Below are 56,410 nucleotides of genomic sequence, written 5' to 3' on the forward strand. Positions count from 1 at the left end.
CACGCAACGCGGTCAGCGCGCGGTAGAGCCCGCGGGTTAGCGGAGCTGGCTTAGGAAGTCATCGAGGTCGGCGAGGCCGCGGCGGATCTCCGGCGGGAGATCCAGCTCCCCCTGGGCCTGCGGCTCCTGCGGGGCGGGCACGGAGTTGCCGCCACTCGGGGCACCACCTCCCGATCCGCCGGTGGACGCGGGTGCGCCCCACTTGCCGGGGTTCGTGCCAGCGTCGTACTTCTTGTCGTAGGAGGGCAGCTTGCCGCCACCGTACTTCTTAATCATTGGCTTCGAGGCCTCGAAGAAGATCTGCGCGGGCTCGTTACCGCCGTAGAGGTTGCCGTTGCCGCATTGGCGCACGGGCGCGGTGCACAGGTTCTTGGCGGTGCCACCGTCGTTAAAGATGTAGGAGGATCCGGCCCAGCCCGAGGTGAAGCCCAGGAACGCGGCGGAGAAGCTGGTTTCCGTCGTACCGGTCTTGGCGGACAGCGGGCCACTCCAGCCGGTCGCGCGGGCGGCGGCGGAGGCGGTGCCCTGTTGCACGTCGCTGCCCAGGCCGTTAGCCAGTGCATCGGCAATCTTCTTGTCGATGGCCTGCTCGCAGTCCACCTTCTCCATCTCCACGTCCTCGCCGTTGCGGTCCTTCACGGACAGCACAGGCGTGGGCTCGCACCAGCGGCCGTGGTCGGCCAGGCTGGCGGCCACGTTGGAAAGCTCTAGCGGGTCGACGGCCGTGGGGCCCAGCACGAAGGAGCCAAGGTTGTTGTCCTTGATGTATTCCTCCACGGAGTGCTCACCGTCGAAGCTGCCCTCGTTCTTGTAGGAACGCAGGCCCAGCTTGATGGCAATGTCTGTGATGCGTTCCATGCCCAGCTTCTTCGCCATCTCGATGAAGGGAGTATTCGGGCTGGTCGCCAGCGCTTCCTTCAACGTCATGTTGGGCTTGTAGGAGCCGGCGTTTTCCACGCAGTACTTGTTTGGCGGGCAGCCGGGTGCGCCGCCTGCACCCATGCCTTCCACCTCGGCGCGGGTGGGCACGGCGAGGTTGGTGTTGAGCCCCATGCCGTCCTCCAGCGCCGCCGCAGCTGCAAAGATCTTGAACACGGAGCCGGCGCCGTGCCCCTGCAGCGAGTGGGGCAGCGGCAGCACGGATTCCCGCTCGTCCTGGCTCAGGCCGTACTTGCGCGAGGAGGCCATGGCCAACACCTGGTGCTTGCCACCCTTGGGCGTGATGTAGTTCGTCGCGGCGGATACGCCCTCCTGGTCCGGGGAGACCTTGCTGCGGGCGGCCGTCTCCGCATGCTTCTGCGCCTGCGCATCCAGCGTGGTGCGGATGGTGTAGCCGCCCTTGGCTACCTTGTCCTTGGAGATCCCCTTGTCGTCCAGGTACTCCAGCACGTAATCGCAGAAGAATCCGGAGCCACCGGCGCCGATACAACCGTTGGTGGGCACCTTCGGCTCCTCCAGCACGCCCAGCGGCTTGCTCGCCAGCTCATCCGCCTTGGCCTGCGAAAGACTATCCGCGTTCACGCGCGCCTGCAGCACGGCATCGCGCCGCTGCTTCGCACCCTCCGGGTTGGTGTACGGGTTCAGCGCACTGGTGGATTGCACGATTCCGGCCAGGAAGGCCGCCTGATTGTCGTTCAGATCCGCCGCGTTCACACCGAAGTAGGTCTGCGCCGCGGCTTGCACGCCGAAGGCGCTGTTGCCGAAGGAGACCAGGTTCAGGTAGCGCGTCAGGATCTCGTCCTTAGTCAGCTTATCGTCCAGGTCGCCGGCCATCTTCATCTCGCGCAGCTTGCGGGGCAGTGAAGTTTCGATGGCCTGGGCGGCCTCGTCCTCGTTCTCCGCTTCGATCAGCCATAGGTAGTTCTTCACGTACTGCTGGTTGATCGTCGACGCGCCCTCCGAGACCCCACCGCTAGAGACGTTCGCCGCCGCCGCGCGCAGGGTGCCGCGGATATCCACGCCTTTGTGCTGGTAGAAGCGCCGGTCCTCGATGGCAACGATGCTGTCCTTCATTGCCTGGGAGATCTTGTCCGAGGGCACTTCAGTGCGGTTCTGGTTGTACACCCAGGCGATTGTCTTGCCGTCCCGGTCGGTGATCCGCGAGCGCAGTGGCACCGAGTTGTTCTCGGAAATGTCCTGCACATTGGAGTTCATCGCGTCCGTGCTGGCGTTTACCACCCAGCCGCCCGCGCCCGCGAAAGGCAGGATGGCGGCGGCCAGCAGCACGCCACCGGCCAGGATGGCGAGGAACAGTTTCAGAAATGGCTTCGGTGCGTCCACGGCTATCACCATAACCCACGCCCCGGACAACCCTTTAGCCTTTTTGCCCTTTCTTTCTGACGCCCACGCGCCAGCCACCGGGGGTGATCACCCCCTTTGCAGATCTGTGCACCTTTAGTGGAAAAAATTTGCCGCGGCGCTGGTTTGGGAAAAGTCTCGAATGTGATGCGCGACACGATTTACTGATGGGCTGACCAGCGCGATCGTGAGGGCGTCAAAAAGAAAAGGTCGTGGGGTGGGTAGCAGATCTACAGTTTTCGCTGGTCAGTTGAATCCATACTTAATAAATGTCGCGTGGCTATCAGTTACCCCCAAAATGTGACCTATTCGACACTTCTAAAAACGTCTGAATAAAATTACTACTACAGCAAGCCTCTACGGCAGTTGGCGGCACCAAACGACAACCGACGCACAAGGCGCGAGGGCCGCCCCTGCTGGAGGCACGTTTCGGAGGAAGACAATGACTGCATCGCTTGCCCGCACGAAGGTGACCGGCGGCTCCAAGCCGACCTGCCAGCCTGCTGAACAGATCACGACCCGCGAGTCCTTTAACAACCGCGGCGAGTGGATCACTCAGGCACACTGCCGCAACGTGGATCCGGACGAGCTCTTTGTAAAGGGTGCCGCCCAGCGCAAGGCCGTGGCCATCTGCCGCCACTGCCCCGTCGTGCTGCAGTGCCGCGCCGACGCCCTGGATAACAAGGTGGAGTTCGGCGTGTGGGGCGGCATGACCGAGCGCCAGCGCCGCGCGCTGCTGCGCAAGCACCCCGAGATCACCAGCTGGGCGGACTTCTTCGCTGGCCAGCTCGAGGCTGCCAGCGCGGCAAAGAAGTAACCATTACAGTAGTTCCCATGACTAACTGGGAATACGTAACCGTACCACTGCTCACCCACGCCACTAAGCAGATCCTGGATAACTGGGGTCAGGATGGCTGGGAGCTCGTCTCCGTCCTGCCTGGCCCGACCGGTGAGCAGCACGTTGCCTACATGAAGCGCCCGCTGGAGCAGTAGGGCGAACAGAGGCAATAGGGGCAATAAAAATGGCACAGCAGAACTTTCGCCAAAAACTAGAAGAACTCGGCCTGCAGCTGCCGCCGGTAGCAGCACCCGTCGCCGCCTACGTGCCGGCCGTGCGCAGTGGCAACACCGTCTACACCTCCGGTCAGCTGCCCTTCGTGGACGGCAAGCTGCCCGTCACGGGACTGGTCGGCGCTGAGGTGACCGAGGAACAAGCTTATGACGCTGCCCGTACCGCCGCACTTAACGCTATTGCCGCCATTGACGACCTGGTTGGTATCGATAACATCGAACGGATCGTGAAGGTCAACGGATTTGTTGCCTCTACCGCGGACTTCGGTGGACAGCCAGGCGTGATCAACGGCGCCTCCGAGCTTTTGGGGGAAATCTTTGGTGAAGCCGGAGTGCATGCCCGAGCCGCAGTCGGTGTGGCCGCGCTGCCGCTGAATGCCCCCGTAGAGGTAGAGATCGTCGCGCAGATCAGCGCATAAATTCGCGGTTCGATCTACACTGGGAGGCATGAAGCACCCCGCTTATAGTCAACTACGTCCAGTAACCCCGAACGTCGGTGTCGTTCTCGCGCCGAACCCCAGCTACGCTGCTCTTGAGGGCACGAACTCCTGGGTGATTAGGGGAGAAAACGACACAGTATCCGTTGTGGTGGATCCGGGTCCGCAGGACGAGGGCCACCTGAATGTGCTGAACACCAAGGCCACCGAGGGTGGTGCGGAGATCGGCGTTGTGCTGCTGACCCACCGCCACGCTGACCACGCCAACGGTGCTCAGCGTTTCCGCCAGATTTCCGGTGCGCCGGTTCGCGCTTTCGACAAGCAGTACTGCATCGCAGCCGACGAGCTGGAGGACGGGGAGATCATCTCCTTCGAGGGGCTCACCCCCACCATCGAGGTCGTCCACTGCCCGGGCCACACCTCCGACTGTGTGGCCTTCTTTATCCACTCCAACGGCGGCACCGACGATTCCGACGTGGAGGGCATCATCACCGGCGATACCCTCGCCGGCCGCCACACCACCATGATCTCCGAGACCGATGGTGACCTGGGGGCTTACCTGGAGACCCTCGCCAAGCTGCGCGAGCGCGGTCAGGACAAGCCGCTGCTGCCCGGCCACGGCCCGGACCAGCCGAACCTGGCGGAGGTTGCACAGAAGTACATCGATCGCCGCGAGCAGCGCCTGGAGCAGGTTAAGGAAGCCCTGAAGAAGCTGGGCGATGACGCTTCGGTGAACGAGATCGTCGATGAGATCTACACGGATGTGGATCCGGTGCTGCGTAACGCCGCGGCACAGTCCACCCGCGTGACGCTGCGCTTCCTGCGCGGCGACGAGGACTAGTGCAGACTAGCGGAGGCTAGCGACCAGCTGAGGAAGCCCGCACCCGGGATCCGGGGTGCGGGCTTCCTGTCTAGCGGGCGCGCTTGGCCAGGCGCTCCGTGTCAGAGATAAGCACGGACTTGCCCTCCAGGCGGATCCAGCCGCGGTGGGCAAACTCTGCCAGTGCCTTGTTCACAGTCTCTCGGGAGGCGCCGACCAGCTGGGCGATCTCCTCCTGAGTCAGGTCGTGGTGCACGCGCAGAGCGGTGCCCTCCTGGGTGCCGAAACGGTTCGCCAGCTGCAGCAGGGCCTTGGCAACGCGGCCGGGAACGTCCGTGAAAATCAGGTCTGCCAGGGAGTTATTCGTGCGGCGCAGGCGGCGCGCCAGCACGCGCAGCAGCTGCTCGGCGATCTCCGGGTGCTCGCTGATCCAGTTGTGCAGCATCGTGGAGTCCATCGTCGCCGCGTGCAGCTCCGTCACGCAGATGGCGGATGAGGTGCGCGGACCCGGGTCGAAAATGGACAGCTCGCCGAACATGTCGGAGGGGCCCATGACGGTCAGCAGGTTCTCGCGCCCATCCACCGAGTGGCGGGCGAGCTTCACTTTGCCGCTGATGATGATGTACAGCCGGTCGCCCGGCTCGCCCTCGTCGAAGATAGTGGTGCCGCGAGGAAATTTGACGGTATCCAGTTGCTCGATGAGGGTGCGGACTGCGGTGGGATCAACACCCTGGAAGATGCCTGCCCTCGATAGTATTTCGGATACTTCTGCCATCCTTAGTTTCACTTCCGTTTCTGGCATCGCGGTGGCGCGGGTGACCACCTCACCTGTGTAGCGTGCATCACGCCAAATATGTATGGTTCGTCTCTTTTGTTAGATCATACCCAACTATGTCACAGCGCAATTCGGGGTGAAGGTACATTTGAAAATATTATTAGCTGCCGCTTTTGCTCGCAGAACTTCTTTTTCGTCGAAGTGGAAGGTTCTATGACTCGCCACACCGCCCCGTCCGGCCAGCCAGCCCAGCCCGGCCAACCCACCCTGCCCCGCATCGGCGCGCACATCGCCGCGAAGGGCAAGGAAACCCCGCTGGGCCGCAAGCGCCGCGCCCGCAAGATCAACCGCATGCTCGCCGAGGCCTACCCGGACGCACACTGCGAGCTGGATTTTAACAATCCCCTCGAGTTACTGGTGGCCACCGTCCTGTCCGCACAGTGCACCGATAAGCGCGTCAACGCCGTCACCCCGGCGCTGTTCCGCCGCTATCCCACCGCCGCCGACTACGCGGAGGCGAACCTCGAGGACGTCGAACAGCTCATCAAGTCCACCGGCTTCTACCGCTCGAAAGCCAAGAGCATCGTGGGCCTCGGCCAGGCCATCGTGGAGAAGCACGGCGGCGAGGTCCCCGGCACGCTCGAGCAGTTGGTGAAGCTCCCCGGCGTGGGGCGCAAGACCGCAAACGTGGTGCTGGGAAACGCTTTCGGCGTGCCGGGCATCACCGTGGATACGCACTTGGGCCGCCTGGCCCGCCGCTGGAAGCTCACGGAGCACGACGACCCGGTGCAGGTCGAACGCGACCTCATGGAGCTAATCGAGCGCAAGGAATGGACCCTCTATTCCCACCGGGCGATCTTCCACGGCCGCCGGATCTGCCACTCGCGCCGGGCGGCCTGCGGAGCCTGTTTTTTGGCGCGGCAGTGCCCTAGCTTCGGGATGGCGGGGCCAGCTGACCCTGAGGTGGCGTCAACAATGATTAAGTCGGACGACCGCGATCACCTGCTGGATATGGCGGGGTTTGGGGCAGGCGGCCAGGTAGACTGATTTCCTGTTATGTCTGCACCTGTCGAACACTCCGCCCGCACGCGCGCGATTATCATCGCGGTCACGCTGGTTGTTGGCATTGCGATTCTGTGCGTGCCGCTGATTGCTGCGCTGCGCGATGATTCTGCGGACGACGTAGGTGCGCCTACTTCCTCTGTGGAGGATGACGCCCCCTCAGCCCCAGCGGACGACGGTCCTGTCGAGGTAGCGAACGAGGTCCGCTGCCCAGAAGGTGCAGGCTCGGGCGCGGGCGAGGGGGAAGGCGCAGCCGGAGCCACCGTGAGCCCCGAGGCAGAGCTGAAGGACGTGCACCTTCCGTGCCTGACAGAGGGCGGTACAGGCAGCGCAGACAGCGCAGGTGAGCCCCAGACCTCCCTGGCCGAACGCCTGGCGGGCAAGCCCGCGGTCGTGAACGTCTGGGCCTGGTGGTGCGCCCCATGCCGCGAGGAACTGCCGGTGCTGCAAGAGCTCGCCGAGCAGCACCCCGAGTGGAATGTTGTGGGAGTACACCTGGATGCCAAGGGCCAGGCCGGGGCGGACATGCTGCGTGACCTGGAGGTGGATAAGCTGCCTAGCTTCCAGGATTTCAACCACACATTCGACTCCGCGGCGAACCTGCCGAAGGTGGTGCCGCTGACCGTTATCTACAACCCGGACGGCACCCGCGCGCATTTGTACGCGCAGACCTTCCGCAGTTCCGAGGAAATGGAAAAGGCGGTGCAGGAGGTTCTATGACCAACTCGAGTTCGCAGCGGAACACCCACCTAGACCGGTGGCTCGCGCGTATGCAAGAGCAGCCCAAACTGCCTTCTAATCTGCCCGAATGGCTGCGCGACTTCGCCCGCGAGTGCCGCGAGGTGGACATCCACCAGTACCTCAACGATTCCGCCCGGATCGTGCCGGAGGTCGACGAGCATGGCCGCCCGCCCCGCTACTCGGCGGTGCTGATTCTTCTTTCTGGTGACGCCACCTTCTCCCGCCCCGCCGGAACCACAGGCAGGCAAGCCATCCCCGCCGACGCAACAATGCTTTTGACTCACCGCGCGCCGACCATGCGCAACCACAGCGGACAGGTGGCCTTTCCCGGCGGGCGTTTGGAGGAGGCCGACGCCGGGCCGGTGGAGACCGCCCTGCGGGAGGCCGAGGAGGAAACGGGGCTGAACCCGGACACGGTGGAGCCGTTTGCAGTGCTGCAGCCGATCTATATTGATCGTTCAAATTTCGCAGTGGTGCCGGTGGTGGCGTGGTGGCGTCAACCTCATGCGGTAAGCTGCCCTACAACCGAAAACGACTGGGTTGAGCCCTACCCCCTGGGCGAGCTAGTGAACCCGGGGCGCCGCTTCGAGGTGGGCTTCGCCGGCTGGCGTGGACCGGCCTGGAACCTGCACATCGGTGAGGAAAACCCGCTGGTTCTGTGGGGTTTCACCGGTGGGGTTATCAGCGCTCTGCTGCGCCGTGCGGGCTGGGAGGAACCCTGGTCCAGCGGCGGCGATAGCGGTGCGAAGGGGCCGTGGAACCTCTTCGAGACGCTGGCCGGTTCCGCCAATGGCGAGGCGCTCGGCGAGATGCGGGAAGGGTTCGACAGGGCCAACGAGATGGGCAGAAACGGAGGCGCACCATGAGCGGAGCGACGGGGTCGATGATCCTCGACATTGTGCTGGTGTTCGTTTGCCTCGGCGCGGCGATCTCCGGGTACCGGCAGGGCGGGTTTAGCGCCACGCTGAGCTTCGTCGGGGTGGCCCTGGGCGGCTACTTGGGTCTGAAGCTGATTCCGCTCGCCGTGCACTTTGCTGAGGACAAAGTGCCTGATAGCGCCAGTGCACGCTTCTTCGCAGCACTGCTCACCGTGACTGTCGTAGTGGTGGTCTGCTACGCCATCGGCTCTGGCATGGGCGCGAAACTGCGGGATAATATCCGCACGCGGGAGGCCTTAACGGCGGATTCCGCCGTCGGTTCCATCGTGCAGGTTTTTACAACGCTGCTGATCGTGTGGTTGATCCTCGTGCTGATCGCCACCGGGAACGTCGGCGGATTCGGAAAGACGATCAAGGGAAGCAAGATCCTCAGCGCGGTGGGCAACGCCGCCCCGGTGTGGTTTAAGCAGCTGCCCGCGCAGACTTCGCAGCTGATCAACGACTCGGGTTTCCCGATGATCGCCGACCCGATGGAGAACCTGCCCACCGCGGAGGTCGACCCGCCGGACAACGCGCTGATGCGATCCCCGGCGGTGCAGAACACCCGCGACAGTGTGCTGCGCGTGGTTGGCCAGGCGGAACAGTGCAGCCGGATGCTGCAGGGCACTGGCTGGGTGGTTGCCGAGGATACGGTGATGACCAACGCGCACGTGGTGGCCGGAACTAACGAGGTCACGCTGATGACGAAGGACGGCCCGCGTGAGGCACGGGTGGTGTACTACAACCCGCAGGTGGACATCGCCCTGCTCCGCAGCGAGAACCTGCCCTTTGTGCCGATGAAGTGGGCTGAAGGCGAGGGGCAGCAGGGCCAGGACGCGATCGTCATGGGCTACCCCAACGGCGGGCCGTTTAAGGCCACCCCAGCGCGCATCCGCGAGAAGTTCGTGGTCAGCGGACCGAACATCTATGCAGATGAGCGGGTGGAGCGCGAGGCGTATTCGCTGCGCGGCTCCGTGGTGCAGGGCAACTCCGGCGGTCCGCTGATCGACAAGGACGGCCACGTGCTGGGAGTTGTGTTCGGGGCCGATATTAACGAGAAGGACACAGGCTACGCCCTGACGCGGGAAGAGGTAATGAAGCACGTTGGGGACGTGACCTCGCACCAGGGCAGCCCGGCGACGGGTGCTTGCGTGGCGGAGTAGCGACTAGCGCCCCTAGGCGCGCAGGTGCTCGCGGAGTAGCTCCGCGACGCACGGCGGATCCTCCACGTGCGGGTAGTGGCCCACGCCGTAAAGCACCTTGTGCTCGGCGGTATCGGCCTTCTGGGCGGACTTCTGCGCCAGGGATTCGTCGTAGATCGGATCCATGCTGCCATCCACCGCCAGCAGCGGCACAGGTGTGGTCGCCGGGAAGGTCCGCTCGAAGCGCATCGCCTCGGGGCGGAAGCGGCTGCGGAAAGGCCAGCGCAGGTACTCGCAGGAAAGGTGGGCCACCTTATCCACCTGCATTGCTTCGCGGCGGAGTGCGGCGCTGCGGAAGTAGGCGTCCGTATCCCTAAAACCCGGGGCCACACCCGCCCTAAAGATCTTCTCAATGGCCGCGGCGTTATCGGCCAACAGCTTGCGCTCCGGAAGTCGCGGCAGTTGGGCGGACAGCAGACGGCGAGCGAAGTGCGGCTGCGAGAACGGCTGGGCCAGGATCCTGCGAAAACGCAGCAGCGGATTGATGGCGGAAAGGGTGACGAAGCTGCGGACGCGCTCCGGGTTGTGAGCCACCAAAGTCCAGGCGACCATGCCGCCGTAGCCGTGGCCGACGACGGTGGCGGTGGTGTGGCCCAGGCCGCGGATCACCCCGGCCATGTCGCTGGCGGCGGTGGTGAGGTCGTAGCCGTGCGGGGTCTTATCCGAGCGGCCATAGCCGCGCAGATCCACTGCGGCTAGGCGCAGATCCTCGCCCGCGAGTTGCCGCATCAGCGGGTGCCAGTCGAAAGCGCCACCGCCGAAACCGTGAATCAGCAGCACCAATGGTGCGTTACGGGGGCCTTGGATGTCGACGCGAAGACGCACACCCCGCGAATGCACGAAAGTGGCATGCGGGGTGTGCGGATCTACAGCGTGAGAATCTTCGGAAGTCATCTCAGGCGCGCGGGGGATTTAGGTGTACATTCCCGGGCGGCGCGCGGAGGAAGAGCCCTTGCCCTTCTGCGGGATCACGGTCTTCAGCTCGCCGACGGACTCGATGGTTTTCTCCGGTTTCTTCACGCCCTTGACCTGCTTCAGGCCAACCAGAGCCAGGATGGCGACCAGTACCAGCATGAACAGGAAGACGACCAGGAAGGCCGCCCAACGCCACATGAAGGTATCCAGTGCCTCGGCGATGGTGAAGAAGAGGAAGAAGGAGCTGTAGGCCAGGATGATGGCGGCAGCGCCGAACAGGCCCACGCCGATGCCGGCCTTCTTGGCGGAAGTAGCGATCTCGGTCTTTGCCAGCTCGACCTCGGAACGAACCAGGGAGGAAACCTGCGCGGAGGCATCCTTCACCAGGTCACTGATGCTGGCTTGACCCTTGGCATGGGTATCCACATCCGACAGCGGAATAGCGTTAACCTTCGGGTTAAAGCTATCGCGGTCGGTGAACATGCCATCGTGATCGTTGTTGCTCACTGTTAAAACTCCTGGGGGGTTACACCTAATTGACTCCCCCTAGTTTGCCAGACCACGGGGAAGATTGCGCGCGCGGGTGCATTATTGTCTTAAATATGTCTGACAATTCTGCGCAAGACCCACTCGCTGGACTGGCTGAACTGCCCGGAGTGCCGGAGGCTGTGGCCCAGGCCAACGACCACCTGGCGCGCCTGCACCGCCACCCCGCCAACCTGCGTGGCTGGGATGTCACGGGCGCGGAATCGGTGCTGCGCGGCGCGCGTGCCTCGGCGCAGCTGGACGGTGGCTCCCCGCGCTTGCCGGAGGACGGCCAGGTGGAGGATCCGATCCTGGCCGGCGCCCTGCGCGCCGCGGAGCTGCTGGCTCCGGACGGTGTGACGGAGACGGTGACCACCTGGCGGCGCGCCCCACTGCAGATCATCGCGCGCATCAACGCGGTTGCTAGCCCGCAGATGTCCGACCCAGCATTTCGCCAAAAGGCCGCGGGGGATGCGGAGTTCCTGGTGCCGGGCCGCCCGCGCCGCTCCACGGATGCGCGCCTGCAACTGCTGGGCAAGTTCATCACCGGCGGCACCAAGGTGAATGCGACGGTGCTGTCCGCGGTGATCCACGGCGAGCTGCTGACGTTGCAGTCTTTTGCGGACGCCACCGGCGTGACCGCCCGCGCTTGCTCCCGCCTGGCGACTATCGCCACTGGCCTGGATCCGCGCGGCCTGGGCGTGCCGGAGGTCTGGTGGAACCGTCGGCGCGACGAGTACCAGGCGAAAGCCGAGGGGTTTGCCAGCGGCACCCCGGAGGGTGTGGCCGAGTGGATTGTTTTCCACGCCACGGGCCTGTCCGAGGGCTCGCTGGAGGGCAAGTCGATCGCGGACGCGAAGTAGAAGTAGCTGCTAGGCCTCGTCTGAACCTTCCTCGCGCCCGCGCCACCACATCGCCAGGCCGGTTGCGGCAATGCCGAGCAGAGCCAGGGTGGCGCCCGCCCCGGCGATCACCGCTGCCTGCGGAAATAGCGGTTCCGGGCGGACGAACTGGCGGATCGGCCATTTGGCCTCCGTCGCCTGCTTCTTCAGGGGGCGGTCTGGGTTCACGGCAACCGGGTTGCCCACCAGCTTCAGCATGGGGATGTCTGTGGCGGCGTCAGAATAAGCGTAGCTTTTCCCCAGGTCATAGCCGTGTTTGCGGGCGAGCTCTAGGATGCGCTCGACCTTGGCGTGCCCCTTGTTGAAGTGCGTGATGGCGCCGGTGAAGCGCCCATCCTTTTCCTCCAGTTCGGTGGCGAAGAGGTGGTCCACGCCGAGTTCCTTGGCGATGGGTTGCACCATGACGGAGGCCGAGGCGGTCACGATGGCGATACGGTGGCCCATCTTGCGGTGCCACTCGATCAGTTCGCGCGCCTCGGCGTAGATGAACGGGGTGATGACTTCCTGCAGGGCGTCTTGGGCGACCTGGCGCAGGGGCTCGGATTCGCGATCCTTGATGATCCTGGTCAGGGCTTCTTTTGTGGACTCCAGGCCCTCCTCGGAGTGGGTGGAGAGCATGTAGTTGCCCAGCATCGCCATCATCTTCAGCACCTCGCCGGTATTGAGCAGGCCGCGTTCGGCCATCGGGCGGCGGTAGGCCAGGGATGCCGACGTGTCGATGATGGTCTTATCGAGGTCGAAAATGGCCAAAACTCGCTCTGCGCCCTTTGTGCGCGGTGGGTCTTGGTGCTGATTCACATGCGTCATTCTAGTAACATTGCACCACTTATGTCACTCTAATCTTTTTGCGTTTCGGGTTATCCACAGGGTCTAGGCCCTTTTTTATGACGCCAACCCGACTTTTCCACAGCCAAAAAATCAGGGGTACTTTTGCAAGCGCGCAACTGGGAGCCTTTGGTTCATGGGCGCAGGGAAGTCAGCAAAGCAGAGCAAGGCAGCAGCCAAGAAGGCAAAAACAGCAGCAAGGAAGAAGGGGCGGGAGCAAGCCGCACTGCTCCGGCCGGTGATCGTGGACATCGCGGACCCGCTGTGGAACAACGAGGCGCGCATGGTCGTAGCGGTGACCCGCCGGCCGATGATTATCCACGATGGTACGGAGGAGTTTGAGGCGAACCTGCTGCGCGAGCTAGATCTGAAAGACGGGTTTACCTGCCAGAACTCGGCGATCGTGTTGAGCGACAGGGAAAGCGAGTTGACCCGCCACCGACTGGTGCGAGCGATCCGCGTGGATCAGCTGGAGCCCTCCCTGGACGCCGGTGGGGCGATGGTGTTGGCGGAGATGATTGGTTCGAACGACGCGGTGCGCATCGCGGTGAGTTCGGCGGTAGGCGGTGCGGGGTCCAGCCTGTTTGCGGCCCAGCTGGCCTACTACATGTCCTGCGAGGGAAGGCCTGCGGTGTTGCTGGACGCTGACCCGCACTCCTGTGGCCTGGATCTAGTGTTGGGCAAGGAACGGCGGCCGGGGCTGACCCGCAACCAGATCCCTGCCGACTGCGACTTCGACCAGCTACGCAGTCACCTGCTGATGCTCGGCTTCGATAGCGCGGGCGGAAAGAAGATCAGCGCAGATGGCGGGGCCGTTCCCGTAATCTACGCCGACCGCTACCCGACGTTCGGCGCGCACAGCGGCGGTAGGGGACTGGACGTGGGCCAGCTAGCTGGGTTGATGCATGCGGATGACCTGGTGGTGGACTGTGGCCGCAGCCTTCCAGTGGCCGATAGCGCGAGCGCAGGATGGCAGGAGCAGTGGGGCGAAGGGGAACCCGACGTGCACATCCTGGTGGCACCCCTGACCATCCAGGGAGTGACCGCCGCCAGCGCGCTGCGAAACCGAATGCTGGAAAACGACCGAACCAAGCCGCTGATCGTGCTGCGGGAAGTCCCCGGCGCCTCCACCTCCGTGGCCGTTGCCGCGATGATGATGGACGAGGTTCCCGTAGCGGTGATTCGCCACGATGACCAGTGCACTCCCGCTCTGGATCGAGGCGAGGCCGAGTATTGGATTGAAAGCTCGCTGAAGCACGACCGCGCCCGCGGGCCGGTGCGCGAGGTGTGGGAGAAAATCCAGCACATCGTCGGCAACTGCGCGCTGCCAATCGCGGGCTAGGGGATAACAGGGACGGGGGAGACGCAGGTGGCGTCACTAAGGAAGAAGAACAAGAACAACCAGCCGGAAGCGGAGCGCGGGCTGCTGGCGATCGTGCGCGACGACCTGGCTGAACAGGGGATTAGTAGGCCGGACGAGCACGACCTTTCGCGCAGCCTGCACCTGATCGGGAAGGCGAGCGTGGAGAACGTGCGCACCCTGCAGAGGGAGTTCAGTGGGCTGGGGCCGCTGGCGGGACCGCTACAGGATGCGCAGGTGACGGACGTGGTGCTCAACGGCGATGGCAGCGTATGGGCGGATCGGGGCGAGGGCATGCAGCCGATAGACGGGGTGCAGATCGGCGTGGAGGCGGCGCGCGACCTGGCGGTGCGGATGGCGACGCTGTGCGGGGAGCGGCTGGACGAGGCCCGGCCCTTTGCCGACGGGGTGCTGCGCGAGCTGCCTCCGGACGTACCGGCGCAGGCGATCCGCGTGCATACGCTGCTGGCTCCACCGGCGGCGGGCGGCAGTTGCATTAGCTTGCGCGCGATTAAGGGGCAAAAGAACTCCTTGGATGCGCTGGTGCAAGGCGGTCTGGCCAGCGAGGAGATGGCGGGCGTGCTGCGGCGGATCGTGCGGGCGCGGCGGAACATCCTGATTAGTGGCGGGACGGGCGCGGGGAAGACCACCCTGCTGGCCGCGCTGTTGGCGGAGGTGGCCTACGACCAGCGGCTGCTCGTGGTGGAGGACACCCCGGAGCTGCTGATAGACCATCCGCACGTCGTGGCGCTGGCCACCCGCGAAGGCAATGCGGAGGGGGCGGGTGCGATCTCCATGACGGCGCTGGTGAAGCAGAGCCTGCGCATGCGCCCGGACCGCATCGTGGTGGGCGAGATCCGCGGCCCCGAAGTGGCGGACCTGTTGGTTGCCCTGAACACCGGGCATGCGGGCAGTGCGGGGACTATCCACGCGAACGACCCGGCCAGCGTGCCGGGGCGGCTCGAGGCGCTGGGTGCGATGGCCGGGCTGGATCGGATAGCACTGACCCGCCAGGTAATCGACGGAATAGACGTGGTGCTGCACGTTTCCCGCACGGAGCAGGGACGACGGCTGACGCACATCGGGCGGCTGGTCGGCGACGAGCGGGCGCGCATTGAGGTGCTGTGGCACTGGCGCGACGGCGCCCGTGCGGGATTCGAGGAGTTCAGCGATGAGCTGGGCTGATGGGAGGGCAGAGATATGATTCCGGTACTTGCGGTGGTGGCGGGCGCATTGATGGTGGCTTTCACCCTGAAGGTCGTGGCGGGGCGGATGCTGCGGACCCACCGGCAGATGAAAACCCTGGCCGAGGTGCGCGATGTGGTGGATGCCATCGCCCGCGAAGTGGCCGCGGGTGCCCGACCATTGGAGGCCGTCGAGCACGCGGCTGAGGGGTTGAAATCCGAGGCGCTGCGCCACGAGGTGGACGTTGCCTGCGTGAAGGTGCGCCTGGGCGCCGCGCCGGGTGCCGGATCTGGTGGCGCCGCACCGGGTGAGGGGACTGGTGGAACCGCGCCGGGCAGTGACGCCCCGAGCTCCCTTGCCCACCTATTCCACATCTGGGGCATCTCCCACCGCCACGGCGTGGGGTTGGCAGCGCTGGCCCGGGCGCACGTGACGGACATTGATGCGCAGCTGGCGCACATCTCGAAGTCCACCTCCGCGACGGCGGGCGCGCGGCTGACAGTCACGGTGCTGCTGGCGCTGCCGATCGGCGCAGTGGCGCTGGGGCAGAGCAGCGGGCTCGGCACGCTGACCTTTCTGCTGACGAATGTGCTGGGAGTACTGCTTTTCTTGGCCGGGGTGGGACTGGTGTGCGCCGGCACCCTGTGGACGGAGCATCTGAGCGAATCGCTGACCGCATCCCCACTGGGCGGGGTGGGTGTGCGGGCCGGACCTGCCGGCTCCACACCCGTGGGTCCGCTGGACGCGGCCCGTGCCCTCGACGTTTCCGCGGCTGCGCTGCGTGCCGGAAAGGCATTGTTGCCAGCCTGGGACGTGGGGGTGGGGCAGTTAGTCCACGATGGTGAACACGATGGGGAAGGGGACCTCGGCCGCGCCATGGCGCTGCTGAACCTCGGTGGGGGGAAGGATGCCTGGCTAACGCTGGCCGAGCATTCCCTCTTTGGTCCCATCGCCCGCCAGGCGGCGCAGCAAACCCGCGCCGGAACATCGCTTGCCGATGGAATGCATCAACAGGCCGAACATCTCCGCCGCGTTGCCGCCGACAAGGCAACCGCCGGAGCCGAGAAGGTCTTGATCGCATTGGCTGCACCACTGACCCTCTGCTTCCTCCCGGCCTTCGTCTTCGTCGGCTTGATACCGCTGGCCATCGGAATGGCCTCGCTTTAGGAACCGGCGCAAGGCGAAGGGGCACTCCCGGGGGAAGCAGTCCACACCGACATCCGACGTCTACCGATCACATCTCACTCAACACGGCGGCGTGCCTTTCGTGCCGCCGAGGAAGGACACTGACCATGACCACTCCAACCATCACCGTTCCAACCACCCTCACTCCAACTACACCCACCTCAACCGCTTTCACACCGACTGCGGTGCCAGAGCAATTCCAGGCCGCGCCGGTCAAGACGGACCCGAGCACTGGAATCGCGGAAGAAACATATTCTGACCTGCACCCAATCACTCGTTGGTGGAACCAGATTATCGGCGCTATCTATAGTCGTTACGCAGATGATAAGGGAATGTCCACCGTGGAATACGCTTTGGGTTGCGTGGCGGCAGCCGCCCTCGGAGCGCTGCTGTACACCGTCGTTACCTCGGACACCGTGGAGCAGGCACTCAGCGGAATTTTCGATAGGGCACTGAACACAAAGTAGCCCGGAAGGCTCCTGATTAGCCGCCGGGGCCACACCACGCCCCGCGCTCCTGAGCTCTTCAAGGCTCGGGCGCGTGGGGGGCGTCACTAAAAACACACACCACGAACTACGCACAAGAATCTTTAACCAGGAACGAACATGAACACAGTCGAAGGCGCCATCGTCCTGTCCGCCATAACGCTCGTCGCCGGTGGATCCGCCGCGGGATTGGTCACTATGTCGCAGGCAGCCTCGGCGCAATCGCTGGCGCGGACCGTCGCCCGGGCCGAAGCGCGTGGCGGCGATGGGGTTGCGCTCGCCAGGCAGATTGACGCCACCGCGGCCGTCTCTACAACCCGCGAAGGTAGTGCGGAATCGCCGCTTGTGCGGGTGAAGGTTACCAAGGACGGGGCTTTGTTCGACGTCCACGGCGAGGCCGTCACGTTGGTGGAGCCGGACGGCGAATAGAGGGGATCGAGTTAGATGACGGGGAGTGAAAGATGAGCACTGTCTATGGGGCGATGGTCACGCTCGGCATTCTGTCGGTGGTTTCCCTGTTGGCTATCGGCAGCGCCATGCTGGGTCACAAGGAGCAGGCCAGCACGGCCGCGGACCTGGCCGCGCTATCGGCGGCGATGGTGGTGCAGACGGGAGAAGGCGAGCCGTGCGATACAGCGAGAAGCATCGCCGGCGCCAACGGCGCCGACGTGGAAAGCTGCGAGGTCAAAGGCGAGTTCGTGACGGTGGACGTCACCACCCGCATGGGATCGAACTCCCGCATCCTCCCGCAGAAGGCGCAGGCCATCGCCGGGCCAGCGGAGTAGCCGGGCGCACTGCTAAGGGGGTGCGAAGCGTGGGCGCGAAGGCGTGCTTGCGCGGGCTAAGCGTTGCGGAACAGGTTCGCCAGGAACGGGGTGGAGTGTACCTGCGAAGCGGGTACGGTCCCGCCGTGGTCGGTGGGATACCAGTGAACCTCCACCCGCTGGTTACGGCTGCGCATATCCCCGATGAACTGATTGATCCACATGTCCGTATTCAAGATGATGCCGATAGGAGTGGGCACATCCATATCCTTCAGGCCGTGGCCCAGGAAAACCGGCTTATCGTAGCCAGTCGCAGGAGTTTGCATGAACTCGCGCAGCGCGGGCTCCAGACCTGGCACCTCGCGGAGCGGCTTGGAGAACGCCCGTGCGACATTGGTGCCCTTTAGGGCTTCGGAAAGCTCCGGATAACAAGAATCCTCGGCGGCCTTCACCATGCGCTTGCCCTCGTCAGTCAGGGCGGAATCGACATCCACGTTTGGGTTGGCCTCCCGGAACGCCGCGACAATATACATTGCGTAGGTGTTCAAACCGGCTGGTAGGGGAACCGGCGGGAAGGTCGGGCTGCCCGCCAATACTATCTCCTCAACATAAGCCGGGGCGCCCGTGGCCACCGTGCCCAGGAAGTTGAGGTTCGCCTGCTTGCTCCGCTCCGTTGCCCGCAGCGCGACGTGCAGGGCCGCGCCGCCGCCCTGGGACTGGCCAATGACCGCCCAGTTGCGGGAAAGCTTCTGGCCACCCTGCTTCACCGCAGGTAGATCCTGCGCGGCGATCACGGAATCCACCACGTTAGCGGCGGTGGACTTGCCGTTGAGGTAGCTCATCAGCCCCTCGGTGCCCATGCCCGCATAGTCACTGGCGACGATCGCATAGCCCTGGTTGAGCCAATGGTTCAGATGGTCGTGGTCCCGCTGGGAGCGCGGGTTCATCGACGGAGTGCACTGATCCGCCAAGCCCACCGTTCCGTGCGCCCACGCCAGCACCGGCCAGCCACCAGCCGGAGCCTTGCCCTTCGGGAAGAACACCGCACCGGTGGAAGGCGAGACCGCCCCGTGCTGGTTGGTCGTCGAGCAGCTAAAGCGGAACTGCTGCCCAGCCGCAGACAAACCGACCGCCGGATCAAGCGGAACAGTGTTCATCAGCGCCCCCGCCTTAGCTGGAACCGCGCCGATCTGCAGCCCACTATCCACCGGGTTGCCAGCGAATGGAGCCGGGGTGCGCATCTGCTCGCCCTTGTTGACTAGTGCGGAAGCACTCGACTGCGGTCCGGACGGCGCCGACCCAGACGGCGCTACGGACTGCGCGGTGGCCACCCCGCCCATCCCGGACAACGCAACCAAGGACATCGTGGCGGCGATGCTCGCCTTAAAACCCCGCCGGAACCCAGTATGATTTTTCCCAGAAAAAGACTTCATGGGGGAAAGTATATTCTCAGGCGAGCTGAGATGTGGGCGTCCTAAAGAAAAACAGTGAACTAACCCGCCGCCCCGGCCAGTGCCTGCAACAACAACACCGCACCCGCCTTGAACAGTGGATCATTGCCGTTGCCACACTTCGGCGACTGCACACAGGAAGGGCAGCCGGACTCGCACTCGCAGGTCTCCACGGTCTCGGCGGTGGCGGCCATCCACTCGGCAAAGCGCGCAAAGCCCTGCTCGGCGAAGCCCGCGCCGCCTGCATAGCCGTCGTAAACGAACACCGTCGGCAGACCCGTATCCGCATGCAATGCGGTAGAAACGCCACCAATATCCCAGCGGTCGCACGTTGCAATCAGCGGCAACAGGCCAATCGCCGCATGCTCCGCGGCATGCAACGTTCCCGGCCACGTCGGCTCCGGCAGCCCCAGATCCAGCAGCACGTCCGGATCCACGGTGTAAGCCACCGCGCGGGTGCGCAGCGATTCCGGCGGCACGTCCAACGGAACGGTCTCCAGGATCTCGCCGCCCGGCAGGCGCTTCCGATAACCGCTGACGGTATGCGAAACCTCCACGTCCACATCCGCCAGCCACACCCCGTCGCAGACCTTGCGTGTCCCCCACGTGCGCCGCACCGCAATGTCGGTCTCGCGGATCACCTGGGTGGTGTACTCCGGGAACTCGGGCCGCACCCACGCCACGGATTCCTCCAGGTCCAGCAGCTGCACCACGAACGTCTCGCCCTGGTGCATGTACACCGCCCCGGTGTGCACGTCCGACGTTGCGCGCGACTGGTCCACCGTGCCCAGCAGTCGGCCGGAATCGGCCTCCACGATCGCCACCTGGGCTGCCGCCCCGCCGCGGATCGAGACCCGCGAATGCACCTGCTCCGCCACCTTCAGATCCGCGAAAATGCCCCGCGGCCTGCGCTTTAGCGCGCCCTGGCGCAGCAGGTGCTCCACCACCCGCTCCGCACCCCAGTGCGCCACCTCCGCCTCGGACAGGGGTTTTTCCGCCGCCGCGCACACCACATGGTCGGCCAGCACGTAGGGGTTCGTCGGGTCGAACACCGTGTTCTCCACCGGCCGGTCCAGCAAAGCCTCCGGGTGGTGCAGCAGATACGTATCCATCGGGTCGTCCGCGCCGACCAGCACCACCAGTGCGCCCTGCCCGCGCCTGCCCGCGCGCCCGGCTTGCTGCCGGAAGCTGGCGATATTGCCGGGGAAGCCGCTGGTCACCACCACATCTAGCCCGCCGACGTCGATGCCCAGTTCCAGCGCGTTCGTCGAGGCGATGCCCAGCAGCTCGCCGTTGTCGAAGCGACGCTCCAGCTCGCGGCGATCCTCCGGGGTGTAGCCCGCGCGATAGGCCGCCACCCGCACCGCATCCGCGCTGCGCCCCAGCGCCGACAGCTTCTCCGCGGCGGCGACGGAAACCACTTCCGCCCCGCGCCGGGAGCGCACGAAAGTCAGCGTCCGCGCGCCTTGGGCGATCGCCAGCCCCATCACGTCCGCGGCCTCGGAGTTCGCCGCCCGCCGTACTGGCGCGCCATTCTCGCCCTCCACGTCCGGCAGGAACCCGGGCTCCCACAGCGCGACGGTCTGCTCGCCCGCGGGCGCCCCGTCGTGGGTCACCGCTACCACCTCCGGCCGCCCCGTCAGCCGGCGTGCGTGCGCGGCCGGATCCACGCTGGTCGCGGACGCCAACACGACCGTCGGAGCCGTCTCGCACAGCCGTAGCAGCCGCCGCAGCACCATCGCCACGTGTGCGCCGAACACCCCGCGGTACACGTGGCACTCGTCGATCACCACATAGCGCAGCGTGCGCAGCAGCCGGCTCCAGGACCGCGGGTTCCCCAGTATCGAGGCGTGCAGCATGTCCGGATTCGTCACAATCACCCGCGCCTGGTCGCGGATCACCCGTCGCGTCTCGGGCGGGGTGTCGCCGTCGTAAGTGGCCACCATGATGTCGTTCAGGTTCGCCGCGCCCGCGCACATCCGCGCCAGTGCCGCCCGCTGGTCCTGCGCCAGTGCCTTCGTCGGTGCGATATAAAGGGCCGTCGCGGTGCTCGCCGTAGCCAGGTCGCTCAAGGCCGCGAGTTGGTAGCCGAGGCTCTTTCCGGACGCCGTGCCGGTGGCAACCACCACATCCCGGCCCGCATGTGCGTGGCTCGCAGTCTCCACCTGATGCGACCAGGGCACAGAAATTCCCTGCTCATGCAGGTATTCCACCAGGGTCTCGTCGGCCCATTCCGGCCACTGCGCCGTTTGTGATTGGCGGGCGGGGATGGTGCGCGTATGGGTGACGGTGGAGCGCGGAAACTCGGGCGTCAGATCGGCCAGAAGTTCCTCGCCGAACGACGGCGCCGCGCTACTCGCCGTGCTGCTTGTCGGGCTGCCTGCAGTGCCGCTTGCGGGATCTCCGGGCGCGGAGTCTGGGGTAAGGGGCGTGGGGTCAGACATTAAAGTCAGTTCTAGACCCATTAGGGGGTGGATACAAGTTATTGTCCTGCGGAATCCAAACTCGCCCGAATGTTTAACCCGCAACGTGGCAGACTGTCGTGTGGTTATTAAAATCCTCGGAACTTTTCCGCTCGCCTCGGCGTGAGGTGGGGTCTCGTTGGGTTTTGGGCCGATTGGGTTGGAAACGAAGTATCTTCCGACCTCGGCGTTTGGTGGTCGCAGAAGACTTGCGCCGGACAGATTCAACAAGATAGGTAGAAATTCATGGCACAGGGAACCGTCAAGTGGTTCAACGCGGAGAAGGGCTTTGGCTTCATCGCCCCGGACGACGGATCTTCCGACGTCTTCGTCCACTACTCTGAGATCCAGGGCAGCGGCTTCCGCACCCTCGAGGAGAACCAGAAGGTCGAGTTCGAGATCGGCGAGGGCGCCAAGGGCCCGCAGGCCCAGAACGTCACGGCTCTTTAAACCCACAGGGTTTCAGCAAGCCCCCGCCCGCGGTGCATATCGCGCCCAGGCGGGGGCTTCGCCGGTTAAGGCCGCGCCTACCCCGGTTGCAAATAAATTGCGTAAACCGCGTAGTGTCGCTTAGAAATGCGTAAGTGGCCCCCGGAAAGAACCATTGCAATAAACCTGTATAAACAATGGCACCCGGCAAACTTAAAATTTTGAAGGATGTGTGAAATCAACCGATGGCAAACGATGACGTCAAACGTCTAGTGATCGTTGAGTCGGCGACGAAGGCCAAGAAGATCGCCCCGATCCTGGGGCCGAACTACATCGTCGAGGCTTCCGTCGGGCACATCCGTGACCTCCCCCGGGGCGCGGCAGACGTACCGGCCAAGTATAAGAAGGAGCCGTGGGCACGTCTGGGCGTCGACGTCGATAAAGATTTCGAGGCGCTCTACGTCGTCAGCCCGGATAAGAAAAAGAAGGTCTCCGACCTGAAAGCCAAGCTCAAGCAGGTCGACGAGCTGTACCTGGCGACAGACCCCGACCGTGAGGGCGAGGCCATCGCGTGGCACCTGCTCGAGGTGCTGAAGCCGAAGGTGCCGGTGCGCCGCATGGTGTTCCACGAGATTACGAAGAACGCCATCCTCGAGGCCGCACAGAACACCCGCGAGCTCGATTACGACCTGGTCGATGCACAGGAATCCCGCCGCGTGCTGGATCGCCTGTACGGCTACGAGGTCTCCCCGGTGCTGTGGAAGAAGGTCATGCCGCGTCTGTCCGCCGGCCGCGTGCAGTCCGTCGCCACCCGCGTGATCGTCGAGCGCGAGCGCGAGCGCATGAAGTTCGTCGCCGCGGAGTACTGGGACTTGAGCGCCACGTTCGGCGTGGTAGATGCTGTTTCTTCTTCTCTTGATGACGCCGCCCCGGACTCCTTTGAGGCACGGCTGGCAACGGTCGCTGGCAAGCGCGTGGCCCAGGGCCGTGATTTTGGCGATGACGGCAAGCTGAAGGCCAGTGCAAAGGAGACCTTTGTGCTGGACGGGGCGAAGGCGAAGTCCCTGGCCGACGGGCTGCAGGGCCAGGAGTTCGCCGTGACGGCGGTGGAGGAAAAGCCCTACACCCGCCGCCCGTACCCGCCGTTTATGACCTCCACCCTGCAGCAGGAGGCTGGCCGCAAGCTCCGCTTCACCTCGGAGCGCACGATGCGCATTGCGCAGCGCCTGTACGAAAATGGCCACATTACTTATATGCGTACCGACTCGACCACCCTGTCGACCGCCGGTATTGAGGCCGCCCGCAAGCAGGCCAAGGAGCTCTACGGTGTGAAGTTCGTGGCCGATGGTCCGCGCCAGTACTCCCGCAAGGTGAAGAACTCGCAGGAGGCTCACGAGGCGATCCGCCCGGCGGGCGAGACCTTCCAGACTCCCGGCCAGCTGAGCAACCAGCTGGATGCCGAGGAGTTCAAGCTCTACGAGCTGATCTGGCAGCGCACCGTGGCCTCCCAGATGGCCGACGCGAAGGGCCAGTCGATGAAGGTCACCGTCGCCGGCGACGCGAAGTCGGGCGAGACCTGCGAGTTCACCGCAACCGGCCGCACCCTGACCTTCCCGGGCTTCCTGAAGGCCTACGTGGAGGTCAGCCGCACCGCCGATGGCCGCGACGTGGCCGATAACGCGGAGAAGCGACTGCCGCAGCTGACCAAGGGCGACGAGCTGAACGCGCGCGACGTGGCCGCCGACGGGCACTCGACGAACCCACCTGCCCGCTACACCGAGGCCTCGCTGGTGAAGAAGATGGAGGAGATGGGCATTGGCCGCCCGTCGACCTACGCATCCATCATCCGCACCATCCAGGACCGCGGCTACGTGCTGCCGCGCGGCAACGCGCTGGTGCCCTCGTGGGTGGCCTTCGCCGTCGTCGGCCTGCTGGAGCAGAACTTCGGCGCGCTGGTGGACTACGACTTCACCTCCGCGATGGAGGACGAGCTGGATGCCATCGCCGCGGGCGATCAGGATCGCGTGAACTGGCTGAAGGGCTTCTACTTTGGTGATAGCTCCCGCCCGGAGGCCCCGGGCGCGGTGGTGCCTCGCCTGGGTGGATTGAAGCACATCGTGGGCGACAACCTGGAGCAGATCGACGCCCGCCGGGTGAATTCCCTGCACATCTTCGATGATGAAAACGGCGTGCCGATCGTCGTCCGCGTGGGCCGTTACGGCCCCTACCTGGAGCGCATTAAGCCGGTACCGGAAGGGGCGCCGGAGGGCACCGAGCCGGAGGTGCAGCGCGCAAACCTGCCTGAATCCATGACCCCGGACGGGCTGACTCTGGAGGTGGCCGAGAAGCTCTTCGCCACCCCGCAGGGCGGCCGAGAGCTGGGCACCAACCCGGCCAACGGGCGCACCATCGTCGCTCGTGAGGGCCGCTATGGCCCTTACGTCACCGAGGTGCTCGGCGAAGACGAGGAATCCCGCGTGGCCGAGGAGGCCGTGAAGGTCTGGGAGGCCGAGCGCGACGAACAGGATCGCGAGCGCGAGGCCGAGGGCAAGAAGCCGCTGAGCCGCGAGACCAAGACCGCGCAGGCGCAGAAGGAAAAGCGCGTCAAGCAGATCGTCGAGGAGACGCTGAAGCCCAAGACCGCCAGCCTGTTCAGCGGCATGGAGCCAGCCAGCGTGACGCTGGAGGAGGCTCTGAAGCTCATGAGCCTGCCGCGCGAGGTGGGCGTCGACCCGAGCGACAACGAGGTGATCACTGCCCAGAACGGCCGCTACGGCCCCTACCTCAAGAAGGGCAAGGATTCCCGTTCGCTGGCCAACGAGGAGCAGATCTTCACGATCACCCTCGACGAGGCTCGGCGCATCTACGCCGAGCCGAAGCGTCGCGGTCGCGCCGCCGCGCAGCCGCCGCTGAAGCAGCTGGGTGATAACGACGTCTCCGGCAAGCCGATGTCCGTTAAGGACGGCCGCTTCGGTGCGTATGTCACGGATGGCACCACTAACGCCTCCCTGCGCAAGGGCGATACCCCGGAGACGATGACGGACGCCCGCGCGAATGAGCTGCTGTCGGAGCGGCGCGCTAAGCAGGCAGCCGAGGGCTCGGCACCTGCGAAGTCGAGCCGCAAGGCTGCGAAGAAGTCGGCCAAGAAGACGACCAAGAAGGCCGCAAAGAAGTCGACGAAGAAGACCGCCAAGAAGCCGCCGACGCTGACCAAGCGCACGGTGAAGAAGTCTCGCTAAATCGCCCTTACTTTTGGGAGGGAACTGATACGTTCATAAGCATGCATCAGCTCCCGAAGTTCACCGTCGTCACTCTTGCTCCGAACCTGCCCGGCCCCGTCGCGGCCAAGCGCCTGCATGAACTCGGAGGCACCGTCATCAAGGTCGAAGGTCCTGGCAAGGCCGCCGACCCCATGCGCATGTACTGCGAGCCCTACTACCAGCACCTGGTGGAGGGCCAGGAGGTGCGCAGCATCGACCTGAAGCAGGAATCTGGCCTGCAGGAACTACACGAACTGCTGGCAGAGGCGGATCTGCTGCTCACCAGCTCCCGTCCGGCCTCACTGCAGCGCCTGGGGCTCGGCTGGGAAGACCTCCACGCACGCTACCCGTCCCTGGCGCAGGTGGCGATCGTCGGCCACTCCGGCGAGCACGTCGACGTCGCCGGCCACGACCTGACCTATGAAGCACACGCGGGCACCCTTTCCTTCAACGGCGATGAGCCCGTCATGCCCGTAGTCCCCATCGCCGACCTGGCGGGCGCGGAACGCGCCGTCTCGCAGGCGCTGGCAGCCCTGTGGCAGGCGAGCGCCACCGGCCAAGGCAGCTACCACGAGGTAGCCCTGGCGGACATGGCCACGGAGTTCGCCACGCCCGCCCGCTTCCGCCTGACCGGCCCGGACACCCTGCTGGGTGGCCTGCTGCCGGGTTACGGCCTCTACCAGGCCGAGTGTGGGGGCTGGGTGGCTATCGCCGCGCTGGAACTGCACTTCTTCGTCGGCCTCATCGAGGCGCTGCACGCCGAAGGCCTGCTGCCGGAGGGCACCACGGCCGAGCAGCTGCAGTCCAAGGGAATCACCGCCGAACAGCTGGCCGCGGCAGTGGGGCAGAAGACGGCGGCGTGGTGGGACGAGGTGGCGTCGAAAAGAAACCTCCCTATCGCCGCAGTACGGCGCGGGGCCTAAGCCTCCGAACGGTCGGCCAAGGTCGCGCGGATGGGGCGGGCGATCTGCGTCATCTCGCGGCGGCCGCGCAGCTCCACGGACTTCATCATGGTCCAGCGGGCCTGCTCGGCCTCGTTGGCCGCACGCAGGGTCGCGGCGCTGGTCAGCACCTGGCCGGGGGTCTTCTTCGCCAGATCCGTCAGGCGGGCGGCCTGGTTTACAGCGTCACCGATGACGGTGTACTCGAAGCGATCCTTCGCGCCGATGTGGCCCGCGACGACGGACCCGGCGGCCACGCCGACTCCCGCGGCGAACTCCAGGCCCTGCAGTTTCGCCTTTAGCTCGCGGGCGGCGGCTAGTGCGTGGCCGGCCACATCGTCCAGGGGCAGAGGTGCACCGAACACGGCCAGCGCGGCATCGCCCTCGAACTTGTTAATGATGCCCTTGTTGGCGTGCACGACCTCCACCACGCGGTCGAAGAACTCATTGAGGGCCTTCACCACGTGCTGCGGTTCCTTCTCCGTGGCAAACCCGGTGGAGCCGATCACGTCCACGAAGAGCACGGCCACGTGCCGGGTTTCGCCGCCAAGCTCCGGCTTTTCCTCCAGCGCGCGGCGGGCGACCTCGGTGCCGACGTAGCGGCCGAAGAGGTCCGAGACCCGCTGGCGCTCCTGCAAACCGCGCATCATCTCGTTGAAGCCGGCCTGCAGCACTCCGATCTCCGAGGAGTCGTAGATCCGCACGTCCGTGTTCACCTTGCCGCGACGCACGCGGTTGATGGCGTATTGCAGCTCGCGGATCGGGTCGGCCACGGCCATGGAGAACAACATGGTGCCCATGAAGCCGGTCAGCAGGGTGGTCAGCGCCAGCGCCAGCATCGCCGGGATGATGCCGCGCGAGCTTTCGGGGTAGAAGTCGGTGGCCGCGGCGAACAGCAATAGCACCATGCCCAGCACGGGCACGGCGGAGGTCAGCGCCCACGTCGTCATCAGGCGGTGCGAAAGAGGGGACAGCCGCGAGTGGTCCGGCGCGCCCTTGGCCAGCGCCTTCGCGGCGACTGGGCGCACCAGGCGTTCGGCCTCCATGTACGTCATCAGGCTCACCATCATGCCGCCGAGCGTGGCCGTCACGCCGACAGTTATGCCCCACTCGGTGCTATGCCTCCAGGCCACGACGGTGAACAGCACCACCCCGATGCCCCACAGCACAATGCCCGTGACGGTCTGCAGCAACGGAATGCGCAGCACCAGGTCGCGCACCATGTTCGGGTCGTAGGCCTGCGGTGTGCGCTGCCAGCGCAGCACGGGAGCGAAGAAGTACAAAGTCATCGCGATGCCGGCGACCACGGCCACTCCGAAATAGATCAAGTACAGCGAGGCGATGGTGGTATCCGGGCTCGTCAGCTCACGCGCGGCGGGCAGCGGAATGAAGAAGCGCAGGAACGTCGCCACAGCGGTAGCGCCGATAACGTTCGTGGCCAGAACGGTTGCTGCGTACAAGGGCCAGGAGGTTCCCCAGGCCCACGAGAGGTAGCGCAGCAGTTGTTTCATGCCCTTCAGATTAACGCACGTCGTCCCGCGCCGGGTGCGTCTGCCCTGTCCTTGTCGGTAGCTACACTAAGTAACCATGACGGAAACCACGCCGGCCACTACTGCGGCCACTACCCGGGCCACCGCCGCCGAAGACGCGCCGGGGGTTTTCGGGCGCATCACCGCGGAATCCGTCCGTCGCCCGTTGCAGAGGGCTGTGGAGGATCCGCAGGCGATGACCCATTCGTGGCTGTTTACCGGCCCGCCCGGCTCGGGGCGGTCCATCGCGGCGAAGGTCTTCGCTACCGCTTTGGTGTGCCCGCATGGCGGCTGCGGCGAGTGCGATCAGTGCCGGAGCGCCGCCGCGGGCACGCACCCGGACATCCTGTGGGTCTCTACCACCGGCGTGGTGCTGACGGTCGACGAGATCCGCGGCGCCATCCACGAGGCCGCAAACATGCCCACCGTCGCCCGCTGGCGCGTGGTGGTTGTGGAAGATGCCGACCGCCTGAACGATGCCGCCGCCAACGCTTTGCTGAAGTCCGTCGAGGAGCCACCCGCCCGCACCGTCTTCCTGCTGTGCGCGCCCTCGACCGACCCTTCGGATATTGCGATCACCCTGCGGTCGCGCTGCCGCCACGTGTACGTGCCCACTCCCTCGCCGGCGGCGGTCAAGGGGGTCTTGCTTAGTGACGCCACCTTAAGTCTCAACGAAACCCAAGCCCAATGGGCCGCCGACGTCTCGGCCGGACACATTGGAAGGGCTCGCCACCTGGCTAGCGACGAGGCCGCCCGCACCAAACGCGCCACCGCGCTGAAGCTGCCGCAGCTGGTGTACGAACCCAACGCGCTGTACCGCTTCACCTCCGAGCTGGTGAAGAAGGCTGAGGAAGAGGCCGCCAGCGAACTGGAAAAGCTGGATCAGCGGGAGCATGAGGAGCTGGAGAGCAGCCTTGGCGTGGGCGCGAAAGGCAAGGGTGCTGCAAAGGCCCAGCGGGGGGCGTCCGGAAGAATGAAAGAGCTAGAAAAAGAGCAGAAGAACCGGCGCACCAGAAGAACCCGCGACTCGCTTGACCTGGCGCTGATCGACATTGCCGGGCTGTACCGCGACGCGATGCTGCAGGCCGCGGGCGCGGTGGATGGCGATGGCGTGCCGGTGGGCGGCCACCAGCACCCGGACATGGCGGCAACGTCGAAGGAACTGGCGCGCCGCAACAGTGCATCGGCGATGATGAGCTGCATCGATGCGGTGATGGAATGCCGTGAGGTGCTGGGGTACAACGTGCGGCCGGAGGTGGCGCTGGATGCGATGGCCGGGCGCCTGCAGCAGTGCTGCGGGGTGGCCTAGCGGGTATCCGGGCGAGCCCCGGGTGACGTTTTGGTGCTCAGGGTTTGCGTCGGCTAGGATAACGCTTCGTACTTAATGTACGCGCCGCTTTAGCTCAGTCGGCAGAGCGTTTCACTCGTAATGAAAAGGTCGCGAGTTCGATTCTCGCAAGCGGCTCCACTGTCATGAGTCGCGACTAGTTGATACTTCAGTCGCGATACTCATTCCGTTCAACCCCACCTTGATCCGGCAGTCGTTATAGAACTCAATATAACCGGCGATGGCATCTTCCAGTTCCTGGTTGGTGTTCCACATCTTCCCATAAAACATTTCGTTTTCATCGGACCAAAGAATCTCTCACAAGCTTCATTGTTAGGGCTGCATCCTTTTTCCACATCGTGTAATCCCAAACAGCGATCGAAGCAGTCAGTACGTGTCATTGAAGCATGCCAGCTTAACTGAGCCCGGAACCCGGCTAAGTGTAGGGACAGTCGGCAATTCTTATGGCTGCGCTTTGGCTGGGATAATCTACGACCTCTACAAAGCGTAACTGAACCCAGAACACTTCAAGGCTTCGTCTTTTCAGCGGATGCTGGTGGGTGCAGCTTATCGAACAGGTGCGGGTAGCGTTTCTTCATGGCTGCGGACAGGGAAGGGTCCGTTAGGAGGCGGGTTAGTTGGGTCAGAATGTCTTGCGGGTGCGCGCTGGGAGCGTTCTTGAGCGTAGTTCTAATGCCTTCGTGAAATTCTCTCTTGAGGTTGGTGATAGCAGTAGTCATTTCACGGCCCGCGGGGGTGAGGGCGTGGAGGGTTACTCTTTTATCTTCAGCAGATTGAGACGTCATTGTGAGTCTTTTCTCTGCGAGGGTAGCGAGGAGTCGACTAGGGCTGCCTGATTCGCAGATGAGGTAATCGCCAACTTCTCGTGTGCTCATGGGGCCATATGTGCCGATGATTTCGATGGCTTCGGCTTGAGAGTTAGTGAGTTCAAGTTGTGAGAACAAAGCGTTGAGTTGGCGATTCCCCTGGCGTTGAAGGGCGAGGATGAGGTAGCGGAATTCTTCGGGGTGGTCAGCAATGGTGTTATTCATGAGGGAAGGTGTTATGGGTTGCGTTCAGTGTGTGAGTGAGTCGGGTTAGGCGTTTGTGGGGGACGAGGGAGGCTTCGTGGCTACCGATGATGGTCGTGAGAACCCCCCGCTGGTTAATGGTGTGGGTGACTTTCGTGCCGTGAGTATTAGGGCTGAGGGTGAAGGTGGATTCTTCTGTGAGCCCAGGGACTTTGATTTGGAACCTGACGACGTTAGGTGTGGGTTGCGCGTGGGTTAGCTTTCCTTTCAGGAGGTTATGGATGGTAATGGGGTGGGTGCCGTCGGGCTCGGCTGGCTCCACATGACTGAATGCAGGGTTCCATGCGGCCAGGTTGTCGATATTGAGCAGCACCTGCCTGATGATATATGGATCATGCTTCAGGGTAGTAGTCGCGGAGTAATGCGTAGTGAGTGACATATCATCTAATATACAAGCAAGAGCTTGGGGGTGGGTGAGATTTTCTATTCGCCCTGGCCTTAGGCTTATCTTCCCCTAATCTAGGGTGACTCTCCCTTTAAGTGGAGACGAACGCGCACCCCGGGTAAGAATATCTGTGACACAACATGTATGTTGTGTCACAGATATTCTTCCGCAGATTCCCGGGGGTGACGCGCAAAGAGAGAATCTATGCTGTCGTCGCTGAGCTCACTGGGCAATATAAAGGGGCCATAGCTCATGATTCTTTCGTTTGTTCAACGTCACGCCAAGTTCTTGATACTTCTCTGGGTAGCAGCATTCCTTCTCGGTGCTGCCGGCGCATGGCACCTCAATGATGCGGTGAAAGCAGGAGGCTTTAATGATCAACATGGTCAGTCATTCGCTGGTCAAGACGTGAATCGATATGCCTTTGGTGACCCAGACAATGAACTCTCCGTGGTGCTTACCTCCGACGAGGCCATCGATTTCTCGACGATCGATGCCGTGGAAAAATCCATCCATGGGCTGTCACACGTAGAGCGTGTGACTGACGGGCGACATGTCGAGCAGCTTGGCTCTGATACTGGGAAGACACAGATCGTGCAAGTAGGCTTCGATGCAGATAACACCACCACGCAGAATATGGTGCCAACGCTCCGCGGCAAGGTTGCTGAGGCTATTGAAGGCACTTCGGTAGAAAGTCACGTCACGGGTGCTGCTGCATTGGACTACGACTTGAATATTCAGTCCCAGAAGGACGCCCTGCACGCGGAAATGATTGCCTTCCCGCTGCTGATCCTTGTGCTGCTATTCATCTATCGCGCTGTTGGGCCGACCTTGGTCACTCTGGTCACCGCGGGAATCTGCTTGGCAGGCACACAAGGTGCCGGTACGGTGCTTGCCCAATTCATGGATGTGTCGAACATGTACATCACCGGTGCCTCTTTGATTGGCTTGGCCGTGAGTGTGGACTATTGCCTATTCCTTATTGCCCGGTACAAGGAGAATATCCATGCAGGAATGGATAAACCGGACGCGCTGCGGGGGGCGACCCGTACCGCAGGACATGCCATCCGCTTTGGCGGGTTAAGTGTCATCGCCGCACTATGTGCCCTGTTTATCGCCCGGAACATGGTCTTTTCTTCGATTGCCCTGGCAGGGATTATCGTCACGATGGTTGCGCTTCTTGCCTTGTCGACCCTGGTGCCGGCCATCATTACCGTGCTTGGCGACAGATTCTTCTTCGGGAAACTGCCGGGATTCCAGAACACACTTGTCACCGATAGGGAGCAAGATGGACCAATCCTTCGGATTGCGCTGACTAAGCCGGTAGCAGTTGCTTTGGTAGTCATAGTGCCCTTACTTTTGGGCGCCGCACCGTTGACAGGCATCAAGTTGCAGGTACCGGTCGCAAGCGCGTCAATCCTGCCGGAAGGGAAGGACTCCCGCGAGGGGATCGAGGCCATCCAGTCTGAGCTCGACGCGCGCGCATTGTTCCCTACGAGCGTGACCTTCAAGGGTGAACCAGGAGAATCAGCCGTAGATGTACAGGCTCGAGTCGTTGAATTTGCCGACCAGCTTGGCGGTGTGAGCAACGTTGATAAGGTGCTTGTCCCGGATACTCCAGCGGAGGCTTCTTCTCCATATCCCCTATCAGGATCGCAACAGTCAGTGAACTATTCTCGTGTGCTGGTGACCTCCACTGGATTGCCGGACTCTGATGAGGCGCACGAGATGATTCGGGATATCAAAAACCTCACGGAAGAACAGCCCAATACGTACGTCTCGGGGGCCACGGCCCAGGGTGACGATTTCGATCGCCTAGTGGAAAGCTCCATTCCCTGGATTATCGGTGCAGTCATTCTTATCTCGTTAGCTCTGCTGGGTTGGGCATTCCGCTCGTGGCGGTTGCCTGCCCTCGCCGTCGTGCTCAACGGATTGGTGGTTTCTGCAGCCATGGGACTTTTGTCCTTCATATGGAAAGTCGTGACAGGCGATTCCATTAACTCAGTAACGCCGATCGTTATTTTCGCCATCGTCTTTGGCTTATCGATGGACTACATGGTGCTTATGGCTTCCCGTATGAAAGAAGAGTTCGTTAAGACCACACGCCATAAACATGCCATTGCTCTCGGAATCATAAAGACATCGCGGTTGGTAATCTCCGCGGCGATCATCATGATCGGAGTTTTTCTTTCGTTCATGGTTGCGGAGATCAGTATTGTGCGTGAAATTGGTTTGGGGCTCGCCATTGCCGTGGCATTGGACGCGTTGATTGTCCGCCCACTCCTGTTGCCCTCGGTCCTCACCCTGATCGGCCCCAGCGTGTGGGGTGGATCACCTATGCAACTGATGCACTCTTCGGACAACGCCTAGCCGCGCGTAGGTATGCGGCGCGTGAGGGAGTTGGAATATTGGAACGGTTCGAAGCGTCCTAAGTCTATTGTCCAACCCTTCTTTAGCTGAGGTAGGAACTAAGCCCAGGACGCTTCAGAATTCTTTGTGATTGCTAGCGACCGCTAACGTTTTGCCGCCCATAAGCGTTTGGCTGAACAAAGCTCTTTCAAGTTCACGAGTCTGCGTCCAATCATTCATGGAATCGCACCCGGGGCAAAGAAGGTTTTTGCTCATTTCTACCCGAACCCCTTCAGAAAGGATTCTTCCCCAATGAAGATTCGCAAGTCGCTCATCGCCGGCGTTACCGCTGTAACTGTCACCGCAGGTCTCGCCGCACCTGCCCAGGCTGAAAACCACACCCCCACCACCCAAGTACAGGCTGCAGAAACTCCGAACACCAAGTCCCCGATTGGCTCACTGAACACAATCTTCGAAAACACCCCGGCTTGGCTGAGCGTCCCCCTCTTTGCACCGCTGGGAATCATTTTCGGCATTATTTACAACCTAGTTGGCGCTCAGAACTCCAAAGCGCCATATTGGGCCGGCAGTCTTTCTTAACCTGGTGACCGGCCAACCTGCGGGAATGCCGGCAGGTTGGCCGGGTTTTGCGTGGGTGCTACAGCTTCTTGGCTACCAGGTCGTCCAGGGGCTCCGCAGAAAGCAGGTAGGGTGCTACCTCGAAGACCGTGCGGGCGCCCGTCTCTCCAGCCTGTCGCACGCGCCACGCGGCGCGGCCGTAGGCCACCTGCACCGCAGCGGTGAAGTCGGGGTTGCGCTCCAGCGACAGGCCGAACTCAATCACGTGACCGGAAGTGCCCGCCTGGCCGCGGGTAATCACCTGCCCGCCGTGTGGCATGCCCTGGTGGTCGCGCTCGAACTCAGCTTCGGAGATGAACTCCACGATCGTCTCGTAGGGCGCGAAGTAGTCCGGCATCGTCACGATTGCCTCGCGGATCTGATCCTTCAACTTCTCATCCGCCGCCGCATCGCCGGTTTCCTCAGCCACCACAAAGCAGTGGCGCAGGTGGCACTCGTTGGCCTTGAGGTCCGCGCCCTCGCCTCGCTTCACAGCCTCGATAGCCTCCGGATTCGGCTTGGTGTACTGCACACCCTTGGCCACGCCGGGCACGCGACGCACCGCATCGGGTTGACCCTGCGAGAGCCCCGGACCCCAGAACGTCATCTGGTCAGCACCCGGCAGCACCGCTCCGCCGAGCACACGGTTCAAGGAAAAGATGCCCGGATCCCAACCGGTGGAGATCATCGCAATGTTGCCGCCCTCGTGTGCGGACTTATCCATGGTGGCCCGGTAGTTCAGGATTTCGCCGTGGTTGTCGTAGGTATCGACGGTGGTGAAATGCTTGGCCAATTCAGGAGCCTGCGCTGGCACATCGGTGGCGCTGCCGAGGCAAACGAAGAGCACGTCCACTTCGTCCTTGTGCTTTTCAACGTCCGCAGCGGGCAGTACACGGGCCTGCGTGCCTAGGGAGTCGCGGCGCGAGAACACGTCGACGAGTTCCATGTGGGGCTGGTCGGCAATAACTTTCTCAACACTGCGCCCCAGGTTTCCGTAGCCAATGATGGCGGTGCGAATCATGCTGGGGAAGTCCTTTCTAGATGTTCTCGTGTGGGCGCGACATGCGCCCGACGGGAAGACGAGGAACCGTAATTGGATACCGTGTTTAGATTGTTTAGATACAGACTATCCTCCTTTCGCTACCTGCCCCTTTAGCCGTGCTGTTGGTGCATCCGCGGTGAGCTCTATTGGAGGGAGGAGGGCAGGGGCAGCTTCTCGAAGGGGCTCAACCCACGGATGGCGGAGTTGGCGAAGCTGGCCACGACCAAGATCACGAACATCGTCGCTGCAGAGAACAGCTGTACCCGGGAACCCGGATCCGTCAGCATCAGCAACGCCAGCCCCGCCAGCACAACCAGCGTGGCGATGGTCAGCCAGGGATAGCCCCACATGCGGATCGGCAACGCGCCGCCCGCTTGCTGCTCCAGGCGGGGGCGCAGCCGCAGCTGGGAGACGACGATGAACGTCCAAACGATCAGCAGCGATGCACCCGCGGAGTTCAGCATGAACGTCAGCAGCCAGCCGGTATCCAGGTAGTTCAGCACCACCATCACCACCGCCAGAGTGACGGAGAACAAGATCGCCGCCACCGGCACGCCCCGGCTGTCCACGCGGGCGAAAATCTTCGGCGCCTCGTGGCGCTTGGCCAGGGAAAACACCATGCGGCTGGAGGCGTAGATCTGCGCGTTGAAAGCGGAGAGCAGCGCCAGCACAATGATGGCCTCCATGAAGCCGACCACACCCGGAATGCCCGCCAGGTTCAGCACCTGGGTGAAGGGGCTATCGGCCGCGTTCTCTGCCTGCCCCAGCGAAGAATGCGGCAGCAGGAAGGTAATCACCAGCACGGATCCCAGGTAGAACACGGAAATGCGGGTGATGGTGGTGCGCACCGCGTTGACCAGGGAACGCTCCGGGTTTTCGGATTCCGCCGCCGCGATGGCCACGATCTCGATGCCGCCGAAGGCGAAGGCCACGGCCAGAATCGCCGTGGCCACGCCGCCCACGCCGTTGGGCATGAAGCCATCGGCCGTGAACACCTCCGTGCCAATGAACGTGTGCCCCGGCAGCAAGCCGAATATCAGCAGGAAGCCGATGACCAGGAAGGCCACCAGCACGGCGACCTTGATGAAGGCGAACCAGAACTCGAACTCGCCGAAAGCGCTGATCTGCAGCAGGTTCACCACTCCGAAGAAGAGCACGCATACGGCGGCGGGGATCCAGGCGTCAATACCGAACCAAGCCCCCATAAAACTCGCCGCACCAGTAATTTCGGCGCCGAGCACCGCGACGGTGGCGAGCCAGTACATCCAACCCTGCGTGAAACCGGCCCAGCGCCCGATGCCGTGCTCGGCGTATTCGGAGAAAGAGCCGGAGGCGGGGATGACAGTGCCCATCTCGCCCAGCATCTCCATCACCAGGATGGCGATGAGGCCCGCCACGATGTAGGCCAGCAGAACGGCCGGGCCGGCGGCCTCGATGCCCACGCCGGTGCCCAGGAACAGCCCGGCGCCGATGGTGGAGCCCAAGCCCATCATCGTGAGGTGGCGGACCTTCAGCCCATTGCTTAGCTTGTCATCGCCTAGCTTGTCACTGCCGGTGCGCGAGTTCGCGTGTGAACTGGCGCTATCTGGGGAGGTGGAGGGGGTAGAGCTCATTCCCTAAGAATACGACCTGGCCAAATGCGGCTCTGCCTTGGACTAGCCTTGGACCGGCCTTGAACCAGTCTCGGATCAGACTCGGCGCCACAGAACGCCGGTGTTCGTCCCCCGCGTAAGAGTTTTCGGCTAGTACCCCGCGTGGATTGCGCTGATGGCGAGCCGCAGGCGGGAGTCCACCCCAAAGCGCTTCATTAGCGAGGACACGTGCTTCTTCACGGTCGATTCCGCGTAGAGCGCCTCCTTCGCGATCTCCGCGTTTGAGTGCCCCTGGACCAGCAGTTGGAGGGTGGTACGCTCGCCTTCCGGAATGCTTTTCGGGTCTGGCGCCGCGCCGGGTTGCTCTTGTTTATTTGGTGACGCCGACTTCCGTGCCTGCACAGCTGCCCCACCAACAGAGCGTTCGGGGATAAAGTCCACGAGACGTGAAAGGCATTCGGGGGAGACTGCGGTGCCGCCGTTCATCGCGTCCCGGACGGCTTGAATGAACTGCACTGGGCGGGCACTCTTGACGATGTACCCCGCGCCGCCGCTGGTGAGGATCTCCAGCATCGTTTCGTCGGTGTCCATGGAGGTCATGGCGACGAATACAGGCGGAGTGTCCTGGGATTGCAGAGTGCGGAGTAGCTCGATTCCGCCGACCTCTGGCATGTGAATGTCCGCCAGCACGAGGTCGAGATCTCCCCCTAGTCGCTCGATCTGTTCGAGGGCGACGGCGCCGTTCTCGGCTTCGGCTACGATTTCGATGTCTTTGGCGACAGAGAAGTAGTGTTTCAATGCCGTGAGTACGCATGCGTCGTCATCGACTACGAGGATTTGTGTGGGGGAGCTACTTTCCATAATGGGTTACTTGCACCAAACCATTTCTGGGTTTTTGTCGCAGTTGAGGATGTCATACAGCGCGTAAGGGGTAGTTACAGGGGTTTCGATCCTTGGTGCGGGGATGCTCGCAGTGGCATTTGCAGAGGGGGCAAGGGCTGCGACACTTCCACTTACGGCAGTAACGAGAGCGAGTTTAAGGGCCTTCTTCTTACGCATATCTCTTCCAGTTGTGTTTTGTGGTTGATTGTGGTGGTCAGTGCGTCGCGCGTGTTGCGTGACTGTTTTCGACTCTAGGGAAAAAACTCACCGGGTGCGTTGAGGACGGCCGGGTGGTCAGAGAAAGTAGACTTTCGTACCTCCTTTGCTTAGCGAAAACTAGCGCTTAGGCACCATACGCTATGGGGACCGCACTTCTTGTGCCTTATTTCGATCGTGCCCCGAGCTCTAGACGCCCAACGGCGAAGACTGACAAGGCCGAGTTTTGAGGACATCAGGGATGATTGGTTTTCGGATTCTCCGGCTCCTTCCTTGGCGAGGTTCCAGATTCCAACAGTGTGCGGTTTGGTCTCCTTATCGATGGAGACAATGATTGGGGAACCTGGCTCAGCGTATTTGATGATGTTGGTTGCCCCCTCCAGGAGTAGCCGGTGGATGAGCGTGCGCTGGCGCATTCCCTGGGGGAGGTTTCTTGCATATTCCTTCTGGCTGATGCCGTTGGGAAAGGCGTCAGTGTCTGCTGGTGAAAGTGTCGACGGAGGTGAGGTAGAGGGGGTATGCAGGTGGGGCAGCATTGCATCCGGGGGGACGCCCAGAGTAAAGAACACCCGAAAGCCGTGCTGACTGATTCTTTCGCGGAACTCCTCCAAGGAATCGGCAACAGCGGGTGCCTCACCGCTGGAGAGGGCCCAGTCTGTCGATTGGAGCAGATCGAGTAGCTTTCGGCTTTGCACCATGGCTTCTCGGCTGCTGTCCGCAATCGTTTCGAGGTTATTGCGCAGGGATTCTTTGTCCAGGAGTTCGTTGCTTGTACCCTCGTCCGCTTCTGCATCGAGCTGGAGACGCATGGTTTCGGAGCGCAGTACAACGGAAGTTAGGGGGCCGGTCACAGAATCGTGGAGAGTGGTAGCGAGCTCCTGGCGGCGTTGCTTTAGCTCTCTCTGCCAGTCTGCGGCCAATTGGTGCCGCCTGCGTTCCTGGAGTCCGAATGCCCAACCAGAAAAGGAGCCAATGAGTAGGAGGATGGACCACATCAGAAGCGCAGAGGGGTCGATACTGGTGACCAAACCCCCAGGTGATTCGACGTCTGGATCGAGTAGCCCCAGAGCCAATGTGCCAAGAGTCACTGCAATGGTGGGCGGGAGTTCACCAGCAAAGGCGATGACGCCACAGAATACGGGTGCCAAAAAGATAAAGGCGGGAAATTCCTCCACTCCAGAGAAGATCGCCAGAGTAAAGGTCACCAGGAAGAGCAGGGTTGCTAGACGTGGAAATCGCAGCCCGAGGGCAACGAATACACAGAGGCTAAGCGAAATCAGAATTAACTCGGTGGAGTAAGCATCAGGGGCGAGAGCAAGGTTCAGCCCGATAGCTACTGCGCATAAGAGAAACACCAGCAAGGGAGCTCTGACGTCGCGGTTGCGGGGCCCGAGTCGAGTAGAAGAAGTCACGGGACCAGTAGCCACGCGGCTAAGAAAAGGGGTTCTTCCAGGTGTTTTTCCGTTTTTAAGCACAGGTACCTTCGGCTGCCAAGAACTGAACTTTGCAATCTACTTTGGACTACATCAAGTCTACTTTCGTACCGGAACACTTGTTTGGTCTTTCCTGGAATTGCCTGTGATGCAACCATGGGAATCGAGGAACAACGGCATGAAAAACATGACGTTAGCGAGAATTCGAAGCTTGTTAAGTACGTCGAAAACCGCGGATACTTCGGCTTTCTTGAGGAGACAGAAAACTCGCATCCTCAGCATCACCGAAGCGTGACCAGCCGGTCATGTAAGAACACAACACTCTCGAAGGAGAAACACCAATGGCTCTTGGAACGCATGAGCGCACCACTGCAATTGTCGAAGACCGAGCCCTGCTGGAGCTGGATCTGGAGCTCGATGCGCAGATCTTGACTGATCGCTCCCTGCAGATGGGCATCAGCGATGCTCTGGGCAATGACGGCAAGTACTGCACCCTGTCTGTCGAGTGCATGCCTACTTGCAGCTAGGGCTGCCTTCCTAACCTCACCCTACATCCACGGTTCAGTGCTACAGCGTCAACACAACTATTGAAAGAACACCACCTTGCTGTAGCTACACCAATCTCAGTAAAGGAGAAAACACCATGTCCAACTTTGTCAACCACTACAACAACGACGAGATCCGCAACATGATCAACGACGAGCAGGATGTCGACGGCGGCGTTGCCCCGGCGATCGTTACGGCGACGATCGGCGCTTCCGTTGCACTGTGCCCCACCACTAAGTGCTCCAGTGCTTGCTAAAGCTCACTAAACCGACGAGAAACGCTAGCTGGCCTTGGATCGGATAAGCACCCTTCTTGAGGCTAGTGGAAAGGATTAAAGAATGTCTAAATACACTACTGAAGAATGGGCTTACCCGTTTGTCGGGATGGTGTTCGGCATCGCTGCCGGAGTCACTATGGACAACATGCTCGTTGGAGCTGCGCTTGCCATAATCTTCTCCTTCGTTGGCTATGCGATCGCCCACCGTTCTAAGGACGATTAGCAAAAATCTCTGGACATCGTGGTTGTTAGCGAATCATAGCTTCAGCCATGGTGTCTTTTTTAATACTCATTAGTTTTATTTATTCGCCTTCTGCTGACGCCATAATTCACCACTTTTACTGAACTTTCATATTCATCACATTTACTGCACCGCAAAGGTAGGGGACTGATGTCTGAATCTCCATGTTCGCAATCTGACTTTTCTACTTATCTGACCCCCTTTATAGAAAACTTCCGTGCCCAGCTCTTAGAAGACACCGTCGGAGGTGATGCACCCCTTTTTAAGAGCTATGCGGACGCAGCCTCGGTCGTTGATTCCGCCTGCGAGTGGTTGGACAAACGAGTGCGCTGGGCAAGCCAGCGCTGTCTTATCGCGGCGTTTCATATGTGGCGCGAGGGCACTGATTATGTTGCGAGCCCAGACTCTTCCGAAGCGCTGGAGAAGTTCTGCAGCCTTCTGCGCGCCCCCCGGCATCGTAAGGCACTTGTGGATGCTCAGTTTCCACTGCTCGCAAAGCGTCTGGAGCATATTGTCCGTTCCGCGCTGCGCTCGATCCTAGAATGCCTGCACCGCTTTGAGCAAGATCGCAACCACATTCCAGAGTATTTGAATCTGGAAGTGGATTCGTCGGTAGTGGGCATAGAACTGCACGATGAAGAGACCCATAACGAAGGGCGTTCGGTTACTTTCCTCACTCTGGCGGGAAGAAACTCGTCCGAAGGCGCAGGTACCAGAAAGCTCGTATACAAGCCTCGCAGTGGACAGGGTGAACTAGTCATCGACCGTGTGTGCCAGATGCTTGGTGCAGGCCGGTTCGAACATGTCCCGCTCACCTGGGATCGCGGTGATTACTGTTGGCAGGAGTTTGTAGATGAGTGCGAAGCTGACCAGTTCGACTCGCAGCACTTCTTTAAGAGCGCTGGGAGGTTGGTGGTTGCCACTCACGTCCTGGGAACGACGGATTTACACAATGACAACGTGCGGTGCAGCGCCAGCAGCACGCCAATGATCATCGACGGGGAAACCGCAGTGCAGTTGCGCGCCCCGGAGGGCGTGGAGGTTGATGCAACCGACATCCTTTCTTCCGGACTGATCCCGAGCGCACAACAAGCACTAACGGGGTGGAGGAGCTTCGCCGGGCTGGGTTTGACCACAGATGAGAAGCCGACCCATATCGTTTTCGAGACTGTCAATTCTGGAACGGATGCAATTGCCTTCGAACGTAGTGAAGAGCTCTTGCCGGAGTCGACGGTTCTGCCACGCAAGATCGTCACCGCTGACGAAAAGGCGCAAGCATTCCAGCTCCTCATTGCCGAAGTGGAAAGCACACGAGATCGGTTGCTGCACCTAGAGGGGCGCGAAGCCGAGGAGCTGTGTCAGGCACTAGAGGAGATTCAGACATCCTTGAGGTGGCGTCAGGTCATTCGTGCGACCAGTGGGTACCAGGCGATACTAGACGCCACGCTGATGCCCGAGGCGACTACCGGCAAGGATGATCCGGCGGCGATGCTCAGCTCGGGTCCTAGCCGGTTTAACAGCCCGCGCTTGATTGGAGGCGTGGAGGTTCAGCAGATTGCTGATCTAGACATTCCATATTTCCAAGCGGACATCGAAGGGAGACTTTGGGCGCGCAGATCCAGTGTCAACTCCGCTGACAATGCCGACGACACGGTGGCTACGGAGGACCCATGGGTTCACATTGCCGACCAAGGTTTTTCGGAGAAGCTTTCCCGCCCGACCGAGAGGCTCGCCGACTTCCTGTCGGCGGACGGAGAAAGACAGATTGACGTGCTGCGCACCAACGCGGAGATGATCGTCGGAAAGGCGTGGAGCGGGCACGAAACTCTCGCCATCAGTCGGTCTGCCACGTTGTCTACGGCAGACTCTACGACAAACGCCTGGGGAGCCCCGAAAGAAAGAACATGCCGACCCGAGCAAAAACTCTTCGCGTACCTGCAGAGTCAGGAAACCGGGATGCTGGAAACACGGCGTTGGCTATGCCACACCATTGCCGATAACGGTGTGCGGTACATGCTGGAAAGCCCTTCCATGTTCTACTCTGACGGAACCGCATGGGCGCTTGGCCTTGAACGACGCTGCGGACAGCCTCTAGAGCACACCCTGCTGGAGATGCTTACGAAGCATGAGGCTAACCCTCACGTGTGGGCCGCCTTCGGGCAAGGAACCACCCTCTTGGCTACTGGGCTCATCGAGAACCTCAACCACGATGAGAAACGCCAGGTTTTTGACTCCCTAGGGGCGTCACTAGAAAAGGCGCTGGAGGATAGCAACGAAGACCAACTGGGGGACTTCTTCGGCGGCTGGCTCGCTCCATTGGTGTTCCTCTCGAAGCAGCCCTCGAGTACCCGACATATTGCGTCGTGCGACCTTCGGCTCGTACGCACTCTGGACGAGGCAGAGTCGCGCTTGCTGCATCGAATGGAGGCGGAAAGCGATTCGGCGGAACTAGGACTCGCTCACGGCTTGGCCGGCACGCTCCTCGCAGTTAGTAACATGCGACGCCTCACGGGATCCGCAGCGGACAGTGCCGCAACTGTGCGTGTGCAAACAGAACACGAGCTCGCCCGGCGTATCGCTTCCCAAGCTGCTTTGATCTTGAGCGATGGTGGCGTCGATAAACCTTTGGCGTTGTGTAACGGAGCCAGCGGCATGATGCTGAGCCTCTTGCACAGCGGATTCGGAGACATCGGGGAAGAGCTCTGGTTCGAATACCGGAACAGCATGGAAGATCGGATCGCTCAGCTCGGTACCGACGAAACCAACGCACACGATATTTCCTTGTGCCACGGGCTGGCTGGTGAGCTATTCACCCTGCGCCACGCCGAACGTCACTTAGGCGATGAGACAAACAGGGTTGCCGCGCGCGAATTGCTCGAAGATCTGGCACGCCTCACTGAGAACGTTGTTTTCGCAGGTCGAGGATACTGCGGTTATTCCAATAACAGGCGGGACATGGGCTTCCTCAACGGCTACGGAGGCCTATTCCACGCTCTGTACCCCGGGTACACGCCTGAACGTTCACATCACACAGAAACATCACCGGTTCCGGCATTCGTCGGGGGGAGGACCTCATGAGGTACAGGATCTATCAGCAATCTCGAAGCGCAGAATGCGGGTTGGCTTGCTGTGCCATGCTGCTTCGCCGCTGTGGGGTTGACGCGACACTCAACGAGTTGCGCGAAAAGTATGTTGTTTCCCGCGATGGCCTTAGCAGCAAGGAAGTCCGCCTCATCCTGATGGATTTCGAGGTGCCCAGTATCCAGTGCACCGGCGGCATCGAGGAGATGCGGGAGAACCTAAACTCCGGAGCGCAAATACTAACCCACCTCGACGGGGATCACTTTTGCCTCGTCGAGAAGATCACCCAGGGCACAGTTCGGTTGGCCGACCCGGGCGCAGGGCGCCATGACATTCCGCTTAGCGAGTTCTTGGAAAGGCAGGGTGCGTTCTACTGGACTATCCCAGATGCGACTGGGGTCAAGGCTTCACTGACACGTGCTGGCCTTGGTGTCAGCGAACTGAGGCGTTCCCCTTCGCTCAGCGTGATTGGGAAGGCCGTGAGTGCCAATAAGGCACTCCTCGGTGCAGCTTTGCTGCTTAGCGCCTTCCTCATGGGGATGGCTTCGAGCGCGCCTATGCTCACCAGCAAGATCATCGATTCGTTGAGCGGTAACGATGGCGGGATCTCACCGGGAACAGAGGCCTTTCTGCTCATCGGGGTAGTTGCTACGGCCTACCTCGCAGTCTCCATTGCTCGCACCTGGATGGAGTCCCGCCTGGTCAAGGCAATCGATTCCAGGTTGTCAACCGAGTCGTATCAGAAGCTTCTTACGGCTCGGCTTGAGTACCTCAGTTCGCACTCACCCGGAGAAATGCTCTATAGCCTGAACTCGGCGCCGATCATCACCATGACTCTGGCCTCGCATGGCACCACGGTGATCTTTAATGGCCTGCTCGTCGTGACGATGCTGGTGATTGTGACCTACATGTGGACGGTCATCGGCTTGATGTTCATGGCGGTTGCAGCTGTCTTGCTGGCCATCTTCGCAGTGACGTTCTCGCGAACTTCGCAGTACAGCCGAGACGCTGTGCTGACGGGGGCGAAGGGTTCGGCCAAGCAGCTGGAATCTATCGTTTCTATGACGCCCATCCGTATCAGCGCCGCTGAGGGGCACTTCTATGACGACTGGAGCACAACCAACGGGCAGCGCCTTGAAGCGAGCTATCGCCGCAGCCTTTGGTCGGGATATACCACAGCGCTCACTGGCGCTTTGACCGTGTTCGGCCCGCTGCTGCCGATTGTTATCGCGCTATCAGTGGGATCGGAAGCGACGACCATCGGTACCGTGGTTGCCTCCAGCGGACTGTTCTCCATTCTCATCAGTAACCTCACGCAGGCGTTTACTGCGTTATCCGGGCTATCGGAACTGCGGGCGTCTATCACTCGAGTCGACGATGTGCTTTCCGCACCTCAGGAGACCTTTGGCGATCAAGAGGCGACGGACGAGAAAACGATCGCCGCACGCGACTTGAGCTACCGCTACCCCGGTGCTCGGAAAGATGTATTCACCGGCCTCAACTTTGAGATTCGCTCCGGCGCAAACACGGCTTTGGTTGGCCCTTCCGGTTGCGGCAAGTCCACCCTGGCCAGGATGCTGTGTGGCTTGACTTCACCGTCGACGGGATCACTCACGATCGGCGGAGTGCCGGCGAACGAGATGGAGCCGAAGCAGCGTGCCCGCATCATTGGTTTCGTCCCCCAGGAGACACACATGGTCTCCGGGTCGATTAGGGAAAACGTGGCCTTTGGCCGGGACATTGCTGACGGCACTATCGTCGAAGCACTCCGCGATACGGAGATGCTGGAGACTGTCCGCGCCCTACCCCTGGGGCTGAGCACCCCGGTAGGGGAGATGGGCTCCGCCTTTTCGGGTGGCCAGCGCCAGCGGTTGGCCCTCGCCCGCGCACTCGCTGCAGCACCGCGAATCCTCATTCTCGACGAAGCGACGAGCGCCATCGACGTGCAGACCGAAAAGAAAGTCATGGGCGCCATCCGTCGCAGAGGCATCACCGTCATCAGTATCGCGCACCGACCGACTGCCATGGAGGAATCCGATCAGGTCTTCAGGCTTCATCCGGACCGGCTAGAGGTCGAAAAGATCACCCCTCAAAACACACTCCACACAACGAGGAGCTTGGTTAATTCATGACCACCAACGCAGTAATCCAGAATCCCTCCACCACCAACCACAACGAAGACTCAGTTCGCCCAGCAAATGCGGTTATCGAGGTATCAAAACTCAGCCTCAAATTGGGTACCAAGAAGGTGTTGAATAACCTCACCTTCCACGTGCCGCGGGGCAGAGTTACCCTCCTGGCCGGCCCCAACGGCGCCGGTAAATCCAGCGCCCTGCAGACCATCTGCGGCTTGAACCAACCCACCAGCGGCGAGGCCCTAATTAACGGCCGTGTTTACGCCGAATTACCGGAACCCTCTCAGACTGTAGGGGCGTTGTTGGGCGCAGAGTGGCTAGACCCGGCCTTGAGCGCCCGGGCAAACCTCCGCATCCTCAGCCAGCTTGCGGGGTTGCCGGACTCGAGGGTCGACGAAAGCCTTAGTAAGTGCGGAATCTTCAGTGTCGCTGACCAAAAGGTCGGGGAGTTCTCTCTCGGCATGCGTCAACGTTGCGGCATCGCCGTAGCAATGCTTCACGATCCTAAGGTGTTGATTCTCGACGAGCCGGTAAACGGCCTGGATCCGAACGGAATGACATGGTTGCGCGGATTTATTCGCGAGCACACCGAAAATGGCGGCACCACCCTGCTGTCCAGCCACTTCCTCTCTGATTCTGAGCGGCTCGCCGAGCACCTCGTCATTATGGGCAAAGGGGAAACCCTTTGGGAGGGGGAGCTCGATGAACTAACGCATCGGGGTACCGCGTGCACGCTGTTTCGCTCCACCGATGATGAGGCGGTTGTCGCTGAGTTGTGGCGTCACCACCAAAAACAACAAAACAAACAATCGCAGCAGTGGCTAGACCCCGTCACCGTCAACCGCGCCATTCGTGTGGCGGCGACACCGCTGGAGGTATCGGCCGCAGTCCGCTCGGTAGGAGTCGACCTGCTGCATCTCGAGGAAAACAGTGGTTCTCTCGAAGAAGAGTTCCACCGCATTACAGAAGGAGCTGTGGAATTCAAATGAGCACCCCAACGATTGATCGCACAAAACAGCAGACCAGTGGAACGAAGGCGGGAGCACCGCGCCAAACCCAACAACCAAGCGTCGTTACACGCTTCAAGCGGGCACTGCGCGCCGAACTTACCCAACTCAAGGAAGGGCGAACTGGCCATACGATCATGGCACTCGTGGCCGTTGCTTCCGTAGCCTGGTCGTGTTTCTTTACTTTCCTGATCCTGAAGTACGGCGATGGCGGGCAAACGGTGCCTTCCGCCCGGATGCCCGTAGCAGGAGTTTTCCAGGTGGGTGTCTACGGACTCCTAGTGTGGATCTGCTGGCAGTTCCTGCGGGAGGAATCCACTCGACAGTCCAAACTCAAGGCTCTGATGATGCCCACTAGGGCTTTGACCTGGGGTGCGAAGTTGTGTTGGACGATGCTGACAGCCGTGGTCGCTTTCCTAGTTACCGGAGTTCTATCGACTGTCGTCACCCTGGCCGTAACAAAGCTGATGGGGCTTGAGATTTCCGAAGTTATCGGTGCGCCCGTCGAATATGCAGCATTGGCCGCTCAGACTGTTTTGCTGGCTGTAGGCACAGTCTTCTTCGCCGCAGCGCTGTCCATTGCGATCCGCGCCATGGGCTACGCCATTGCCGTCACCCTGGGCTGGCTCATGCTTTTCGAAGGAATGATTGATGGCTCTGATCCGGCCCAGCGCGTGATGCATTCGCTGCTTCCCTTCGCCAATGGCACCCGTTCCTACGAACAGGTCGACCCCAGCCAGTTCCTATGGAGCCCTGCGTTCAGCGTGGTGTACTTCCTCGGGGTAACAGCAGGGTTGTTTATCCTGACGCTCGCCTATGCCAGCCGAAGGTCGGGTGCAGGTGCGCGTTCTAAGGAGGCGACGCCATGAGTATCGTTTTAACTAAGTCCGCAGCTATTCGGGACAAGCTCCGCAAACGCATTGTCCAGCACAGCTGGATTAGTGAAGACGAAGTGAACGTGGCTGTGCAGGCGGCACACCATGCGCTTCTTAATCGCTACCCGCGGGAGATGGTGCTGGAGCTTTCGCAGAATATCTGTGATGCCGTTGCTGACCTGCAGGATCTTCGATTTTCCGGGGAAGCCGTAGACGTCACGCAATTCTCGCAGTACATCTTCCCGGCGTTCCGCCGACTGGTTGGGATGCCTTCTGAGACCAGTTGGCCGTGCTCAGAACCCTTCAAAGATGCGGTAGTCGAACAGTGGACCCAGGAGGCCGCACGGATCGCTGGCCGCTGGCTGCAGGAACAACTCATCAGCGGTGAACGGTTGAAAGCCAACCCTGAATCCGCCGTGGCGATTCGCCTAGCCTGGGCGCTTGAGCGCACCGCGATTGCGTTCGCTGAGGCGGAGCAGCACCTGCGAGAAGACGAACTCAAGCTCCTGGCTGCGGGAGTTGTGCGTGCAAGCCACGCCGTAAAACCAAGCACCGAGCGGTTGTCGGAAGCAGTGACAGAAGTGATAGGTGGCCTTGGTGATCCCCACTGCGGGCACCACACGGTGTTGCGCATCGACTTCACAGAAGGCCGCCGCGTAATCTACCGACCTCGCGCCATGGATAGTGATGCTGCGATGATGCAGATCACCGACCGGCTGGGGTTCCCTCGTGCACCACGGTGCATAACCTCTGCAGATCACGGCTGGTCGGAGTACATCACGGACGTGGAAGAAAGCGAACGTCCGGCAGTAGCGTACTGGCACGCGGCTGGTCAGTGGCTAGCCCTTGGGCATGTCTTGGCCGGTACGGACTTCCATTTCGGCAACTTCCTGGCTGCTGAAGGGCTGCCCACCCTGATCGATATGGAAACGCTGTTTCAGCCTGAGTTGGGTCTGTGGGAAACGCAGAACGAGCAGCGCTTCAACCAGACAGTCCTGCGCGTCGGGTTGCTGCCGCACCGCATCGGAAAAGGAGCGGACTCGGTGGAAACCGGGTTGATCCGCCAGCGCACGGCTAAAGGAGCGAAGTTCCCCTTTCCGGTTCCCCGCGTAACCGTAGGGAAGGATGGCAAGCGACGTTTTGAAATGGTCTCCACGATGCCTGAAGAGGATCCGGCGGGGTTGTACATGGATCGCGATGACGCCACGGTCGACGAGGTGCGGTTGGCTGTTCGCCAGGGTTTTGACGCCGGCATTCGAGCCCTCGCAGACTCCAGCGACACTGTGGAGCGGATTGTGGCCGAGCACTCCCAAATCCGGAGCCGTGTGATCCTCACTCCGACTTATCGCTACGCACATGTGCGTAACGTTGCGACGAACCCACACATTGTTGATGATCCGGAACTGGTTGCGTGGGCGAATGCCCAGATTCTCTTGTGGGGCGATAAGCAGCTGTGGGAAGCGGAGATGCGCGCATTGGCGGAAGATGATTACCCAGCCTTTAGCGTTGCCCGCGATTCCATGGAGATCAGGAGCCTGGATGGCAGTGCCCTGGGGAGCGCCCCTCTGGGCGTTGGGGACAAGGCGGAAGCCGATTCGGCGCATGCCAAAATCGTGCGCAGTCCTGCTGCGGTGGTTCAGTACAACCTGCGAGCTTTGCGAGCCAAGAGCGAAGGAGAACTAGAGCAGGCGGTGGCCGACCAGCTGAAGTGGATCGATGCTAGCTTTATCGGCCGTTACCAGCAGAATCGTTTCAACGCGCCAGAGGAATACGCAAGCACAATCGGAACTCCACTCGAGTTGCTTGAGCAGGTTGCCGACTTCCTTGTGCAGCGGGCAGGCTACAACCCGGAATCGATTTTCGGCACCGACTTCCTCGCTTCGACGGTTGGGGAGGACTTCGACCGCAATTGGCAGCCAGGTGCCAGTTCTGACCAGTTTTATGGCGGGGCAGCGGGCAGCCTTTACTTCCTTGCTTGCCTGGTCAGCGCTGCAGATCAGGGAAGAATTCCTGCCGAGACGTGCGACGTTACAGCGGTTCGAGAACTTCTGGAGCGCGCTGTGTCCAGCCTCGGTGAACAATTTGGTGGGACCGGAGGCATGCCTTTGGTCGTACCCTGGGAGCACACGCCTTCCGGATGGAGCTCGGGGACTATGGGGCAGTTGCTGGCTCTGGCGCAGTGCCGTGCCAGTGCCACGCCGCCCAGCGACGAAGCTATTCCCAACCTCATCTCCCAAGCAGCAAGAGACCTGCGAGACAACTGGGCGGGGTTGAGCGAAGAGGAGATCGCCGAGCTTACTGTGAGCGACCTGGAAGTCATCAACGGGCTGGCAGGCAACATTCGCGTCCTCAGTTGTCTTGCTGAGGTGGGAGGGAAAGAGGACTACCCCAACATCAGTTCGGCAATAGCCGCTGGCACGCAGGTATTGGAAACGTGGTTGAGCCTCCAGCCTTGGAATGACGACGACTTCTGCGGCTATGCACACGGTCTCGCGGGAATCGTGGATACTTACCTAGGCGTCGGCGGTAACCCCCATATCGCCCGCCCAGCTGTACAGCACATCGTGGATTTCTTGCAGCGGAGCGAACCCGATAGCATCGCCGCCGGTTGGTGCCACGGAGCGACGGGTTATGGGCTGCTCGCCGTAACTCTTATGCGCTCCGTGGACACTGAACTGCGCACCAGCGCTCAACAGGTGTTGCAGCTCATCGCCCCAGAGCTGTTGAAGGAGCGCGACCACTTGGGGCTATCCGCTTGTCACGGCAGTATCGGTGTACTCGAAGCAGTTGCACTGCTGGAGGAAGCTTCAGCAGATACCGGAGTGGAACTGCCCTGGGAGCCCGGTTGGCTAATGGCTGCCCAGCGCGATCTGGTTGAGAAAACTCTGCCTGCAGACATGGCAGGCGCCAACACCAAGGAGACGTTCTCGGGCTCTTTGATGTGCGGGATGGCCGGAATCGGCCAATACCTCTTGGGACTGAGCGCGGACGGCTTCGCCGACGCGCTTGGCGAAGAGGCAACTAGTGGCGTCACAAATTTCCTGGGCAGGGCACCGCGCCTCGTCGCCGCACCGTGGCACGGGTAGCCGGAACCAGCTACCCTGCCTGCCCCGCGGCCGGATCCGACTCGTACTTGGGAACCATCGCCTCGTAGCCCTCCATCAGCTTCAGGTCCGTGATGTGGTCCGGAATGCCGAAAGCGTCCACCAGCGTCTGCGACCAGGGCCCCAGGGAATCTACAAGGTCGTTCAGCGCGGCGCGGGCGGCCTTGGTGCGGGTACCCGTCAGCAGGTTTTGCTCCAGGTACCAGCTGGCGTTGTCCACGATGCAGCTGAGGAAGTACACCAGGCGCACCTGCTCCAGAACGCGCTGCGCGTTCTCTGAATCCAGCTTGGACTCGGCCTCCACGAAGGCCTCGAAGATGATGCGATCGACGTGCGCCCAGCCGACGGCCAGCAGGTGATCCTGCGCGCGATCGACTACCTTCGCCGCTTCGTCCACATCCATCTTGCGGGCGGGGCGCAGGCGGCGGGCGAGGGAGCGCATCAGGCGATCCTCCCGTTCGCTGAGCAGGTTGATCTGGTAGGCCGGGTCGAACAGCGAGGTCTCCTCGGAGTCGCTGAACGTATCCACCAGGTTCTGGATCAGCGCGTCTGCGGCGGTGCGGCGGCGCAGCAGGTTGCCGAAGCTATCCAGACCGAAGCGCACCATCTCCATCGGGTTCAGGCCGCCGAGCTCCTTGGCGAAGCCCGTCATTAGTTCCTTCGCTGCCAGCTGCATCATCACCACGTTGTCGCCCTCGAAGGTGGTGAACACATCCGAGTCCGCCTTCAGCGTGGTCAGCAGGTTCTCCGCCATGTAGCCCGCGCCGCCGCAGGCCTCGCGGGCCTCCTGGATCGTGTCGGTGGCGTGCGCGGTGTTGGCGGCTTTCAGTGCTGCGGCGTGCGCTTCAACTTCGCGCTGGTCGGCCTGCTGTTCCTTGGTGTATTCGGTCGGTTCCACGCCCCGCTGGTCCAGCTCGTGCACGCGCGCGATCAGCTTGTTCGTGGCGAACTGCAGGCCGTAGGCGCGGGCCACGCGCGGGATGAGGCGCAGGCGGTGCCAACGGTGCTCGATCAGGCGGTTTTCGGGGAGCGAATCGTCGGGAGCGAATTGACGCCGCAGGTTCGCGTACGTCACAGCAATGTCTAGCGCGGTGCGGGCGGCCGCGCCTGCGGCAGCTCCCACGGTCACGCGCCCGCGCACCAGGGCTCCGAGCATCGTGAAGAAGCGGCGGTTCGGGTTTTCGATGGGGGAGGTGTAGTTGCCGGCCTCGTCCACGTCGGCGAAGCGGTTCAGCAGTGCCTCGCGGGGTACGCGGTGGTTATCGAAGCTGATGGTGCCGTTGTCCACGCCCTTCAGCCCGCCCTTGTGGCCGTGGTCACCGATGCGCACGCCGTCGATGGGGGAGCCGTCGTCTTCGCGGATGCGCACCAGCAGGCAGTGCACGCCCTGCGATTCAGCCTGCGCGTCGTCGCCAGCTTCGGTCGCGTTCTCAGCATCGGGGACAATGAGCTGCGCAAACACTGCCGCCCAGCGGCCATCGCGCGCCGCATTGCCGATAAACCACTTCTCGGCGGAGGCGGTGGGGGAGTTGATGATGAACTCCTGCGTCTCCGCGTCGTAAGTCGCCGTGGTCTCCAGCTGCTGCACGTCGGAGCCGTGTCCGCGCTCGGTCATGGCGAAGCAGCCGAGGGCCTCGAGGTTCATCAGCTTCCCCACCATCTCCTGGTGGCGCTCGGTTCCCAGGTTGCCGACGGCGCCGCCGAACAGGCCCCACTGCACTCCGGACTTCACCATGAGCGACAGGTCGGCATGCCCTAGCATCTCGATGGAGGTCAGGCAACGGCCGGTTTCTCCCGTGCCGCCCTGGTCGGCGCGGAAGGCGTGTTTCGGCACCCCGGATTCAAGCACACGCTGCAGGTGCTCGGTGGTGCGGGCACGGGACTGCTCGAGGTCCAGGTCGGTGCGCGGCAGGATGTCTGGGTCTGCCAGCAGGCTGCGGGTTTCCTCGCGTGCTTCCGGGAAGTCGCCGTCGAGGACGGTCTGCAGCGCCTTTGCTATTGACGCCTGCGCTTCAGCGGTTGGAGCCGTGGACAAGGTCTTGGGCGCCGAGGTGGAGCGGCGGAGTTTGTTTCCAGACTTGTCAGCAATTCCATCGGCTGGGCTCGATGTGACCGAGCTATCAGTCGTTGCGGTGTTTTCGGTCGTGTTCTCGGAATTGTTTGGTGACATGAAATTAATGATACGCAAGAGTGTGATCCACAACTCGAAAATTTGCTAATAAATCTATGACTAAATCATTGGGTGGAGCGTAGTAGCTGCAGCGTTGCGTTGGTGGTCTCCTATCGGATGACTAGGCTTGCCCTTATGGCCGAGGACACATTTGACGAGAATCACCGGGAAGTGGATACGCCCGAGCAGAACGCGCAGAGCAAGCAGAATAATGCCGTGCGCAGCCGCAAGGTAGCGCCTTCCACTCGCGGAGCCAAGACCCGCGCGGAGAAGAAGTACTGGATGTTGGTTGCTTTCGCCGTGTTGGCGGTCGCCTACGCGGGCAACGAGTTCACCCCGATGATGGTCTTCTACCGAGGGGAGAACGTCTTTGGCTCCGTCTTCGTCGATGCCCTCCTGGCCTGCTACGCCGCCGGCATCGCGGCGGGCCTGCTGCTGTGCGGCCCGCTTTCGGACCGCTACGGCCGCCGCGTCGTCATGCTTCCCGCCCCGATCATCAGCCTTGTCGGCAGTGTCCTCATCGCCGCCGGTGAAATGAATGAGCCACTGATCTTCACCGGTCGTCTGCTCAGCGGATTTGCCGTCGGCATTGTGATGACCGCAGGCGGTGCATGGATCAAGGAGCTTTCCACCCCGACGTTCGACCCCAGCGCACAGGAGGGTTCCGGCGCCCGCCGCGCAACCATGTCCCTGACCTTGGGATTCGCCGTCGGTGCGGCGCTGGCGGGCGTGCTGGCGGAGTGGGGTCCCGCACCGGGCCAGACCCCCTACATCCTCAGCATCCTGCTGTGCGCCGTGTCCATGATCGGCATCCTCGGTGTGCCGGAGACCCGCCAGAACGCGCACCTCAAGATGGAGGGCTCCTTCTGGTCGGACCTCAAGGTGCCCTCCCTGCGGCACCCGCGCTTCCTTACCGCCGTGATTCCGATCGCCCCCTGGGTCTTCGGCTGTGCCGGCGTAGCCTATGCGATCATGCCGAGCCTGGCACAGGATCAGGTTCCTTACCCCATCGCCTTCTCGGCTGGCATCACAGCCATCGCGCTGGCCTGTGGCTTTGGCATCCAGCAGGTTTCCACCAAGTACATCAACCCGAATAACTCCCAGGCCCAGCAGATCGGCCTGGTGCTGGTGATCATCGGCATGGTCGTTGCAGCCTGGACCGCTCACGTCGGCTCGCTGGCCGGAACGGTCGCAGTCGGCCTCATCCTGGGCACCGGCTATGGCGTATGCCTAATCACCGGCCTGACGGAAGTGCAACGCATCGCCAGCGCCGACGACCTCGGCGGGCTCACCGCCTTCTTCTACACGATCACCTACATCGGATTCTTCTTCCCGATGATCCTTTCGCGCCTGAAGGATTGGTTCACCTACACCGAGATGTTGGGCTTCGGTGCGGTGGTTGCCTTCATCGGTCTTATTGTGGTGACGCTGACTTCCAAGAAGTTCATTCCCACCCCGGAGCAGCAGCGGAACTAGGCTTCGGTTTTCTTTGCTCGGCCGGGAGCTTGGGCGGGGGCTTGGGCAGCAAGCGCGAGCACGCCCAGCTGCACCGCCGCACCCACACTCGGGCCGACTGCCAGCGCCCAGATGGCGCGCGTATCGGGGGAATAGTCAAGCATGAGCGCCGCCGTCGACAGGACAATCGCAATCAGCCACCCGGCCGTGTAGAGGTTGTGGCGATCCGCCGCGAGCGCTGCCGAGCCGCTGATCATCAGGATGGCCGTCGCCCCGGAGACGAGCGTGAGCCATCCGAGGGTGGCGGGGGAGGAGATCACGGCGGCGTCAAAAAATAGCCCCATCAGTGGCGCGGCGAGGAAGTAGGCGGCGATACCTCCGATGGCCGCGACGGCTCCCACCGCGGTGATGGGCAGCGCGGCGGCGCGCAGGACGCGCTCGCGGTGTTTCGTGAAGTGCACGATAAGCGCAGGCTGGAAGCGCTGGAGTGGTACTAGGATCGGCGCGCGCGTGAGCGTGATCGCGGTGATGGTGGCGGCGAGCGCACCAGGGCCGACGTCCGCGTCCGAGGTGTAGCGTAGCAGCACGCTGAAACCGGTGATCATCACGGCGTTCGCGCCCGAGGCGACCATGGCCTTGACCGTGCGCGAGAGGAAAGGGCGGGTGGGCACGTCCGCCCGGTCGCGCAGGGTGGCTCTAGCAGCGGGGGAGCAGGCGAGAATCAGCAGCCAAGTGGCCGCGCCAATCACCGTGACGAACAGGTAGGCCAGCAGCTGCCAGCCCAGAGCCCACGCGACGACGGCCAGCGCCAGCCGCACCCCGGAATCGATGGCCATCAGCCAGGCGAAGCTCGGCCACGAGTGGTTGGCGGACAGCAGGCCGCAGACCGTCGCTTGGAACGTATAACAGGCCAGGCCGACGGCTATGAGCACCAGCCCCCACCCGGTCAGTCCAGGCACGAGCTGGCCGATCCACAACGGTCCAGTGACGAGCGCTATCAGACCGATAGCCAGGGCGATGTAGCTTGTCAGGGCGAACGGGCGCGGGGTGCCTGCCCGCGCAGTGTCAGCCCGCAACGTGCCAGCCTGCAACGTGCCGCCCTGCGCAGTAACCGTCTGCGCAGTGTCAGCCCGTGGGGCGCCAGCCTGCGAGGCATCCATCACTGCGCGCCGGGTGGAGACGGCCCGGGCGGTCTCCTGCATCAGCCCGTCCAGCACGCCCGTCATCGCGAAGAACAGCGACCAGTAGACCATGAAGTCTTCGTACCCGGCGGTGGTCAGCCCCTTATTGGCAACCCAAATCACCAGGTAACCGGCGATGGCCACGAAGACTGTGGCGAGCGATATGGCGCGCATTAGTTAACCCGTCCGACGGCCCAGAAAGGGCTAGTCATGCAGCCTCTCGCCGAGCTTGCCGAGCCGCTGTCCGACGCGCTTCAGTGCATCCACGGCACGCGCCGGCCCGGAGGCATCGACCATTTCCGCAGCAGGGCCCGCGGGCAGCTCGCGCAGTTGCTCCTCGCTGAGCTCGATGCCCTCACCGCCGGGGAATTCGGGTAGTTCTTGGTGACGCAACCAGCGGTCGAACAGACCCTGTACCTCACTTCGGGCCACACCGTTTTCCTCGGCGACGGTGTTTGCCAGGTTCTCCAGGTCGCGCGTTTCCACCAACCCCATGCGGTGCTGCGTGGTCCAGCGCTTAACCATGTCGAAGAACGCCTCGTCACCCAGCAGCACGCGTAGGGCGTGGACGGTGACGGCTCCGCGCTTGTACAGCCGGTCGTCGAACATGTCTTCGGCACCGGGGCCGATCAGCAGAATGTCCTGCGGCTTCTCCGCGAGCGCATGGTGGTGCGCCCACGCATGGTGGGCGGCGGGGATGTCTTGCGACTTTTCGAACCACAACCACTCGGAATAGCAGGCGAAGCCCTCGTTGAGCCAAATATCCCGCCACTCCACCAGGCCGACGGAGTTGCCGAACCACTGGTGGGATAGCTCGTGGGCGATCAGGCGCTCCCAGGTGTGCTTGCCGTCGGCGTGGTTGCAGCCGAACATGCTCATGCCCTGGGCTTCGAGGGGGATCTCCATATCCTCGTCCGTGACCACCACGGAGTATTCCGGAAAGGGGTAGGTGCCGAAGAGCTCCGAGTAGACCTCGACCATCTCCGTCTGCTGGCCGAAATCCTCGTTGACCAGCTCACGGACCCGCTTGGCGTGCTCCGTGCCCTCGGGGAGCCAGCCGAACACCGGGACGGTCTTGCGACCGAGCTCCGCACTGCGGAAGTCGACTCGCTTAAAGGGGCCGACGTACACCGCGGCCAGGTAGGTGGCCATGGGATAGTTGGTTTCAAACACACGAGTGGTGTTGTTGCCCTTGCTGTACTGCTCCACCAGGGTGCCGTGGGCGATGGCGGTGACGTCCCGGTGGGCGGTGATGGCTACGCGGAACATCGCCTTTTCGTCCGGCGTATCGTCGCAGGGGAACCAGCTGGGGGCGCCATTGGGTTGGCCTGCCACCAGGGCTCCGCCGTCGGTTTCCTCCCAGCCAACCTCGCCCCACTTGGAGCGCAGCGGGCGCGGGTAGCCGCCGTACTTGATGGTCAGGTCAAAGGACTGATCCTCGGCAATCTCGTCTGCGAAAGTGATCGTTAGCTTGTTGCCGTTGTGCCGGAAGCGGCGGATTTTCATCGTTCCGTTGTTGGCAGCCGCCCCGTGGCCGGTGACTTCCACGCGGTTAACGGCCAGGTTATTGGCCAGGTCCAACGTCATGGTTTTCAGCGGACGGTAGTTCTCGACCGCCAGGCGCGCCACGCCGCGCAGGCGGTTGGGTTCAACGTCGTAGTCCAACTGTAGGTCGTAGCGCAGCACGTGGAACCCGAGGTTGAAGTCCACGCCCGTGTAGGCATCCCGAGCTCCGGCGATGGGGGAGCTGCGGAATGGACGAGGCTGCTGTTGGGATTGCTTCATGTAAGGCACACTACTATCTGCATAGGACAACCCCCGCCACGGAGGTGGTCTGTGGCGGGGGAAGTGTTGTTATATCT

Annotated in this window: 47 protein-coding genes, 1 tRNA gene and 1 pseudogene; 31 read left to right on the forward strand and 18 right to left on the reverse strand. The window is 62.3% G+C overall.

Going from position 1 to position 56,410, the window contains the following annotated elements; translation table 11 throughout:
• Positions 1 to 36: 36 nt before the first annotated feature.
• Entirely contained in the window at positions 37 to 2,280 is a 2,244-nt protein-coding gene (locus tag QKE30_RS08395; RefSeq protein ID WP_239199077.1) for a transglycosylase domain-containing protein, read from the reverse strand.
• A 460-nt stretch (positions 2,281 to 2,740) separates the two neighbouring features.
• On the opposite strand from QKE30_RS08395, the gene QKE30_RS08400 reads away from it, so the two are divergent.
• Genes QKE30_RS08400 through QKE30_RS08415 form a run of 4 tightly spaced genes read left to right on the forward strand, consistent with a single transcriptional unit; the run spans position 2,741 to position 4,647 of the window.
• Positions 2,741 to 3,115, forward strand: a complete 375-nt coding sequence (locus QKE30_RS08400; RefSeq protein WP_293817442.1) for a WhiB family transcriptional regulator — start codon at positions 2,741 to 2,743, stop codon at positions 3,113 to 3,115.
• Positions 3,116 to 3,132: 17 nt separating this feature from the next.
• Positions 3,133 to 3,291, forward strand: coding sequence for a DUF4177 domain-containing protein (locus QKE30_RS08405; protein WP_011274258.1), 159 nt, complete (start codon positions 3,133 to 3,135; stop codon positions 3,289 to 3,291).
• Between the two features lie 29 nt (positions 3,292 to 3,320).
• Positions 3,321 to 3,788 carry a RidA family protein gene (locus tag QKE30_RS08410; protein WP_347934567.1) on the forward strand — a complete coding sequence of 156 codons (468 nt, stop codon included), beginning with the start codon at positions 3,321 to 3,323 and terminating at the stop codon, positions 3,786 to 3,788.
• A gap of 28 nt (positions 3,789 to 3,816) precedes the next feature.
• Positions 3,817 to 4,647 (forward strand): MBL fold metallo-hydrolase, encoded by an 831-nt coding sequence (locus QKE30_RS08415; protein WP_347934568.1) that lies wholly within the window; start codon positions 3,817 to 3,819, stop codon positions 4,645 to 4,647.
• A 70-nt stretch (positions 4,648 to 4,717) separates the two neighbouring features.
• Here QKE30_RS08415 and glxR read toward each other — a convergent pair whose 3' ends face one another.
• A complete protein-coding gene (gene glxR / locus QKE30_RS08420) occupies positions 4,718 to 5,401 on the reverse strand; it encodes a CRP-like cAMP-activated global transcriptional regulator GlxR (protein WP_239199068.1) in 684 nt (227 codons plus the stop codon).
• 213 nt (positions 5,402 to 5,614) lie between these two features.
• On the opposite strand from glxR, the gene nth reads away from it, so the two are divergent.
• Genes nth through QKE30_RS08440 form a run of 4 tightly spaced genes read left to right on the forward strand, consistent with a single transcriptional unit; the run spans position 5,615 to position 9,284 of the window.
• Positions 5,615 to 6,448 carry an endonuclease III gene (nth, locus tag QKE30_RS08425; protein ID WP_297666789.1) on the forward strand — a complete coding sequence of 278 codons (834 nt, stop codon included), beginning with the start codon at positions 5,615 to 5,617 and terminating at the stop codon, positions 6,446 to 6,448.
• Between the two features lie 9 nt (positions 6,449 to 6,457).
• The gene (locus QKE30_RS08430) at positions 6,458 to 7,183 is read left to right on the forward strand and encodes a TlpA disulfide reductase family protein (RefSeq protein ID WP_347934569.1); all 726 of its coding nucleotides are present in this window, start codon (positions 6,458 to 6,460) and stop codon (positions 7,181 to 7,183) included.
• Positions 7,180 to 8,070, forward strand: a complete 891-nt coding sequence (locus tag QKE30_RS08435; protein WP_347934570.1) for a CoA pyrophosphatase — start codon at positions 7,180 to 7,182, stop codon at positions 8,068 to 8,070. The genes QKE30_RS08430 and QKE30_RS08435 overlap by 4 nt, the downstream gene beginning before the upstream one ends.
• Positions 8,067 to 9,284, forward strand: coding sequence for a MarP family serine protease (locus QKE30_RS08440; protein WP_297666795.1), 1,218 nt, complete (start codon positions 8,067 to 8,069; stop codon positions 9,282 to 9,284). The genes QKE30_RS08435 and QKE30_RS08440 overlap by 4 nt, the downstream gene beginning before the upstream one ends.
• 12 nt (positions 9,285 to 9,296) lie before the next feature.
• Here QKE30_RS08440 and QKE30_RS08445 read toward each other — a convergent pair whose 3' ends face one another.
• Together QKE30_RS08445 and QKE30_RS08450 are read right to left on the reverse strand one after the other, a co-directional pair.
• Entirely contained in the window at positions 9,297 to 10,217 is a 921-nt protein-coding gene (locus QKE30_RS08445; RefSeq protein ID WP_297666797.1) for an alpha/beta hydrolase, read from the reverse strand.
• Between the two features lie 18 nt (positions 10,218 to 10,235).
• Positions 10,236 to 10,721, reverse strand: a complete 486-nt coding sequence (locus QKE30_RS08450) for a phage holin family protein (RefSeq protein WP_239199097.1) — start codon at positions 10,719 to 10,721, stop codon at positions 10,236 to 10,238.
• A 119-nt stretch (positions 10,722 to 10,840) separates the two neighbouring features.
• On the opposite strand from QKE30_RS08450, the gene QKE30_RS08455 reads away from it, so the two are divergent.
• Positions 10,841 to 11,626 (forward strand): oxidoreductase, encoded by a 786-nt coding sequence (locus QKE30_RS08455; RefSeq protein WP_347934571.1) that lies wholly within the window; start codon positions 10,841 to 10,843, stop codon positions 11,624 to 11,626.
• Positions 11,627 to 11,635: 9 nt separating this feature from the next.
• Here the strand turns inward: QKE30_RS08455 and QKE30_RS08460 are convergent, their stop codons facing one another.
• Positions 11,636 to 12,472: an HAD family hydrolase gene (locus QKE30_RS08460; RefSeq protein WP_347934572.1), complete on the reverse strand. Its 837-nt coding sequence runs from the start codon at positions 12,470 to 12,472 to the stop codon at positions 11,636 to 11,638.
• 154 nt (positions 12,473 to 12,626) lie between these two features.
• Between QKE30_RS08460 and QKE30_RS08465 the strand changes: the two genes are divergently transcribed.
• The 6 genes from QKE30_RS08465 to QKE30_RS08490 all read left to right on the forward strand — a co-directional run bounded on the left by QKE30_RS08465 (position 12,627) and on the right by QKE30_RS08490 (position 17,490).
• Positions 12,627 to 13,832 carry a hypothetical protein gene (locus QKE30_RS08465; RefSeq protein ID WP_347934573.1) on the forward strand — a complete coding sequence of 402 codons (1,206 nt, stop codon included), beginning with the start codon at positions 12,627 to 12,629 and terminating at the stop codon, positions 13,830 to 13,832.
• 27 nt (positions 13,833 to 13,859) lie between these two features.
• Entirely contained in the window at positions 13,860 to 15,035 is a 1,176-nt protein-coding gene (locus tag QKE30_RS08470) for a TadA family conjugal transfer-associated ATPase (RefSeq protein ID WP_239199044.1), read from the forward strand.
• Positions 15,036 to 15,050: 15 nt separating this feature from the next.
• Positions 15,051 to 16,202: a type II secretion system F family protein gene (locus tag QKE30_RS08475; protein ID WP_347934574.1), complete on the forward strand. Its 1,152-nt coding sequence runs from the start codon at positions 15,051 to 15,053 to the stop codon at positions 16,200 to 16,202.
• Between the two features lie 125 nt (positions 16,203 to 16,327).
• Positions 16,328 to 16,687, forward strand: a complete 360-nt coding sequence (locus QKE30_RS08480) for a DUF4244 domain-containing protein (RefSeq protein WP_347934575.1) — start codon at positions 16,328 to 16,330, stop codon at positions 16,685 to 16,687.
• A gap of 138 nt (positions 16,688 to 16,825) precedes the next feature.
• Positions 16,826 to 17,134 (forward strand): hypothetical protein, encoded by a 309-nt coding sequence (locus QKE30_RS08485; protein WP_239199038.1) that lies wholly within the window; start codon positions 16,826 to 16,828, stop codon positions 17,132 to 17,134.
• Positions 17,135 to 17,166: 32 nt separating this feature from the next.
• Positions 17,167 to 17,490, forward strand: a complete 324-nt coding sequence (locus tag QKE30_RS08490; RefSeq protein WP_347934576.1) for an Rv3654c family TadE-like protein — start codon at positions 17,167 to 17,169, stop codon at positions 17,488 to 17,490.
• A 56-nt stretch (positions 17,491 to 17,546) separates the two neighbouring features.
• On the opposite strand, the gene QKE30_RS08495 is transcribed toward QKE30_RS08490, so the two are convergent.
• Both QKE30_RS08495 and QKE30_RS08500 read right to left on the reverse strand, forming a co-directional pair.
• The gene (locus QKE30_RS08495) at positions 17,547 to 18,902 is read right to left on the reverse strand and encodes an alpha/beta hydrolase (RefSeq protein ID WP_347934577.1); all 1,356 of its coding nucleotides are present in this window, start codon (positions 18,900 to 18,902) and stop codon (positions 17,547 to 17,549) included.
• 59 nt (positions 18,903 to 18,961) lie between these two features.
• Positions 18,962 to 21,364, reverse strand: coding sequence for a DEAD/DEAH box helicase (locus QKE30_RS08500; RefSeq protein WP_347934578.1), 2,403 nt, complete (start codon positions 21,362 to 21,364; stop codon positions 18,962 to 18,964).
• A 264-nt stretch (positions 21,365 to 21,628) separates the two neighbouring features.
• Between QKE30_RS08500 and QKE30_RS08505 the strand changes: the two genes are divergently transcribed.
• From QKE30_RS08505 to QKE30_RS08515, 3 genes are all read left to right on the forward strand, one after another.
• Entirely contained in the window at positions 21,629 to 21,832 is a 204-nt protein-coding gene (locus QKE30_RS08505) for a cold-shock protein (RefSeq protein ID WP_005292238.1), read from the forward strand.
• 224 nt (positions 21,833 to 22,056) lie between these two features.
• Complete coding sequence (gene topA, locus QKE30_RS08510; RefSeq protein ID WP_347934579.1) at positions 22,057 to 25,050, forward strand: type I DNA topoisomerase; 2,994 nt, start codon at positions 22,057 to 22,059, stop codon at positions 25,048 to 25,050.
• Between the two features lie 41 nt (positions 25,051 to 25,091).
• Entirely contained in the window at positions 25,092 to 25,994 is a 903-nt protein-coding gene (locus QKE30_RS08515) for a CoA transferase (RefSeq protein WP_347934580.1), read from the forward strand.
• On the opposite strand, the gene QKE30_RS08520 is transcribed toward QKE30_RS08515, so the two are convergent.
• Positions 25,991 to 27,523 carry an adenylate/guanylate cyclase domain-containing protein gene (locus QKE30_RS08520; protein WP_297666822.1) on the reverse strand — a complete coding sequence of 511 codons (1,533 nt, stop codon included), beginning with the start codon at positions 27,521 to 27,523 and terminating at the stop codon, positions 25,991 to 25,993. The genes QKE30_RS08515 and QKE30_RS08520 overlap by 4 nt on opposite strands.
• 76 nt (positions 27,524 to 27,599) lie before the next feature.
• Here QKE30_RS08520 and QKE30_RS08525 point away from each other — a divergent pair, with 76 nt between their 5' ends.
• Both QKE30_RS08525 and QKE30_RS08530 read left to right on the forward strand, forming a co-directional pair.
• A complete protein-coding gene (locus tag QKE30_RS08525; RefSeq protein ID WP_347934581.1) occupies positions 27,600 to 28,850 on the forward strand; it encodes a DNA polymerase III subunit delta' in 1,251 nt (416 codons plus the stop codon).
• Between the two features lie 83 nt (positions 28,851 to 28,933).
• Positions 28,934 to 29,009: transfer RNA gene (locus QKE30_RS08530), tRNA-Thr, on the forward strand.
• A gap of 3 nt (positions 29,010 to 29,012) precedes the next feature.
• On the opposite strand, the pseudogene QKE30_RS08535 reads toward QKE30_RS08530, so the two are convergent.
• The 3 genes and pseudogenes from QKE30_RS08535 to QKE30_RS08545 form a co-directional block, all read right to left on the reverse strand.
• Positions 29,013 to 29,221: pseudogene (locus tag QKE30_RS08535) on the reverse strand (IS3 family transposase); the annotation flags it as partial.
• A 174-nt stretch (positions 29,222 to 29,395) separates the two neighbouring features.
• Positions 29,396 to 29,920, reverse strand: a complete 525-nt coding sequence (locus tag QKE30_RS08540; RefSeq protein WP_347934582.1) for a MarR family transcriptional regulator — start codon at positions 29,918 to 29,920, stop codon at positions 29,396 to 29,398.
• A complete protein-coding gene (locus QKE30_RS08545; protein ID WP_347934583.1) occupies positions 29,913 to 30,272 on the reverse strand; it encodes a hypothetical protein in 360 nt (119 codons plus the stop codon). Before QKE30_RS08545 ends, QKE30_RS08540 begins: the two co-directional genes overlap by 8 nt.
• A 324-nt stretch (positions 30,273 to 30,596) precedes the next feature.
• Between QKE30_RS08545 and QKE30_RS08550 the strand changes: the two genes are divergently transcribed.
• Both QKE30_RS08550 and QKE30_RS08555 read left to right on the forward strand, forming a co-directional pair.
• Positions 30,597 to 32,714: an MMPL family transporter gene (locus QKE30_RS08550; protein WP_347934584.1), complete on the forward strand. Its 2,118-nt coding sequence runs from the start codon at positions 30,597 to 30,599 to the stop codon at positions 32,712 to 32,714.
• A gap of 291 nt (positions 32,715 to 33,005) precedes the next feature.
• Entirely contained in the window at positions 33,006 to 33,293 is a 288-nt protein-coding gene (locus QKE30_RS08555) for a hypothetical protein (protein WP_347934585.1), read from the forward strand.
• Between the two features lie 58 nt (positions 33,294 to 33,351).
• Here the strand turns inward: QKE30_RS08555 and QKE30_RS08560 are convergent, their stop codons facing one another.
• The 4 genes from QKE30_RS08560 to QKE30_RS08575 all read right to left on the reverse strand — a co-directional run bounded on the left by QKE30_RS08560 (position 33,352) and on the right by QKE30_RS08575 (position 38,455).
• Positions 33,352 to 34,332 carry a diaminopimelate dehydrogenase gene (locus QKE30_RS08560; RefSeq protein WP_347934586.1) on the reverse strand — a complete coding sequence of 327 codons (981 nt, stop codon included), beginning with the start codon at positions 34,330 to 34,332 and terminating at the stop codon, positions 33,352 to 33,354.
• Between the two features lie 164 nt (positions 34,333 to 34,496).
• Positions 34,497 to 35,846, reverse strand: coding sequence for an amino acid permease (locus QKE30_RS08565; protein WP_347934597.1), 1,350 nt, complete (start codon positions 35,844 to 35,846; stop codon positions 34,497 to 34,499).
• 249 nt (positions 35,847 to 36,095) lie between these two features.
• Positions 36,096 to 36,806: a response regulator transcription factor gene (locus tag QKE30_RS08570; RefSeq protein WP_347934587.1), complete on the reverse strand. Its 711-nt coding sequence runs from the start codon at positions 36,804 to 36,806 to the stop codon at positions 36,096 to 36,098.
• A 347-nt stretch (positions 36,807 to 37,153) separates the two neighbouring features.
• Positions 37,154 to 38,455 (reverse strand): histidine kinase dimerization/phosphoacceptor domain-containing protein, encoded by a 1,302-nt coding sequence (locus tag QKE30_RS08575; RefSeq protein ID WP_347934588.1) that lies wholly within the window; start codon positions 38,453 to 38,455, stop codon positions 37,154 to 37,156.
• Between the two features lie 362 nt (positions 38,456 to 38,817).
• Here QKE30_RS08575 and QKE30_RS08580 point away from each other — a divergent pair, with 362 nt between their 5' ends.
• From QKE30_RS08580 to QKE30_RS08615, 8 genes are all read left to right on the forward strand, one after another.
• Positions 38,818 to 39,003, forward strand: a complete 186-nt coding sequence (locus QKE30_RS08580; RefSeq protein WP_239199003.1) for a lichenicidin alpha family lanthipeptide — start codon at positions 38,818 to 38,820, stop codon at positions 39,001 to 39,003.
• 116 nt (positions 39,004 to 39,119) lie between these two features.
• On the forward strand, positions 39,120 to 39,278 hold the full coding sequence (locus QKE30_RS08585; RefSeq protein WP_239199000.1) for a class II lanthipeptide, LchA2/BrtA2 family: 159 nt from the start codon (positions 39,120 to 39,122) through the stop codon (positions 39,276 to 39,278).
• An 82-nt stretch (positions 39,279 to 39,360) separates the two neighbouring features.
• The gene (locus QKE30_RS08590) at positions 39,361 to 39,522 is read left to right on the forward strand and encodes a hypothetical protein (RefSeq protein WP_153245959.1); all 162 of its coding nucleotides are present in this window, start codon (positions 39,361 to 39,363) and stop codon (positions 39,520 to 39,522) included.
• Between the two features lie 168 nt (positions 39,523 to 39,690).
• Positions 39,691 to 42,618 carry a DUF4135 domain-containing protein gene (locus QKE30_RS08595; RefSeq protein ID WP_347934589.1) on the forward strand — a complete coding sequence of 976 codons (2,928 nt, stop codon included), beginning with the start codon at positions 39,691 to 39,693 and terminating at the stop codon, positions 42,616 to 42,618.
• The gene (locus tag QKE30_RS08600; RefSeq protein ID WP_347934590.1) at positions 42,615 to 44,753 is read left to right on the forward strand and encodes an ATP-binding cassette domain-containing protein; all 2,139 of its coding nucleotides are present in this window, start codon (positions 42,615 to 42,617) and stop codon (positions 44,751 to 44,753) included. The genes QKE30_RS08595 and QKE30_RS08600 overlap by 4 nt, the downstream gene beginning before the upstream one ends.
• A complete protein-coding gene (locus QKE30_RS08605; RefSeq protein ID WP_347934591.1) occupies positions 44,750 to 45,745 on the forward strand; it encodes an ATP-binding cassette domain-containing protein in 996 nt (331 codons plus the stop codon). The genes QKE30_RS08600 and QKE30_RS08605 overlap by 4 nt, the downstream gene beginning before the upstream one ends.
• Positions 45,742 to 46,632, forward strand: coding sequence for a hypothetical protein (locus tag QKE30_RS08610; RefSeq protein WP_347934592.1), 891 nt, complete (start codon positions 45,742 to 45,744; stop codon positions 46,630 to 46,632). The genes QKE30_RS08605 and QKE30_RS08610 overlap by 4 nt, the downstream gene beginning before the upstream one ends.
• Positions 46,629 to 49,724 (forward strand): DUF4135 domain-containing protein, encoded by a 3,096-nt coding sequence (locus QKE30_RS08615; RefSeq protein WP_347934593.1) that lies wholly within the window; start codon positions 46,629 to 46,631, stop codon positions 49,722 to 49,724. The genes QKE30_RS08610 and QKE30_RS08615 overlap by 4 nt, the downstream gene beginning before the upstream one ends.
• A 10-nt stretch (positions 49,725 to 49,734) precedes the next feature.
• Here QKE30_RS08615 and QKE30_RS08620 read toward each other — a convergent pair whose 3' ends face one another.
• Positions 49,735 to 51,912 (reverse strand): acyl-CoA dehydrogenase family protein, encoded by a 2,178-nt coding sequence (locus QKE30_RS08620; RefSeq protein ID WP_239198982.1) that lies wholly within the window; start codon positions 51,910 to 51,912, stop codon positions 49,735 to 49,737.
• 135 nt (positions 51,913 to 52,047) lie between these two features.
• Between QKE30_RS08620 and QKE30_RS08625 the strand changes: the two genes are divergently transcribed.
• Complete coding sequence (locus tag QKE30_RS08625; protein ID WP_347934594.1) at positions 52,048 to 53,388, forward strand: MFS transporter; 1,341 nt, start codon at positions 52,048 to 52,050, stop codon at positions 53,386 to 53,388.
• Here QKE30_RS08625 and QKE30_RS08630 read toward each other — a convergent pair.
• Both QKE30_RS08630 and QKE30_RS08635 read right to left on the reverse strand, forming a co-directional pair.
• Positions 53,385 to 54,722: a hypothetical protein gene (locus QKE30_RS08630; RefSeq protein WP_347934595.1), complete on the reverse strand. Its 1,338-nt coding sequence runs from the start codon at positions 54,720 to 54,722 to the stop codon at positions 53,385 to 53,387. The two genes, QKE30_RS08625 and QKE30_RS08630, sit on opposite strands and share 4 nt — an antisense overlap.
• Before the next feature lie 30 nt (positions 54,723 to 54,752).
• Positions 54,753 to 56,333: a M1 family metallopeptidase gene (locus QKE30_RS08635; RefSeq protein WP_347934596.1), complete on the reverse strand. Its 1,581-nt coding sequence runs from the start codon at positions 56,331 to 56,333 to the stop codon at positions 54,753 to 54,755.
• Positions 56,334 to 56,410: the final 77 nt, after the last annotated feature.

The sequence above is a fragment of the Corynebacterium sp. c24Ua_83 genome (assembly GCF_039907245.1).
In the GTDB taxonomy this organism is placed as follows: Bacteria; Actinomycetota; Actinomycetes; order Mycobacteriales; family Mycobacteriaceae; genus Corynebacterium.

Coding starts and splice junctions, on each gene's coding strand:
- QKE30_RS08500 (WP_347934578.1), bottom strand. CDS start 21,364: ATGTCTGACCCCACGCCCCTTACCCCAGACTCCGCGCCCGGAGATCCC.
- QKE30_RS08630 (WP_347934595.1), bottom strand. CDS start 54,722: ATGCGCGCCATATCGCTCGCCACAGTCTTCGTGGCCATCGCCGGTTAC.
- QKE30_RS08635 (WP_347934596.1), bottom strand. CDS start 56,333: ATGAAGCAATCCCAACAGCAGCCTCGTCCATTCCGCAGCTCCCCCATC.
- QKE30_RS08505 (WP_005292238.1), top strand. CDS start 21,629: ATGGCACAGGGAACCGTCAAGTGGTTCAACGCGGAGAAGGGCTTTGGC.
- QKE30_RS08620 (WP_239198982.1), bottom strand. CDS start 51,912: ATGTCACCAAACAATTCCGAGAACACGACCGAAAACACCGCAACGACT.
- QKE30_RS08440 (WP_297666795.1), top strand. CDS start 8,067: ATGAGCGGAGCGACGGGGTCGATGATCCTCGACATTGTGCTGGTGTTC.
- QKE30_RS08600 (WP_347934590.1), top strand. CDS start 42,615: ATGAGGTACAGGATCTATCAGCAATCTCGAAGCGCAGAATGCGGGTTG.
- QKE30_RS08625 (WP_347934594.1), top strand. CDS start 52,048: ATGGCCGAGGACACATTTGACGAGAATCACCGGGAAGTGGATACGCCC.
- QKE30_RS08570 (WP_347934587.1), bottom strand. CDS start 36,806: ATGGAAAGTAGCTCCCCCACACAAATCCTCGTAGTCGATGACGACGCA.
- QKE30_RS08610 (WP_347934592.1), top strand. CDS start 45,742: ATGAGCACCCCAACGATTGATCGCACAAAACAGCAGACCAGTGGAACG.
- QKE30_RS08465 (WP_347934573.1), top strand. CDS start 12,627: ATGGGCGCAGGGAAGTCAGCAAAGCAGAGCAAGGCAGCAGCCAAGAAG.
- QKE30_RS08595 (WP_347934589.1), top strand. CDS start 39,691: ATGTCTGAATCTCCATGTTCGCAATCTGACTTTTCTACTTATCTGACC.
- QKE30_RS08415 (WP_347934568.1), top strand. CDS start 3,817: ATGAAGCACCCCGCTTATAGTCAACTACGTCCAGTAACCCCGAACGTC.
- glxR (WP_239199068.1), bottom strand. CDS start 5,401: ATGGCAGAAGTATCCGAAATACTATCGAGGGCAGGCATCTTCCAGGGT.
- QKE30_RS08550 (WP_347934584.1), top strand. CDS start 30,597: ATGATTCTTTCGTTTGTTCAACGTCACGCCAAGTTCTTGATACTTCTC.
- QKE30_RS08540 (WP_347934582.1), bottom strand. CDS start 29,920: ATGAATAACACCATTGCTGACCACCCCGAAGAATTCCGCTACCTCATC.
- QKE30_RS08475 (WP_347934574.1), top strand. CDS start 15,051: ATGATTCCGGTACTTGCGGTGGTGGCGGGCGCATTGATGGTGGCTTTC.
- QKE30_RS08400 (WP_293817442.1), top strand. CDS start 2,741: ATGACTGCATCGCTTGCCCGCACGAAGGTGACCGGCGGCTCCAAGCCG.
- nth (WP_297666789.1), top strand. CDS start 5,615: ATGACTCGCCACACCGCCCCGTCCGGCCAGCCAGCCCAGCCCGGCCAA.
- QKE30_RS08615 (WP_347934593.1), top strand. CDS start 46,629: ATGAGTATCGTTTTAACTAAGTCCGCAGCTATTCGGGACAAGCTCCGC.
- QKE30_RS08455 (WP_347934571.1), top strand. CDS start 10,841: ATGTCTGACAATTCTGCGCAAGACCCACTCGCTGGACTGGCTGAACTG.
- QKE30_RS08450 (WP_239199097.1), bottom strand. CDS start 10,721: ATGTTCACCGACCGCGATAGCTTTAACCCGAAGGTTAACGCTATTCCG.
- QKE30_RS08590 (WP_153245959.1), top strand. CDS start 39,361: ATGTCTAAATACACTACTGAAGAATGGGCTTACCCGTTTGTCGGGATG.
- QKE30_RS08585 (WP_239199000.1), top strand. CDS start 39,120: ATGTCCAACTTTGTCAACCACTACAACAACGACGAGATCCGCAACATG.
- QKE30_RS08485 (WP_239199038.1), top strand. CDS start 16,826: ATGAACACAGTCGAAGGCGCCATCGTCCTGTCCGCCATAACGCTCGTC.
- QKE30_RS08520 (WP_297666822.1), bottom strand. CDS start 27,523: ATGAAACAACTGCTGCGCTACCTCTCGTGGGCCTGGGGAACCTCCTGG.
- QKE30_RS08445 (WP_297666797.1), bottom strand. CDS start 10,217: ATGACTTCCGAAGATTCTCACGCTGTAGATCCGCACACCCCGCATGCC.
- QKE30_RS08460 (WP_347934572.1), bottom strand. CDS start 12,472: ATGACGCATGTGAATCAGCACCAAGACCCACCGCGCACAAAGGGCGCA.
- QKE30_RS08490 (WP_347934576.1), top strand. CDS start 17,167: ATGAGCACTGTCTATGGGGCGATGGTCACGCTCGGCATTCTGTCGGTG.
- QKE30_RS08605 (WP_347934591.1), top strand. CDS start 44,750: ATGACCACCAACGCAGTAATCCAGAATCCCTCCACCACCAACCACAAC.
- QKE30_RS08410 (WP_347934567.1), top strand. CDS start 3,321: ATGGCACAGCAGAACTTTCGCCAAAAACTAGAAGAACTCGGCCTGCAG.
- QKE30_RS08560 (WP_347934586.1), bottom strand. CDS start 34,332: ATGATTCGCACCGCCATCATTGGCTACGGAAACCTGGGGCGCAGTGTT.
- QKE30_RS08555 (WP_347934585.1), top strand. CDS start 33,006: ATGAAGATTCGCAAGTCGCTCATCGCCGGCGTTACCGCTGTAACTGTC.
- QKE30_RS08525 (WP_347934581.1), top strand. CDS start 27,600: ATGACGGAAACCACGCCGGCCACTACTGCGGCCACTACCCGGGCCACC.
- topA (WP_347934579.1), top strand. CDS start 22,057: ATGGCAAACGATGACGTCAAACGTCTAGTGATCGTTGAGTCGGCGACG.
- QKE30_RS08480 (WP_347934575.1), top strand. CDS start 16,328: ATGACCACTCCAACCATCACCGTTCCAACCACCCTCACTCCAACTACA.
- QKE30_RS08495 (WP_347934577.1), bottom strand. CDS start 18,902: ATGAAGTCTTTTTCTGGGAAAAATCATACTGGGTTCCGGCGGGGTTTT.
- QKE30_RS08515 (WP_347934580.1), top strand. CDS start 25,092: ATGCATCAGCTCCCGAAGTTCACCGTCGTCACTCTTGCTCCGAACCTG.
- QKE30_RS08405 (WP_011274258.1), top strand. CDS start 3,133: ATGACTAACTGGGAATACGTAACCGTACCACTGCTCACCCACGCCACT.
- QKE30_RS08580 (WP_239199003.1), top strand. CDS start 38,818: ATGGCTCTTGGAACGCATGAGCGCACCACTGCAATTGTCGAAGACCGA.
- QKE30_RS08565 (WP_347934597.1), bottom strand. CDS start 35,846: ATGATGGGCTTGGGCTCCACCATCGGCGCCGGGCTGTTCCTGGGCACC.
- QKE30_RS08430 (WP_347934569.1), top strand. CDS start 6,458: ATGTCTGCACCTGTCGAACACTCCGCCCGCACGCGCGCGATTATCATC.
- QKE30_RS08435 (WP_347934570.1), top strand. CDS start 7,180: ATGACCAACTCGAGTTCGCAGCGGAACACCCACCTAGACCGGTGGCTC.